Origin of the sequence: Mesorhizobium sp. M1078 (genome assembly GCF_040318615.1) — a bacterium.
Lineage (GTDB): Bacteria > Pseudomonadota > Alphaproteobacteria > Rhizobiales > Rhizobiaceae > Mesorhizobium.
The window spans coordinates 281,977-334,567 of record NZ_JAMYMP010000002.1; the positions used below are offsets into that span (position 1 = coordinate 281,977).

Annotated in this window: 64 protein-coding genes and 1 tRNA gene (2 of these 65 running past the window's edge); 35 read left to right on the top strand and 30 right to left on the bottom strand. The window is 62.2% G+C overall.

Annotated elements, in window-relative coordinates; translation table 11 throughout:
• The 3 genes in view from accB to aat are tightly spaced (at most 27 nt apart) and all read left to right on the top strand, a layout consistent with a single transcriptional unit that may run on beyond the window.
• Positions 1-184: the 3' end of an acetyl-CoA carboxylase biotin carboxyl carrier protein gene (gene accB / locus NKH38_RS05430; protein WP_023681496.1), read on the top strand. The gene continues 281 nt to the left of window position 1, outside the view; 184 of the gene's 465 nt are visible here — the last part of the coding sequence; its start codon lies off the left edge, out of view; its stop codon occupies positions 182-184.
• 10 nt (positions 185-194) lie between these two features.
• Positions 195-1,538 (top strand): acetyl-CoA carboxylase biotin carboxylase subunit, encoded by a 1,344-nt coding sequence (gene accC / locus NKH38_RS05435; RefSeq protein ID WP_023681497.1) that lies wholly within the window; start codon positions 195-197, stop codon positions 1,536-1,538.
• 27 nt (positions 1,539-1,565) lie between these two features.
• Entirely contained in the window at positions 1,566-2,183 is a 618-nt protein-coding gene (aat, locus tag NKH38_RS05440; RefSeq protein ID WP_023681498.1) for a leucyl/phenylalanyl-tRNA--protein transferase, read from the top strand.
• 42 nt (positions 2,184-2,225) lie between these two features.
• Here the strand turns inward: aat and NKH38_RS05445 are convergent, their stop codons facing one another.
• The 3 genes from NKH38_RS05445 to NKH38_RS05455 form a co-directional block, all read right to left on the bottom strand.
• On the bottom strand, positions 2,226-2,609 hold the full coding sequence (locus tag NKH38_RS05445; RefSeq protein ID WP_023667489.1) for a hypothetical protein: 384 nt from the start codon (positions 2,607-2,609) through the stop codon (positions 2,226-2,228).
• Between the two features lie 74 nt (positions 2,610-2,683).
• The gene (locus NKH38_RS05450; protein ID WP_352761448.1) at positions 2,684-3,235 is read right to left on the bottom strand and encodes a DUF2155 domain-containing protein; all 552 of its coding nucleotides are present in this window, start codon (positions 3,233-3,235) and stop codon (positions 2,684-2,686) included.
• 115 nt (positions 3,236-3,350) lie between these two features.
• Positions 3,351-3,749, bottom strand: coding sequence for an NADH:ubiquinone oxidoreductase subunit NDUFA12 (locus tag NKH38_RS05455; RefSeq protein WP_023667491.1), 399 nt, complete (start codon positions 3,747-3,749; stop codon positions 3,351-3,353).
• Between the two features lie 324 nt (positions 3,750-4,073).
• Between NKH38_RS05455 and panB the strand changes: the two genes are divergently transcribed.
• On the top strand, positions 4,074-4,904 hold the full coding sequence (panB, locus tag NKH38_RS05460; RefSeq protein WP_352761451.1) for a 3-methyl-2-oxobutanoate hydroxymethyltransferase: 831 nt from the start codon (positions 4,074-4,076) through the stop codon (positions 4,902-4,904).
• 11 nt (positions 4,905-4,915) lie between these two features.
• Positions 4,916-5,773 (top strand): pantoate--beta-alanine ligase, encoded by an 858-nt coding sequence (panC, locus tag NKH38_RS05465; RefSeq protein ID WP_023688379.1) that lies wholly within the window; start codon positions 4,916-4,918, stop codon positions 5,771-5,773.
• A gap of 326 nt (positions 5,774-6,099) precedes the next feature.
• On the opposite strand, the gene NKH38_RS05470 is transcribed toward panC, so the two are convergent.
• Positions 6,100-6,495 carry a hypothetical protein gene (locus NKH38_RS05470; protein ID WP_352761454.1) on the bottom strand — a complete coding sequence of 132 codons (396 nt, stop codon included), beginning with the start codon at positions 6,493-6,495 and terminating at the stop codon, positions 6,100-6,102.
• Between NKH38_RS05470 and NKH38_RS05475 the strand changes: the two genes are divergently transcribed.
• On the top strand, positions 6,488-7,159 hold the full coding sequence (locus NKH38_RS05475; RefSeq protein WP_352761457.1) for a helix-turn-helix transcriptional regulator: 672 nt from the start codon (positions 6,488-6,490) through the stop codon (positions 7,157-7,159). The two genes, NKH38_RS05470 and NKH38_RS05475, sit on opposite strands and share 8 nt — an antisense overlap.
• Positions 7,160-7,341: 182 nt before the next feature.
• The gene (locus tag NKH38_RS05480) at positions 7,342-8,742 is read left to right on the top strand and encodes an ArnT family glycosyltransferase (protein WP_352761460.1); all 1,401 of its coding nucleotides are present in this window, start codon (positions 7,342-7,344) and stop codon (positions 8,740-8,742) included.
• A gap of 16 nt (positions 8,743-8,758) precedes the next feature.
• On the opposite strand, the gene NKH38_RS05485 is transcribed toward NKH38_RS05480, so the two are convergent.
• The 4 genes from NKH38_RS05485 to NKH38_RS05500 all read right to left on the bottom strand — a co-directional run bounded on the left by NKH38_RS05485 (position 8,759) and on the right by NKH38_RS05500 (position 12,304).
• Positions 8,759-9,247 carry a GNAT family N-acetyltransferase gene (locus NKH38_RS05485; RefSeq protein ID WP_352628935.1) on the bottom strand — a complete coding sequence of 163 codons (489 nt, stop codon included), beginning with the start codon at positions 9,245-9,247 and terminating at the stop codon, positions 8,759-8,761.
• Positions 9,248-9,251: 4 nt separating this feature from the next.
• Entirely contained in the window at positions 9,252-10,751 is a 1,500-nt protein-coding gene (gatB, locus tag NKH38_RS05490; protein ID WP_023715796.1) for an Asp-tRNA(Asn)/Glu-tRNA(Gln) amidotransferase subunit GatB, read from the bottom strand.
• A 202-nt stretch (positions 10,752-10,953) separates the two neighbouring features.
• A complete protein-coding gene (locus NKH38_RS05495; RefSeq protein ID WP_023667498.1) occupies positions 10,954-11,385 on the bottom strand; it encodes a CBS domain-containing protein in 432 nt (143 codons plus the stop codon).
• 151 nt (positions 11,386-11,536) lie between these two features.
• The gene (locus NKH38_RS05500) at positions 11,537-12,304 is read right to left on the bottom strand and encodes a rhomboid family intramembrane serine protease (protein ID WP_023681507.1); all 768 of its coding nucleotides are present in this window, start codon (positions 12,302-12,304) and stop codon (positions 11,537-11,539) included.
• Between the two features lie 400 nt (positions 12,305-12,704).
• On the opposite strand from NKH38_RS05500, the gene NKH38_RS05505 reads away from it, so the two are divergent.
• The 3 genes from NKH38_RS05505 (at position 12,705) to NKH38_RS05515 (ending at position 14,978) form a co-directional block, all read left to right on the top strand.
• On the top strand, positions 12,705-13,340 hold the full coding sequence (locus tag NKH38_RS05505) for a PAS domain-containing protein (protein ID WP_023715798.1): 636 nt from the start codon (positions 12,705-12,707) through the stop codon (positions 13,338-13,340).
• A gap of 124 nt (positions 13,341-13,464) precedes the next feature.
• Positions 13,465-14,082 carry a PilZ domain-containing protein gene (locus NKH38_RS05510; RefSeq protein WP_023667501.1) on the top strand — a complete coding sequence of 206 codons (618 nt, stop codon included), beginning with the start codon at positions 13,465-13,467 and terminating at the stop codon, positions 14,080-14,082.
• Positions 14,083-14,369: 287 nt separating this feature from the next.
• Positions 14,370-14,978 (top strand): transglutaminase-like cysteine peptidase, encoded by a 609-nt coding sequence (locus NKH38_RS05515; RefSeq protein ID WP_023681509.1) that lies wholly within the window; start codon positions 14,370-14,372, stop codon positions 14,976-14,978.
• Between the two features lie 244 nt (positions 14,979-15,222).
• On the opposite strand, the gene NKH38_RS05520 is transcribed toward NKH38_RS05515, so the two are convergent.
• Together NKH38_RS05520 and NKH38_RS05525 are read right to left on the bottom strand one after the other, a co-directional pair.
• On the bottom strand, positions 15,223-15,750 hold the full coding sequence (locus tag NKH38_RS05520) for a gamma carbonic anhydrase family protein (RefSeq protein WP_023667503.1): 528 nt from the start codon (positions 15,748-15,750) through the stop codon (positions 15,223-15,225).
• Between the two features lie 85 nt (positions 15,751-15,835).
• Complete coding sequence (locus NKH38_RS05525) at positions 15,836-16,204, bottom strand: DUF6949 family protein (protein WP_352761467.1); 369 nt, start codon at positions 16,202-16,204, stop codon at positions 15,836-15,838.
• A 110-nt stretch (positions 16,205-16,314) separates the two neighbouring features.
• Between NKH38_RS05525 and NKH38_RS05530 the strand changes: the two genes are divergently transcribed.
• Complete coding sequence (locus NKH38_RS05530; RefSeq protein ID WP_352761469.1) at positions 16,315-17,040, top strand: hypothetical protein; 726 nt, start codon at positions 16,315-16,317, stop codon at positions 17,038-17,040.
• A gap of 255 nt (positions 17,041-17,295) precedes the next feature.
• Here NKH38_RS05530 and NKH38_RS05535 read toward each other — a convergent pair whose 3' ends face one another.
• Together NKH38_RS05535 and cysE are read right to left on the bottom strand one after the other, a co-directional pair.
• A complete protein-coding gene (locus NKH38_RS05535; protein WP_006200852.1) occupies positions 17,296-17,499 on the bottom strand; it encodes a DUF3126 family protein in 204 nt (67 codons plus the stop codon).
• Between the two features lie 255 nt (positions 17,500-17,754).
• Positions 17,755-18,603 carry a serine O-acetyltransferase gene (gene cysE, locus NKH38_RS05540; RefSeq protein WP_023667506.1) on the bottom strand — a complete coding sequence of 283 codons (849 nt, stop codon included), beginning with the start codon at positions 18,601-18,603 and terminating at the stop codon, positions 17,755-17,757.
• A gap of 133 nt (positions 18,604-18,736) precedes the next feature.
• Here cysE and NKH38_RS05545 point away from each other — a divergent pair, with 133 nt between their 5' ends.
• The gene (locus NKH38_RS05545) at positions 18,737-19,351 is read left to right on the top strand and encodes an HD domain-containing protein (RefSeq protein ID WP_023822941.1); all 615 of its coding nucleotides are present in this window, start codon (positions 18,737-18,739) and stop codon (positions 19,349-19,351) included.
• On the opposite strand, the gene NKH38_RS05550 is transcribed toward NKH38_RS05545, so the two are convergent.
• The 6 genes from NKH38_RS05550 to NKH38_RS05575 form a co-directional block, all read right to left on the bottom strand.
• Complete coding sequence (locus NKH38_RS05550; protein ID WP_023725758.1) at positions 19,348-19,848, bottom strand: GNAT family N-acetyltransferase; 501 nt, start codon at positions 19,846-19,848, stop codon at positions 19,348-19,350. The two genes, NKH38_RS05545 and NKH38_RS05550, sit on opposite strands and share 4 nt — an antisense overlap.
• Before the next feature lie 39 nt (positions 19,849-19,887).
• Entirely contained in the window at positions 19,888-20,202 is a 315-nt protein-coding gene (locus NKH38_RS05555; RefSeq protein WP_023822943.1) for a hypothetical protein, read from the bottom strand.
• 70 nt (positions 20,203-20,272) lie between these two features.
• Entirely contained in the window at positions 20,273-20,599 is a 327-nt protein-coding gene (locus NKH38_RS05560) for a hypothetical protein (protein ID WP_156933418.1), read from the bottom strand.
• Between the two features lie 101 nt (positions 20,600-20,700).
• The gene (locus NKH38_RS05565; RefSeq protein WP_023735354.1) at positions 20,701-21,468 is read right to left on the bottom strand and encodes an alpha/beta fold hydrolase; all 768 of its coding nucleotides are present in this window, start codon (positions 21,466-21,468) and stop codon (positions 20,701-20,703) included.
• A gap of 10 nt (positions 21,469-21,478) precedes the next feature.
• Positions 21,479-22,051, bottom strand: coding sequence for a DUF192 domain-containing protein (locus NKH38_RS05570; protein WP_023691205.1), 573 nt, complete (start codon positions 22,049-22,051; stop codon positions 21,479-21,481).
• A gap of 113 nt (positions 22,052-22,164) precedes the next feature.
• Positions 22,165-22,761 carry a cold-shock protein gene (locus NKH38_RS05575; RefSeq protein WP_031193130.1) on the bottom strand — a complete coding sequence of 199 codons (597 nt, stop codon included), beginning with the start codon at positions 22,759-22,761 and terminating at the stop codon, positions 22,165-22,167.
• A 359-nt stretch (positions 22,762-23,120) separates the two neighbouring features.
• On the opposite strand from NKH38_RS05575, the gene NKH38_RS05580 reads away from it, so the two are divergent.
• Complete coding sequence (locus NKH38_RS05580) at positions 23,121-23,561, top strand: VOC family protein (protein WP_023667513.1); 441 nt, start codon at positions 23,121-23,123, stop codon at positions 23,559-23,561.
• A 133-nt stretch (positions 23,562-23,694) separates the two neighbouring features.
• Positions 23,695-23,988: a DUF2218 domain-containing protein gene (locus NKH38_RS05585; protein WP_023702485.1), complete on the top strand. Its 294-nt coding sequence runs from the start codon at positions 23,695-23,697 to the stop codon at positions 23,986-23,988.
• A gap of 105 nt (positions 23,989-24,093) precedes the next feature.
• On the opposite strand, the gene NKH38_RS05590 is transcribed toward NKH38_RS05585, so the two are convergent.
• The 3 genes from NKH38_RS05590 to ilvA are packed head-to-tail and all read right to left on the bottom strand — an operon-like array spanning position 24,094 to position 26,257.
• The gene (locus NKH38_RS05590) at positions 24,094-24,429 is read right to left on the bottom strand and encodes an outer membrane protein (RefSeq protein ID WP_023695392.1); all 336 of its coding nucleotides are present in this window, start codon (positions 24,427-24,429) and stop codon (positions 24,094-24,096) included.
• Positions 24,426-25,004 (bottom strand): DUF1697 domain-containing protein, encoded by a 579-nt coding sequence (locus tag NKH38_RS05595; protein ID WP_352761479.1) that lies wholly within the window; start codon positions 25,002-25,004, stop codon positions 24,426-24,428. Before NKH38_RS05595 ends, NKH38_RS05590 begins: the two co-directional genes overlap by 4 nt.
• The gene (ilvA, locus tag NKH38_RS05600; protein ID WP_023710591.1) at positions 25,001-26,257 is read right to left on the bottom strand and encodes a threonine ammonia-lyase IlvA; all 1,257 of its coding nucleotides are present in this window, start codon (positions 26,255-26,257) and stop codon (positions 25,001-25,003) included. The genes NKH38_RS05595 and ilvA overlap by 4 nt, the downstream gene beginning before the upstream one ends.
• A gap of 124 nt (positions 26,258-26,381) precedes the next feature.
• On the opposite strand from ilvA, the gene NKH38_RS05605 reads away from it, so the two are divergent.
• The 3 genes from NKH38_RS05605 to NKH38_RS05615 all read left to right on the top strand — a co-directional run bounded on the left by NKH38_RS05605 (position 26,382) and on the right by NKH38_RS05615 (position 30,256).
• On the top strand, positions 26,382-27,785 hold the full coding sequence (locus NKH38_RS05605) for an aminopeptidase P family N-terminal domain-containing protein (protein ID WP_023710592.1): 1,404 nt from the start codon (positions 26,382-26,384) through the stop codon (positions 27,783-27,785).
• A gap of 100 nt (positions 27,786-27,885) precedes the next feature.
• Positions 27,886-28,959: an alpha/beta hydrolase gene (locus NKH38_RS05610; protein ID WP_023710593.1), complete on the top strand. Its 1,074-nt coding sequence runs from the start codon at positions 27,886-27,888 to the stop codon at positions 28,957-28,959.
• Positions 28,960-29,092: 133 nt separating this feature from the next.
• Positions 29,093-30,256, top strand: a complete 1,164-nt coding sequence (locus tag NKH38_RS05615; protein WP_023725749.1) for an alpha/beta hydrolase — start codon at positions 29,093-29,095, stop codon at positions 30,254-30,256.
• 22 nt (positions 30,257-30,278) lie between these two features.
• Here the strand turns inward: NKH38_RS05615 and ade are convergent, their stop codons facing one another.
• Positions 30,279-32,090 (bottom strand): adenine deaminase, encoded by a 1,812-nt coding sequence (ade, locus tag NKH38_RS05620; RefSeq protein ID WP_023695398.1) that lies wholly within the window; start codon positions 32,088-32,090, stop codon positions 30,279-30,281.
• A gap of 261 nt (positions 32,091-32,351) precedes the next feature.
• Between ade and NKH38_RS05625 the strand changes: the two genes are divergently transcribed.
• From NKH38_RS05625 to NKH38_RS05645, 5 genes are all read left to right on the top strand, one after another.
• Entirely contained in the window at positions 32,352-33,203 is an 852-nt protein-coding gene (locus NKH38_RS05625; RefSeq protein ID WP_352761486.1) for an alpha/beta fold hydrolase, read from the top strand.
• Between the two features lie 128 nt (positions 33,204-33,331).
• Positions 33,332-33,994 carry an outer membrane protein gene (locus NKH38_RS05630; RefSeq protein WP_023695400.1) on the top strand — a complete coding sequence of 221 codons (663 nt, stop codon included), beginning with the start codon at positions 33,332-33,334 and terminating at the stop codon, positions 33,992-33,994.
• A gap of 128 nt (positions 33,995-34,122) precedes the next feature.
• A tRNA-Leu gene (locus tag NKH38_RS05635) sits at positions 34,123-34,208 on the top strand.
• Between the two features lie 1,097 nt (positions 34,209-35,305).
• Positions 35,306-35,497, top strand: a complete 192-nt coding sequence (locus NKH38_RS05640; RefSeq protein ID WP_023667524.1) for a hypothetical protein — start codon at positions 35,306-35,308, stop codon at positions 35,495-35,497.
• Between the two features lie 899 nt (positions 35,498-36,396).
• Entirely contained in the window at positions 36,397-36,645 is a 249-nt protein-coding gene (locus NKH38_RS05645) for a hypothetical protein (protein ID WP_023691191.1), read from the top strand.
• Here NKH38_RS05645 and NKH38_RS05650 read toward each other — a convergent pair.
• Entirely contained in the window at positions 36,642-37,505 is an 864-nt protein-coding gene (locus NKH38_RS05650; protein ID WP_023667527.1) for an ATP-dependent DNA ligase, read from the bottom strand. The genes NKH38_RS05645 and NKH38_RS05650 overlap by 4 nt on opposite strands.
• 86 nt (positions 37,506-37,591) lie before the next feature.
• On the opposite strand from NKH38_RS05650, the gene NKH38_RS05655 reads away from it, so the two are divergent.
• Together NKH38_RS05655 and NKH38_RS05660 are read left to right on the top strand one after the other, a co-directional pair.
• Complete coding sequence (locus NKH38_RS05655) at positions 37,592-37,813, top strand: hypothetical protein (protein ID WP_023681532.1); 222 nt, start codon at positions 37,592-37,594, stop codon at positions 37,811-37,813.
• A gap of 724 nt (positions 37,814-38,537) precedes the next feature.
• Entirely contained in the window at positions 38,538-38,726 is a 189-nt protein-coding gene (locus NKH38_RS05660; RefSeq protein WP_023688348.1) for a hypothetical protein, read from the top strand.
• A 372-nt stretch (positions 38,727-39,098) separates the two neighbouring features.
• Here NKH38_RS05660 and NKH38_RS05665 read toward each other — a convergent pair whose 3' ends face one another.
• Both NKH38_RS05665 and NKH38_RS05670 read right to left on the bottom strand, forming a co-directional pair.
• Positions 39,099-40,070: an ATP-grasp fold amidoligase family protein gene (locus NKH38_RS05665; RefSeq protein WP_023729826.1), complete on the bottom strand. Its 972-nt coding sequence runs from the start codon at positions 40,068-40,070 to the stop codon at positions 39,099-39,101.
• Positions 40,071-40,159: 89 nt separating this feature from the next.
• A complete protein-coding gene (locus NKH38_RS05670; protein ID WP_023729827.1) occupies positions 40,160-40,738 on the bottom strand; it encodes an NUDIX domain-containing protein in 579 nt (192 codons plus the stop codon).
• Between the two features lie 143 nt (positions 40,739-40,881).
• Here NKH38_RS05670 and NKH38_RS05675 point away from each other — a divergent pair, with 143 nt between their 5' ends.
• The 4 genes from NKH38_RS05675 to NKH38_RS05690 all read left to right on the top strand — a co-directional run bounded on the left by NKH38_RS05675 (position 40,882) and on the right by NKH38_RS05690 (position 42,933).
• Entirely contained in the window at positions 40,882-41,979 is a 1,098-nt protein-coding gene (locus tag NKH38_RS05675; protein ID WP_352761493.1) for an NADH:flavin oxidoreductase/NADH oxidase, read from the top strand.
• A 16-nt stretch (positions 41,980-41,995) separates the two neighbouring features.
• A complete protein-coding gene (locus NKH38_RS05680) occupies positions 41,996-42,271 on the top strand; it encodes an SH3 domain-containing protein (RefSeq protein ID WP_023688344.1) in 276 nt (91 codons plus the stop codon).
• Between the two features lie 84 nt (positions 42,272-42,355).
• Positions 42,356-42,634, top strand: coding sequence for a DUF982 domain-containing protein (locus NKH38_RS05685; RefSeq protein ID WP_032891817.1), 279 nt, complete (start codon positions 42,356-42,358; stop codon positions 42,632-42,634).
• 59 nt (positions 42,635-42,693) lie between these two features.
• The gene (locus tag NKH38_RS05690) at positions 42,694-42,933 is read left to right on the top strand and encodes a DUF2188 domain-containing protein (RefSeq protein ID WP_023667535.1); all 240 of its coding nucleotides are present in this window, start codon (positions 42,694-42,696) and stop codon (positions 42,931-42,933) included.
• Between the two features lie 119 nt (positions 42,934-43,052).
• Here NKH38_RS05690 and NKH38_RS05695 read toward each other — a convergent pair whose 3' ends face one another.
• Positions 43,053-43,325 carry a hypothetical protein gene (locus NKH38_RS05695; protein WP_352761498.1) on the bottom strand — a complete coding sequence of 91 codons (273 nt, stop codon included), beginning with the start codon at positions 43,323-43,325 and terminating at the stop codon, positions 43,053-43,055.
• Positions 43,326-43,390: 65 nt separating this feature from the next.
• On the bottom strand, positions 43,391-44,392 hold the full coding sequence (locus NKH38_RS05700; RefSeq protein ID WP_352761501.1) for an alpha/beta fold hydrolase: 1,002 nt from the start codon (positions 44,390-44,392) through the stop codon (positions 43,391-43,393).
• A gap of 175 nt (positions 44,393-44,567) precedes the next feature.
• Here NKH38_RS05700 and NKH38_RS05705 point away from each other — a divergent pair, with 175 nt between their 5' ends.
• From NKH38_RS05705 to NKH38_RS05735, 7 genes are all read left to right on the top strand, one after another.
• Positions 44,568-45,308 carry a competence/damage-inducible protein A gene (locus NKH38_RS05705; RefSeq protein ID WP_023681539.1) on the top strand — a complete coding sequence of 247 codons (741 nt, stop codon included), beginning with the start codon at positions 44,568-44,570 and terminating at the stop codon, positions 45,306-45,308.
• A gap of 98 nt (positions 45,309-45,406) precedes the next feature.
• Entirely contained in the window at positions 45,407-46,240 is an 834-nt protein-coding gene (locus NKH38_RS05710) for a universal stress protein (protein WP_352761505.1), read from the top strand.
• Between the two features lie 87 nt (positions 46,241-46,327).
• The gene (gene gpt / locus NKH38_RS05715; RefSeq protein WP_023667540.1) at positions 46,328-46,828 is read left to right on the top strand and encodes a xanthine phosphoribosyltransferase; all 501 of its coding nucleotides are present in this window, start codon (positions 46,328-46,330) and stop codon (positions 46,826-46,828) included.
• A gap of 209 nt (positions 46,829-47,037) precedes the next feature.
• Positions 47,038-47,535, top strand: coding sequence for an NUDIX hydrolase (locus NKH38_RS05720; protein WP_023667541.1), 498 nt, complete (start codon positions 47,038-47,040; stop codon positions 47,533-47,535).
• Between the two features lie 185 nt (positions 47,536-47,720).
• Positions 47,721-48,041, top strand: a complete 321-nt coding sequence (locus NKH38_RS05725; RefSeq protein WP_023667542.1) for an ArsR/SmtB family transcription factor — start codon at positions 47,721-47,723, stop codon at positions 48,039-48,041.
• Positions 48,038-48,502 carry an SRPBCC family protein gene (locus NKH38_RS05730; protein ID WP_023667543.1) on the top strand — a complete coding sequence of 155 codons (465 nt, stop codon included), beginning with the start codon at positions 48,038-48,040 and terminating at the stop codon, positions 48,500-48,502. Before NKH38_RS05725 ends, NKH38_RS05730 begins: the two co-directional genes overlap by 4 nt.
• A 20-nt stretch (positions 48,503-48,522) precedes the next feature.
• The gene (locus tag NKH38_RS05735; RefSeq protein ID WP_023667544.1) at positions 48,523-48,936 is read left to right on the top strand and encodes a GFA family protein; all 414 of its coding nucleotides are present in this window, start codon (positions 48,523-48,525) and stop codon (positions 48,934-48,936) included.
• A 42-nt stretch (positions 48,937-48,978) separates the two neighbouring features.
• Here the strand turns inward: NKH38_RS05735 and NKH38_RS05740 are convergent, their stop codons facing one another.
• The 3 genes from NKH38_RS05740 to NKH38_RS05750 all read right to left on the bottom strand — a co-directional run.
• The gene (locus NKH38_RS05740; RefSeq protein WP_352761511.1) at positions 48,979-50,784 is read right to left on the bottom strand and encodes an ABC transporter ATP-binding protein; all 1,806 of its coding nucleotides are present in this window, start codon (positions 50,782-50,784) and stop codon (positions 48,979-48,981) included.
• A gap of 389 nt (positions 50,785-51,173) precedes the next feature.
• The gene (locus NKH38_RS05745; protein WP_023695412.1) at positions 51,174-51,584 is read right to left on the bottom strand and encodes a GNAT family N-acetyltransferase; all 411 of its coding nucleotides are present in this window, start codon (positions 51,582-51,584) and stop codon (positions 51,174-51,176) included.
• Between the two features lie 70 nt (positions 51,585-51,654).
• Positions 51,655-52,591, bottom strand: the 3' portion of a protein-coding gene (locus NKH38_RS05750; protein ID WP_352761519.1) for a diacylglycerol kinase catalytic domain-containing protein. It continues 14 nt past the right edge of the window; 937 of the gene's 951 nt are visible here — the last part of the coding sequence; its start codon lies beyond the right edge, outside the window — the gene reads right to left on this strand; its stop codon occupies positions 51,655-51,657.

A 52,591-nucleotide genomic window follows, 5' to 3' on the forward strand; every position in this document is an offset into this window, starting at 1 on the left:
GCCCGACGCCAAGGCCTTCATCGAAGTCGGCCAGAAGGTCAAGGAAGGCCAGACGCTGCTGATCATCGAAGCGATGAAGACGATGAACCAGATCCCTTCGCCGCGCGCCGGCACGGTGACGGCGATCCTGTTCGAGGACGGCCAGCCGGTCGAGTACGGCATGCCGCTCGTCGTGATCGAGTAGAGCGGGCCGGATGTTCCAGAAGATCCTCATCGCCAACCGCGGCGAAATCGCGCTTCGGGTGCTGCGCGCCTGCAAGGAACTCGGCATCCAGACCGTGGTCGTGCATTCGACCGCCGACGCTGACGCCATGCATGTCAGGCTCGCCGACGAAAGCGTGTGCATCGGTCCGCCGCCGTCGCGCGACAGCTATCTCAACATCCACCAGATCGTCGCAGCCTGCGAGATCACAGGCGCCGATGCCGTGCATCCGGGCTATGGCTTCCTGTCGGAGAACGCCAAGTTCGCCGATATCCTCGCCGCCCACAACATCACCTTCATCGGTCCGTCGGGCGACCATATCCGCATCATGGGCGACAAGATCGAGGCCAAGCGCACGGCAAAGCGGCTCGGCATTCCGGTTGTGCCGGGCTCCGACGGCGCAGTCACCGACCAGAAGGAAGCCAGGCGCATTGCCGCCGAGATCGGCTATCCCGTGATCATCAAGGCTTCGGCAGGCGGTGGCGGGCGCGGTATGAAGGTCGCCCTTACCGAAGCCGATCTCGAGATCGCCTTGCAGACAGCCAGCACGGAGGCCGGCGCGGCCTTCGGCGACGATGCCGTCTACATCGAGAAATACTTGGAAAAGCCGCGCCACATCGAGGTCCAGGTATTCGGCGACGGCGCCGGCCGCGGCGTGCATTTCGGCGAGCGCGACTGTTCGCTGCAACGCCGCCACCAGAAAGTCTGGGAAGAGGCGCCCTCGCCGGCCCTCAACGCCGAGGAGCGCGCCCGCATCGGCAATATCTGTGCCAAGGCCATCGCCGACCTCGGCTACTCCGGCGCAGGCACCATCGAATTCCTGTACGAGAATGGCGAGTTCTACTTCATCGAGATGAACACGCGGCTGCAGGTCGAGCATCCGGTGACGGAGGCGATCACCGGCATCGATCTGGTCCACGAACAGATCCGCGTTGCCTCCGGCGGCGGGCTTTCGGTGCGCCAGGAGGACATCAAGTTCAACGGCCACGCCATAGAATGCCGCATCAATGCCGAGGACCCGCGCACCTTCACGCCTTCGCCCGGCACGATTACGCATTTCCACACGCCTGGCGGTCTCGGCATCCGCGTCGATTCCGGTGTCTATTCCGGCTACAAGATCCCGCCCTATTATGACAGCCTGATCGGCAAGCTGATCGTGCACGGCCGCAACCGCGTCGAATGCATGATGCGGCTGCGCCGGGCGCTCGACGAGTTCGTCGTCGATGGCATCAAGACGACACTGCCGCTGTTTCGCGACCTGGTCGGCAATGCCGATATCGCCAATGGCGACTACGACATCCACTGGCTGGAAAAGTATCTGGCCAAAGAGGAATAGCGCCCGACTTGCCGCTATGATGCCGCGATGACCCGTCCTTACGCTCCCGGCTATCGCATTCCGACCGACCTGTTGCTCAAGGCCTATGCCTCGGGCGTCTTCCCGATGGCCGAGAGCGCTTCCGACCCGGAAGTGTTCTGGGTGCGGCCGGAGACGCGCGGCATCATACCGCTCGATGGCTTCCACACGCCGAAGAGCTTGCGGAAGACAATTCGCAAGCACCCGTTCGACATCCGCTTCGATTTCGATTTCGAGGCGACGATCGACGGCTGCGCCGAAAAGCGCGAGGAGCGCCGCTCGACCTGGATCAACGCGCCGATCCGCGAAGCCTATATCGAACTGCACCGTCTGGGGCACTGCCATTCGGTCGAGGCATGGCGCGAGGAACGGCTGGTCGGCGGCCTCTATGGCGTCTCGCTCGGTCGCGTGTTCTTCGGCGAAAGCATGTTCGCCCGGGAAACCGACGCGTCCAAGACCTGCCTGTATCATCTGGTCGAGCGGCTGAAGGCGCGCGGCTTTGCCCTGCTCGACACGCAATTCACCACTGAGCATCTCAAACGCTTCGGCGCGGTCGACGTGCCGCGCGTCAAATACGAGAAGATGTTGGCCGACGCGCTGAAGGGCGAAGCCGTTTTTTATCCCTGATCGGAGACCGAGCGGCCGAGCCGGCTCGACCGGTGAAAGGGGTCAGCCCTTCGCGGTTTCCATCGGCGTCTGCGAATGGAACATCATCTTCCAGCCGTTGACACGGTGGACATAGCCGGTGCTGACCAGCGCCGCGTAGGGCTCGCCGTTTTCCCGTGTCGCATGAGCCTCATAGGTCAGCATGATAATGTCGCTGCCGGGCTCGATGATACCCTTGAGGTCGATCTGAAGGTCGCGCCAGCGGTTGGGCTTGGTCGCGGTCTTGGCCAGATCGGCATTGTCCATTGCCTGTGCCATCTCAGGAAACGCCACCAGGCATTCTGTGTCGACATTGGCGGCGTAATAAGCTTCGTCGCCCGTCCAGAACCCCTTTTCGAGTTCGAGCAGGTCGTCTTTGCTGGCCGTGATCCGTTTGCTGTCCGACATCAGAATATCCTCCAAGCGCGCAAATGCGCGGTCGTCCATGGCCCAACGCATGGTGGCCATGACGGTTCCGGGGATCAGTTGGTGTTGGTCGCGTCAGGCTCCGTGGGGTCCGGCTGTTCGGCGGCCGGAGCAGCGGTAGGCTTTGGCTTGGACGTGTCGACCTTGGGCGTCTCGGCATTGGCCGCGTCGGGCGGCGGCACATCCGACTTCTGCTTGCAGCCCTTTAGCCAGACGTCATAGACGGCGTGCTCGACGGCGTTTAGGCCGGGGCTCTCGGCGAACATCCAGCCGGTGAAGATGCGGCGGATCTTGCGGTCGAGCGTGATTTCGTCGACTTCGACGAAGGAATCGGTCTTCGGCTCTTCATTCTCCGGCCGCGAATAGCAGATGCGCGGCGTCACCTGCAAAGCGCCGAACTGCACCGTTTCGTCGATGTAGACATCGAAGGTGATGATACGGCCGGTGATCTTGTCGATGCCGGCAAATTCGGCGACCGGATTGGTGATGCGATCGGAGATTGCGGGTGCTGCCGCAGGCGCCTGCGCCGCGGCAAACGCTGTCGGGAACATGGCGATAGCGCCAATTGCCGCCAGTCCGGCCATCGATGTCAGGCTGAAAATGTTCATGCGGAGATACCGGTGGTTTGGGCCCGGGTGATTCTGTCACGCCCAAGGCTATTCGCCGTTGTCATATCAGCAAGCAGCTAAACGCCAATTGTGGCGACAAAGGACCGGCCGGCGGTCAAGAACCAGGCGTCCACGCATCGTAGTCGCCCGTCACCTGCGGACGGTGCTGATTGGTGAGCACGGAACCCTTTGGGCGATAAGCCGCCGGTGTTCCCGTGAGGTTCGGCTCATGCGCCTTTTCCCATTCGCGCGGCCGATAGTCATCGCTTGGCGGCGCCACATCGACGCGGTGATGCATCCAGCCGTGCCAGCCCGGGGGGATCGCCGACGCCTCCGAATAATTGGCGTAGATGACCCAGCGGCGGGTGCGGCCTTCCGAATCGACGCCGCCTTCGTAGTAGACGTTGCCGGCCCCATCCTGGCCGACCTTGTTGCCGTGGCGCCAGGTGTGAAAACGGGTTCCCAGCGTCTGGCGGTTCCACCAGGTGAAAAACTGCAGAAGGAAAGTTTTCATTCAGATCCTCGCGGGCGCGCGGCGGTGGCTGTCCCTGCTTATGGCGTCAGGCCTTGGCGAAGGCAAGGGTTTTGCGGCGCCTGCGGCACTGACGGCATGCCGAAACGCTCGGTCATTGGCCGATCCATTTCGCACCTGCGAACCGACGCTTGCCAAGCCGGCTGCGTCTTCCTAAAGCTCTCATCGCTCGGCGCTGCCGCATGACCCCGAAAATCGAAATCGATTTTCGGAAAGGATCATGCGCAAACCCAAGTGCTACAGCGTCCTTTGCGCGTCCACGGGACGCGCGGCGCTGTAGTCAACGCCGGCTGCGGGAGGTGAGGAATGGCCTTAGCTGTCGCCAGGATCAGTGCGGAGACAATACGCGCCCGCAAGGGCGGCGTGCCGGTCGTATGCCTTACCGCTTACACCTATCCCGTCGCCCGCCTGCTCGACGATCATGTCGACCTTCTCCTGGTCGGCGACAGCGTTGCCATGGTGCTGCATGGCCACAAGACCACGCTCGGCGCCTCGCTGGAGATGATGATCGCCCATGGCCAGGCCGTGATGCGCGGTTCATCAAAGGCCTGCGTGGTGGTCGATATGCCGGCCGGCAGCTACGAGACTTCGGCCGCGCAAGCCCTTGCCTCGGCGCGCCGCATCTCTGAGGAAACCGGCTGCCAGGCGGTGAAGCTGGAAGGCGGCGTCGAAGTCGCCCTCCAGATCGCGGCAATCGTCGGGGCCGGCATTCCAGTGATGGGCCATATCGGCTTGCAGCCGCAATCGGTGGAAAAGGACGGTGGCTACAAGATCAAGGGCCGCACGCCGGAGAATGTTGCCGCGCTCATGCGCGACGCCGACGCGGTCGAGAAAGCCGGCGCGTTTTCGCTGGTCATCGAAGGCACGGTCGAGACCGTTGCCGCCGACCTCACCCGGCGCATTGCCATTCCAACCATCGGCATCGGCGCCAGCCGCGATTGCAACGGCCAGATCCTGGTCATCGACGACATGGTCGGCCTGACGGTCGACCGGGTGCCGAAATTCGTCAAGGAATACGCCGATTTGCGCAGCGCGGTCGCCGATGCCGCGGCGCGCTACGCAGCGGAGGTGCGCAGCCGCACCTTCCCCGGGCCGGGCCACGTCTTTTCAGCCGCGAGCGACAAGGACAAGGCATGAACCGGCCCCCCATCAGCCAGCCGCTCGTCGTCGACACCGTGCCCGGCCTTCGCGCGCAGATCCGCGAATGGCGGCGCGAAGGCCTGAGCGTCGCCATGGTGCCGACCATGGGCGCTTTGCATGACGGCCATATCTCGCTGGTCGGGGCCGCGCTCGCAACGGCCGATCGCTGCGTCGTCTCGATCTTCGTCAACCCGGCCCAGTTCGCCCCCACTGAAGATCTCGACAAGTATCCGCGTCAGCTGGCCCGCGATCTCGACCGGCTGACCGAGGCCGGCGCACAGCTTGCCTTCACGCCTACGGTTTCCGAGATGTATCCGGCAGGCTTTGCGACGAAGATTTCGGTCGGCGGCCCGTCTTCTGGCCTGGAATCGGATTTCAGGCCGACCTTCTTCGAGGGCGTCGCCACGGTCGTGGCCAAGCTCTTTCTGCAAGCCCTGCCCGACTACGCCATCTTCGGCGAAAAAGACTACCAGCAGCTTTGCGTCGTCCGAAAGCTCTGCCGCGATCTTGACCTTCCGGTGGAAATCGTCGGCGCGCCAACCGTGCGCGATGCGCATGGCCTGGCAATGTCGTCGCGCAACGCCTATCTCGACGCCGCCGAACTCGACGTCGCGCGACAGCTCAATGTCATCTTGCGCCAGACGGCGGCAGCGCTCGCGGCCGGCGCCGATGAAAACGGCGTGACCGGCAAAGCCACTGCCGCGCTTCTCGAGGCAGGCTTCGACAGCGTCGACTACGTCGCCGCGCGCAAGAGCCTGACGCTCACCTCGTGGCGGCGTGACGGCGATGGCCGCCTGCTTGCCGCGGCGTGGCTTGGCAGAACCAGGTTGATCGACAATGTGGAAGTTTCCTCATTTATTCCCTGAAAAATTGCAATTCCGTTCACTTTGATTTGTATCGCAGAGCGGCCCGAGTGCTCTTAGACAACGGCTCATCAGGCACGTTCTGGCCAGCCCGTAAGCGCTCACAATACACCGAACGCCGCTGTGAGACGTTTCACAGACGTAACCAAGCCGGCTATGTTGTGTGCGACCTCAGGCGGAGACAGTGTGTGACCTGCCACTACGCTGCAATCCTTACGAGGCTCTACGTGTCTGTCCAGGCCAACATATTCGGTCGCGCCCTGCCGCAGATCGTCGAAGCGATTTACGATTCGATTGCCGATGTCGGCCGTTGGCCATCGACGCTTGAATCAATCTGCAAATTGGCGCTCGGCCGGCTTGCCATGCTGGCGGTCGTCGATACGGCGAGAAACTCGGCCCGGTTTTCGACTTCCTGCGGCGATCCGGTCCTGCTTGAGCCGCTGCAGCGCGACTACGCCTGCGAGGTGCCCTTCTTCAAGGCGGTGCCGAAGATGGAAATCGACATGCCGTTCACCGTCGATAGCGTCTACGCCCTGCAAGGCCCTGACGCCCGCCAGAACTGGCTCGAAAGCCGCATCGTGCGCGAGTGGGTGGAACCCAACCGTCTCGACGATTTCTTCTGGGTGGCGCTGATGAAGCAGCCGGCGCGCGCCGGCACGCTGATGGTGGTTACCGACAAGGACAGGCCCCAGAATTTCAGCCAGGGATATCGACCTGATGTCCACGCTCGCCCCCCATGTCCGGCGTGCGGTGACCATCGGCGACCTGTTCGAGGCCGAGCGGCGCAAGGCCGACATCTTTCGCTCAATCCTCGAGAGCCTCGACCATCCGGTGCTGATCGTCGCCGACGATATGCAGATCATTTTCGCCAATCGGGCAGCCGAAGCCCTGCTCACCGAAACCGCCTCAGTGTCCTCGGTGCGCGGCCAGCTGTCCTTCGCTTATGCTAACGCCAACACCGCCATCGGCCGCGCCGTCCAGCTCGGCACGCGCGACGAATTCGCGCTCGGACCGTCCGGCATCAACATTCCGCTGGTGAAGGCCATGTCTCCGGCGGTGGCGCATGTCATGCCTCTGGCGCGACGCGACATTTCGGCCCGCATATCGCCGCGCGCCGCCGCGGCCATCTTCATTGCCGCCGCCGGCGCCACATCAGTGCCGGCGCTGGAAGCGATCGCTGCACTGTTCGGACTGATAGCAGCGGAAAAGCGTGTCGCCGGCCATGTCGCCGCCGGGCTGACACGGCGTGAAATCGCGGCTGCCAGCGGCGTCTCGGACGGCACCGTCAAATCACAGCTGGCGACGATCTTCGACAAGACCGCCACTGGCAACCAGCGAGAGCTGGAACTCCTGATGCGCGAATTGACGCCGCCGCTGCGCTCGGCCTGAAGCCATACTCGGAGCCAATCGTCAGATTTTTCAACTATTTGCCGGTACGCAGGCGTAATCCACAATACCAAGCCGGCATCGTTGCAATTCGGCCAAAATCATGGTGCGGTTCTGCTCCGGTCCGGAGACGGTGCATCGTGCACGACCGGACGTGGAAACCATTTCCTGGGCGGTCCCCGAACTTGATACCGACACGAATTGAACGGCTGCTGCCTTACCTCTTCCTGCTGGCCCTGCTTTGCATCGCGCTCGCTTTTCGTCCGCTATTGCCGGTCGATGAGACGCGTTATCTCAGCGTCGCCTGGGAGATGTATCTCGGTGGACATGTCTTCGTACCGACGATGAACTTTGCGCCCTATCTGCAGAAGCCGCCGCTGTTGTTCTGGCTCATCGATCTCGTCTGGAACATCTTCGGTGTGAGCCGCGCGGCGGCGATGCTCGTCATCTTCGCCGCCTCGTCGCTGGTCATCTGGCTGACGACACTTCTGGCCAAAACCCTGTTTCCCGAGCGCCCGGACATTGCCAGTCGCATCCCCTGGCTGGTGGCCGGCAGCACCGTCTTTGTCATCTATTCGACCCTGATCCTGTTCGACATGCTTTTGACGGCTTGTGTGGTCGCCGCACTGCTGTCGTTGCTGGCCTTCGCCAGGACCGGCAACCGGTGGCAGGCGGTGCTGGCGGGTCTCTTCATCGGGCTCGGCGTGCTGGCCAAAGGCCCGGTGGTGCTCATTCACATCGGCGCGCCCGTCCTGCTCTATCCCCTCTGGCGTGACCGGCGAGCCGGCCTTGCCCCTTTGCAGTTCTTTGCCGGAGCCGGCCTGGCAATTCTCGCCGCCCTTGTCCCGGTCGCCATATGGCTGGCGCCCGCGACCATCCTGACCAAGGGCAGTTTCGTCTACGATCTCGTGTGGAACCAGTCGGCAGGTCGGGTTACCGGAAGCCTGCACAATTCGCATGGCCGGCCGTTTTACTTTTACCTGATGCTGTTGCCGCTCATGTTCGTGCCCTGGGCCTTTATCCCCCCGGTGTGGCGGCTGAGGCCGGTTGCCCGGATACGCAGCCTGATCGACACCAAATCCCCGGATCTGCGTGCCCTGCGCCTGCTGTCGTTCTCGTTCATTGCGGTGCTGCTGGTCTTCAGCGCCATATCCGGCAAGCAGCCGCACTATGTCGTGCCGGCACTACCGTTCGCGACCATTCTGCTGGGCTACTTCATGGCCGAGATTTCAGTCGCCAGGCTGAGGGCGACGGCCTTTGTCATGCTTGCCCTTTTCGCCATCGGCCACGCCGCCGCCTCGGCGACCGTGTTCAAACGCTACGATCTCACGCCGCTGGCGAGCTTCATCGACGAACGAAAGGACGCGGACTGGGCCGTCGCTTACGACTATCAGGGCGAGGTCGGTTTCCTTGGGCGAATAGAGAAGCCATTCGAGAACGCCGACAAGCCTGAGGAATGGCTCAAGTCTCATCCCGGCGGCTACGTCATCGAAAAGCAATCGAAAGATCCGGGCACATCCGAACAGATCGCCTTCCGGCAGCCGGTGGAACGCGGCTATCTGGTCGTCCTGAAGGGACAGCACTGAACGTTTCGTCGGACGCCTATCCCAGCGGCTTCTCGAAGATCAGCGCCGGCAACCCCGAACCGCCGCCGCAATCGGCGGTGCTGCCGGCCGGCAAAAATCCCTTCGAACGGTAGAAGGCGATGGCCGGCACGTTGGCCTCTTCCACCTCGACGCGCAACCTGTTCGCCTCGGGAAAGCTGGCTTCGACCTCGTCCAGCAAGGCCTGGCCGATGCCTTGCCGCTGGCAGGCCGGCAGTACATAGAGCTGGTTCAGCAGCACGATCTTCGTATCCGTCGTTGCGGCGGCAAAAGCCATGCCGCCGATACGCTTGCCGTCATCGGCGACCAGGAATTCCGAGTTCGGCCTTGTCAGCCGCGCCTTGAGCGAGGCGATCGAATGCCAGTCGTCGGTAATTTCGGTCACCCGCTCGGCGCCATAGATCGTGTCGTACGTTGCGTGCCAGGTTTCGACCAGCAGCGCGCGGACAGCGGCAAGGTCACGTTCGCTGGCGGTGCGGACGAACATTGTTCTATTCGATACCGAGCTTGGCCTTGACCAGATCGTTAACCGCTTGCGGGTTGGCCTTGCCGCCGGTGGCCTTCATCACCTGGCCGACGAACCAGCCGGCCATGGTCGGCTTGGCGCGAGCCTGCTCGACCTTGTCGGGGTTGGCGGCGATGACTTCGTCGACCGCCTTCTCGATGGCGCCGGTGTCGGTGACCTGCTTCATGCCGCGGCTTTCCACCAGCTGGCGCGGATCGCCGCCCTCGTTCCAAACGATCTCGAACAGATCCTTGGCGATCTTGCCGGAGATGGTGCCTTCCTTGATCAGGTCGATCACGGCACCGAGCTGCTCCGGTGTTACAGGAGCATTTTCAATGTCCTTGCCGGCCTTGTTAAGCTGGCCGAGCAGGTCATTGATGACCCAGTTGGCGGCAAGCTTGCCGTCGCGGCCCGAGGCCACCTGCTCGAAATAGTCGGCGATCGGCTTTTCCGACACCAGGATCGAGGCGTCGTAGGTAGACAGGCCAAGTGAGGAGATCAGGCGCGCCTTCTTGTCGTCGGGCAGTTCCGGCAACTCCTTGGCCAGCGCGTCGACATAGGCCTGGTCGAATTCCAGCGGCAAAAGGTCGGGATCGGGGAAGTAGCGGTAGTCATGCGCCTCTTCCTTGCTGCGCATCGAGCGCGTCTCGCCTTTGACGGCGTCGAACAGCCTGGTTTCCTGATCGATCTTGCCGCCATCCTCGAGGATGGCGATCTGGCGGCGCGCCTCGAACTCGATGGCCTGGCCGATGAAGCGGATCGAATTGACGTTCTTGATCTCACAGCGCGTACCGAATTCGCCGCCGGGCTTGCGAACGGAGACGTTGACGTCGGCGCGCATCGAGCCTTCGTCCATGTTGCCGTCGCAAGTGCCGAGATAGCGCACGATGGTGCGCAGCTTGGTGACATACGCCTTGGCCTCGTCGGCGGAGCGCATGTCCGGCTTGGAGACAATCTCCATCAGCGCCACGCCGGAGCGGTTGAGATCGACATAGGACATGGTCGGATGCTGGTCGTGCATCGACTTGCCGGCGTCCTGCTCCAGGTGCAGGCGCTCGATGCCGATCTCGATGTCCTCGAACTCGCCCTGCCGGTCGGGACCGACCGAAATGACGATCGTGCCTTCGCCAACGATCGGCTGCTTGAACTGCGATATCTGGTAGCCCTGCGGCAGGTCGGGATAGAAATAGTTTTTCCGGTCGAACACCGACTTGTGGTTGATCTGCGCCTTCAATCCGAGGCCGGTGCGGATCGCCTGCTTGACGCATTCCTCATTGATGACCGGCAGCATGCCGGGCATGGCCGCGTCGACCAGGCTGACATTGGCGTTGGGCGCCGCGCCGAAAGTCGTCGACGCCCCGGAAAACAGCTTTGCTTCCGAGGTCACCTGCGCGTGAACCTCGAGGCCGATGATGATCTCCCAATCGCCAGTGGCGCCGGGGATAAAACGTTTGGCGTCGGGCGTGCGGGTATCGATAAGGGTCATGGTGGCCTGCGCTTTTGGCTCGCGAAAACTTCGATTTTCGTGATTTGGGTAATCGGTCTTCGCTAGTGCAAACCGCTTCGCGAGACAAGCGCCCAAAGCAGCGCAGAGCAGCGGGCTGGCCTTTTCAGCCGCTTTCGGCCGCTCGGCACCGATAGAATGAACGCCGCCGGCCGGTATTCCGGTCGGCGGTCTTTTCGTCAGGTCAGGCCGTTGCGATATAGGCCCTGATTTCGTCGGCCTCGCGCTCGACATCCTCGATGCGGCGCTTGACCACGTCGCCGATCGACACGATGCCGTCGAGCAGCCCATCCTTTTCCACCGGCAGATGGCGGAAACGGCCTTTGGTCATGATCTCCATCACCTCGTTGACCGTGTGGTTCTCGTTGCAGATCTTCACTTTCGGCGTCATCGCCGAGCGTACCGTTATATCAAGTGCGGCAGCGCCTTCCCTGGCAACGACCCGCACGATGTCACGCTCGGAAAGGATGCCGACGATCTTGCGATCGCCATTGGTGATGACCAGTGCACCGATCTTGTGGTCGGCCAGGATTCGAATGGCTTCGCTGAGCTTTACATTCGGCCCGAGCGTGAACACGTCATGGCCTTTTCTCTCGAGAATTGCCTTAACCGTCATGGCGTCCTCCTCCTCCTGCTTGGCTAGCCAGCTCCCGCCCTGACCGGCTTCACATAAGAGTGAACATCGTGCGCCGTGATCGGTTGCTTTTCAAGTGTGCCAGTGGGGTGTGCCAGTGGGGTGTGCCAGTGGGGTGCGCCAATAGAGTGCGCTAGTCGGGGGTGCGCTGGTCGTCGGGGATCTCCCATTCAGGCGCCCGCCAACGCCGGTCGAACCAGCGCAACCCGAAGAAGCCTGCGACGAGGCCGCCAATGTGCGCTTCCCAGGCGATCTGGCCGGGTTCTCCGAGCCCGAGACCGTAAAGGCCGGTGGCGAGATTGATGACCATCCAGGCGCCGAGAAAATTGACGACGCCGCGCATGCGCAAAACGATTGCGATCGGCAGCACGGGGCCGGCAAAGGCCGCCCTGCCGGAGGAGCGGTCGGTACGGAACCCGAAACGCGCCGCAGCACCCATCATGCCCGATATCGCTCCGGAAGCGCCGACCAGCGGCGCTTCGCCGTATGGATGGACCGCCCAGAACAGCACCACCGCGGCCAGCCCGGTGGCGGCGAAAAACAAGGCGAACCAGAACCAGCCGAGACGGTTGGCCAGCGGCGACCCGAAGGCGGCCAGCGCAACCATGTTGATGGCAATGTGGGCAACGCCGCCATGCATGAAGGCATAGGTGAAAGGACGGGTGAAGAGGAACCAGTCGAAACCGTATTGGCCGGTGTAGAGGACCGGAATGAAGGCGCCATCGGTGAGCAATGTTATCTGCTGCTCTTCGGTCAGCACATATTGCTGCAGCAGGAAGACGGCGACGCAGATGCCGATCACCGCCAGCACCACCGGTGGCAGGTTGAACACCGGCTCGCGGCGCGGCGGCGGCGCCTCCGCGGTCTGTTCGGTCTCCAGGGGGCCGGCCGGTTCGCTCATATGCACTGATCCAGGGATTTGCGTGTCGCGAGCATCTAGGCCATGCCCGGACAAATCACAAACTACGAATCACAAAGCGCGAATCACAAACCGCGAATCAAAAAGAAGCCGTCCAAGGTTTCCCTTGAACGGCTGGTCGAGCCCCCTGCTCCCCTAAAACTATTGACCGAAGTGCTGTTGGTCGTCGCGAAACGACCGCTTCTGGAGTGGTTTTGGTGTGCCATGGCGAGCCTGTGCGCGCAACGTAAACCACTTGTTAACCTTAACGTCCCCGACCCGTGAACAAGTCTTAACGACGCTGGCACGCATCCTGCTCCGGAACGCATGTAGGTCATCGGAGGGCGCCCTTTCTGTTCACCGATGGGACCATCAGACGGCAGAATGCGCGGAGTTTCATAGCATGAACCAGAACGGATCAATCGCGCTGTTCCATTATTGGAATCGCCTGCGTCATGGACGTCCTGCCCCAAAGCGTTCGGAAGTCGAACCGGCCGACATCAAGGCGCTTTTGGCCGACACCTTCATCCTGGAAAGGGATACGCGCGGCGAAGCGGTGTTCCGGCTCGCCGGCACCAGGCTTTGCGCCGGCTACGGCCGCGAGCTCAAGGGATTTTCGTTCCCCTCGCTTTGGCGTGACAAGGACCAGCGGCTGGTGTCGCGCCTCATTCATGGCGTTTTCGAGCAGAAATCCGTTGTGCTGATCACTTACGAGGGGTTCAGCCGCAGCGGCCGGTCCAACCACTTCGAACTGCTTGCGCTGCCGCTCGATGGCGGCGTCGAGAACCCGCGCTGCCTCGGCGTCATCAGCGCCGTGGAAAAGCCGTTCTGGCTGGGCGCCGACCCGATCACCGATGCGCTGATCGATGCCATCCGCGTCATCGATCCCGACAAGGACCCGATGTTCCTGAAAAACCGGCCGGAAATATCCGTTCCGTCGTTGGCTCCCGAACTCGAAGCGCCGGAGACCATCTCGGCGCTCGGTCGGTCGCGCCGTATCCGCCACCTCGTCGTGTTCGACGGCGGGCGCGAGCAATAGTCTCCAAGCCGGCGCTAATCTTAACTATCGGGGGCCCACTTTTCCCCTTTGTTAACCTGCTTGGCTGTAGTTTTTGCCGAGATTCCACGCACGACGCGGGAATGCCAACGGGGTGTAGGCAGTCATGAGGTCAGCGGCGGTCGAATACGCACCGTCCCGCGCCGAAAGGCGTAATTTTCAGCGCGTCCGGGTCAAGATCTACGGGCGCTTCATGCTGGAGGACCGCACCGAGCACCCCTGCCAGGTCGTCGATATGTCGCCGGGCAATGTCGCGTTGCGCACCGAGCGCGTCGGCATGCCGGGCGAAAAAATCATTGCCTATATCGATCATATCGGCCGCATCGAGGGCGTGGTGACGCGCACCTCGCAGGACGGCTTCGCCATGACCGTCATTGCTTCGGATCGCAAGAAGGACAAGCTTGCCGCGCAGTTGACCTGGCTCGCCAACAAGCATGAACTCGACCTGCCGGAAGACCGCCGCCACGAACGCGTGGCGCCGCGCAATCCGACAAGCGTGCTGCAGCTCACCGACGGGCGCCAGTATCAGTGCCGCATCATCGACCTGTCGCTGTCGGGCGCGGCGGTCGAGATCGACGTCAAGCCGGCGCTCGGCATCCAGGTGATGCTGGGCACCATGCGTGGCCAGGTGGTGCGTCATTTCGAGGATGGCGTCGCCATCGAATTCGCCGTCATCCAGCGCCCGGAAACGCTCGATTCCGAGTTCAACGCCCCGCGCGCCTGAACGATCGGCAACAGGCAGCAAAAACGAACCGGCCCTGCGCGGCCGGTTTTTGTTGCCGGCGTTCCGCCTGCCTCTCCAGCTTGTAGCGGCACGCAGCAAATCCACGGCTCCACCCGGAAATCCGCGCCCCGACACCGCGGTTTTACGCCGAGACCTGAACGATTTTATTTTAAAATAGGTCAAATTTTACGCGTATTCTATTGAGCTTTTACTCAATGTCTACTTCGGGTTTTTGCGTCAAATAAATCCAGCGCTGTCATTGTCTCCTCAAACGGGGAGACTGACCAATGGCGAAGATTTGGGGCAAGCTGTTGCTCTTGGCAATGGCGATGCAGCTTTCCGCTTGGGGAACGGCGCAAGCAGCAGGACCGGCCTACATGCACACTGGCGGCCGCACGACACAGCCGGTCGGTCACTACGAATTCTGCCAGAAGCTGCCGCAGGAGTGCGCTCAGCGCACGCCGAAGCAGGCACCGGTCGAACTGACCCGCAAGCTGTGGGCGGCGATCGTCGACGTCAACAATTCGGTCAACACCCGGATCGTGCCGCGCACCGATATGGAAATGTGGGGTAAGGAAGAGGTCTGGTCCTATCCCGACAGTGGCTTCGGCGACTGCGAGGACTATGCGCTGGAGAAGCGCCGCGAATTGATGGCGCTCGGCGTTCCCGCCGGCAATCTCTTGATGACCGTGGCGCGCCAACAAAATGGCGACGGCCATGCGGTGCTGACCGTGCGCACCAGCCTCGGCGAGTTCATCCTCGATAATCTGGAGTCCAAGGTGCTGTCCTGGACCGACACAGACTACACCTACCTGAAGCGCCAGTCCGACCAGAATTCCGGCGTGTGGGTGACGATCAACGACGGCCGCGCCGACGCGGTTGCCAGCGTCCGCTAGGACGCCATCACAGAGGTCAAGCACATCGAATAATGCGACGTGCCTAACGAGAAAGCCCGGTCGAGTCCCCACCCTCCCCGTCCCCAACGACCGGGTTTTAAGGAGCCGGCCCCGTCCCCGGGCCGGCTCCACCATTTCAGACCATGATCCCGAACCGAAGGACCGCGGCAGCGAAAAGTGAGAACCGGTTTTTGCTGCGCTGACCCGCCGTTCGGAAAAGATCATCGCCAAACAGGAATAGAGTTCAGGCCTTCTTCAGCCCGGCCTTGAAGCGCTTGCCGTTGGCGACGTAGTGCGCGGCCGAGGCGCGCAGCCTGGCGACAGCGGCGTCGTCCAGCGTCCTGATCACCCGCGCGGGCGAGCCGACGATCAGGCAATTGTCGGGGAACTCCTTGCCTTCGGTGACCAGCGCGCCGGCGCCGACCAGACAATTCTTGCCGATCCTGGCGCCGTTGAGGACTATGACGCCCATGCCGATCAGGCTGTTGTCGCCGATCGTGCAGCCATGCAGCAAGGCGCGGTGGCCGATCGTGCAGCCCTGCCCGATCGTCAGGGAAAAACCGGGATCGGTGTGCATCACCGTGTGTTCCTGGACATTGCTGTCGGCGCCGATGACGATCGCCTCGTTGTCGCCGCGGATGACCACGCCAAACCAGAAGCCGGCATTGCGGCCGACGCTGATGTCGCCGATCAACGTAGCGTCCGGCGCGATCCAGTTGCTGTCGGCATCCTCGAAACGGGGCGCTTTTCCGTCGATTGCGTAGGTCGGCATTTGCAGTCTCCGATTCGTCGCAGGCCGGGACAAACCCTAGAACAATCTGAGGAAAACCGCGTGCCGGTTTTCTCCCGCATTTGCCTCAAGGCAAATACCGCGCCAGCGATTCCACCAAAAGCAGAAGCGCACCAGGAGAGCTGATGCCCCAGGAGGCAATGGCGATCAGCACGATGCCCAGCACCAGCGCCCAGGCGATCACCGTGCAGCCGCAGGACATCAGCATGAGCGTGGAAATGCGGCCTTCGCGCCGCGCATCGAGCGCATCGTTGGCGAGCATGAACGGCCCGGCGCAAGCGGTCGTGGCCAGCGAGCGCAGGATGTACGCCGGCGACACATAAGGCTCGGCAAAGGCAAGCCGGCGGCCCGCCGCCAGTTCCATCACGGACCCAGCGAGCCCGCAGGCGGTGAGCCCGACGGCAAAAGCGAAGAGAACGGGTAGCAGCAGGCTCATCTTTACCTTCCGTTTACCATGAAATCGCACAGTCGCGTCCAGCGCAGCAAGAGCCATGCCGCGGCATGTGTGCCGCCTAGGGACAGAGGGCGGCGACTATGGGGATTGCGATGAAGCAGGCAGCGACCGCAGAAGAGTTCAACGTCGTCGATTCCGTGCTGATGAAGCGGGTGTTCTATGCTTTTGCCGCACTGGCGCTGCTGTCGCTGGCGATCAGCCTTGGCGGAAAATGGTTCGGCCGCTCGATCGCCATGGCCGGCTACACCGACGACCTCACGGTCCACAGGGTAGTGATCGGCAACAATGTCATTGCCGTACCGGCCAACGCCATCCGCTTCCTGCAGGCGCGCCGCGACGGCATCGCTTCGCGGCTCGACCTCTATCTGCGCTATCCCGAAATGGACGGCTACAGCGAAGCCGCCCGCGACGATTTCAACCACACGGGGGCCGCCAAAAACATCATCTTCCTGTCGTTCGAGCCGCAGATGATGTCGCGCGACATGAGCGGCCGTTTCGCACCGATCTACAGCGCGCTCATCAGCCAGCCCGGCGTGCCCGGCCCCGGCGGCACGACGATTTACGGTTTTACGGAAAAATCAGGCTATCTCAACGAGGTGCTTGCGGTCGCCGGCCGGCCCGGCAAGGACCCGTTCGTCGCCCGCTGCCTGAGCGGACCGAGCGCTGAGGAATCGCTGGCGCCCTGCGAGCGCGACATCCAGGTCGGCGACAGCCTCAGCCTGACCTACCGCTTTCCCCGGGAGTTGCTGGGCAACTGGCCGGCGCTTGACGCCGCTATCGTCGCCGAGGCCACGCGCGTCTTAAAGACCGCACGGTAGCGGCCCTCTGCTTTTGTCATACACGGGCGCGAAGCCGCGCGGACCCGAGGATCCGTTCCATGCCCTTGAGGCAGCGAAGCGGTGCAGAATTACTGTTGGGAAGCAGCAGAGGCAGTTCTGGACCGCCACATTCCTGAGCCGAGGGCCGGAATGTATCCCAGCGTCTCAGCGACGCCGCTGTGCGGCTGCTTCTCCCCGGGATGACGATGGCGCAGCTGGCTGCCGCCAATCGCCGAAGTCCGTAGCCGTCTGGGCTCAGGCCAGATCGATGTCGAGGATCGCCATCGAGAAATTATAGTCGCCGTCGTCCTCGTCCTTGAAGACGATGCCGAGGAACTCGTCGCCGACATAGACCTCGGCCGAATCTTCCTTGCGCGGCCGCGCCTTCACCTCGAGTTTGGGATTCTGGAAGACGCGCTTGAAATAGGCGTCCAGCTTTCTGATTTCGTCCGGCTTCAAAAGTCTTCTCCGATCGTCGGGCTTGCTCGTTGGAACGCGCTTCTGGCACGTCGACAATGGCGATGTAAAGGCAAGCCGGTTGGATAGAACGCGAACCCTGGAGCCGGATGATTTCAGGTCCAATCCAAATCCGCCTCTAAATCAAGGAGGTAGAGCATGATGTCGTCCGAAAACCGCTTCACACTTTTCGGCATCATGCTCCAGAGGCAACGGCGCCGGCAACCGGACTCAGTCCGGCACGCCGGGTGTTGCAAATCAGATGTCGAAGCTGACGACCTGGTCCATCGACTGCGACGGCAAAAGCTGGTCCATCTGCCGCGAAGGCTGGTCGCAGCCGGTCTCGCCGACGACGCGGGCCGGTACGCCGGCAACCGTCTTGTTGTGCGGCACCGGCGACAGCACGACCGAGCCTGCCGCGATCTTCGAGCAATGGCCGATCTCGATATTGCCGAGAATCTTGGCGCCGGCGCCGATCAGTACGCCGTAACGGATCTTGGGGTGGCGGTCGCCGCCGGCCTTGCCCGTGCCGCCCAGCGTCACGCCGTGCAGGATCGACACATCGTCCTCGATCACCGCCGTCTCGCCCACGACGAGGCCGGTGGCGTGGTCGATGAAGATGCCCTTGCCGATGCGGGCGGCCGGGTTGATGTCGGTCTGGAACACCGAGGACGAGCGGCTCTGCAGATAGAGCGCGAAATCCTTGCGGCCCTGATTCCACAGCCAATGTGCCAGCCTGTGCGTCTGGATCGCATGGAAACCCTTGAAATAGAGCACCGGCATGATGAAGCGGTCGCAGGCCGGATCGCGGTCGTAATAGGCCTGGATGTCGACACGCACGATCGACGACCATTCCTTGTCGTCGGCCAGCATCGACTTGAACGTCTGGCGGATGAGGTCGGAGCCGATGTCCTGATGCGCGAGCCGCTCGGCGAGCCGATGGATGACAGCTTCCTCCAGGCTCTCCTGGTTGAGGATGGTCGAATAGAGGAACGCCGCCAGAAGCGGGTCGCGGTTGACCGCTTCCATCGCCTCGTCGCGGACCGAACGCCAGATCGGATCGACCGGCTGGACCATTGTGGGGCGGGAAATGCTGATGCTGTTCATCGACGTCTTGTCCTGCGTCCTGGCCGCTTGCCTATTCTCCGGCGGCACATATAAGCCAGATCATAGCACGATTGAACTCAATTTTCCTTAGTGCTCGGTGAAATGGATTTGGTTCACGGAAATTCAAGCCGCCATGGAAAACGAACCCTTGATCGACGCTCCGCTGAAACGCGCGCTCTCCGCGCTCTATCAAGCTCCGGATCGCCACTATCACAACCTCGCCCATATCGAGGCGTTGCTGGCGCTGGCGGACGAATATCGAGCATCGCTGCATGATTCCGGCGCCGTCGAAGCCGCAATCTGGTTCCATGACGCCATATATGACAGCCGCGCCAAGGACAACGAGGCCAGGAGTGCAGCACTTGCGCAGGACAAACTTGCCGCCCGCACCGATCCGGAGCGCCTCGGCCGCATCGCGGCGATGATCGTCGCCACTGCCACGCATGAACTGCCCAGCCTTCAACCACGGGGCCTTGCCGATGAGAACGCCCTCCGCGACGCAGCGCTTTTCCTCGACATGGACCTGGCGATACTGGGTGCGTCAGCCGACGCTTTCGACGCCTATGAACAAGCGGTCCGACGCGAATATGGCTGGGTCGAGGAGCCTATGTGGCGCGCCGGCCGCGGCGCGATTCTCAAGACTTTCCTCGCGCGCCAGCATATTTTTCACACGCAGGAATTCCGCCACAGGTTCGAGCCCCAGGCCAGGCAAAACCTGGCGCGGTCTCTAGAAACGCTCAAATCCTAATCCGGAAATGTCCCCATGCGCTGCGCATAGGCTTTGAAACCGGCGCGCCTGTAGACCGATTGCGCGGCCGGATGGTCGTATGTGTCGGTATGAAGCCAGACCCTTTGCGGCGCCCGCGACCAGATGGCGCGAAGCGCCTGGTCGAGCAGGAACGGGCCGAGCCTGCGACCCTGGAAGGCGGGAACCAGCCCGAAATGAACCAGCTCGACCTCAGGCTGGCCGACGCCGTTGAATTCGCACAGGCCAGCGGCCTCGCCCTCGACGCGCAGCACATGGATATGTGTCGAGGGCAGCGCCAGCAGGCGCTCGAGGTCTTCCGCCGGCATGCGCAGCCGCTGGTCCCACTGCACCGGCTCGCCGACAGCGCGGTAGAGGTCGATGTAAGCGGCGCTGTCCAGCCTTTCCAGCGCCACCGTGGTCGCTGCTGCAGGGCTGACGCGTGCAGGCGCCAAATCGCGCGGGCGCATGTCCATATAGGTGACGAGAAGGTCAACCAAAGCGGCACCGCCTCCGGCTGCAAGCCAGACGAAGATCGATCACCTGAAGGCGCCAACGGACTTGGTCGCCGCCCAAACAAAGAACAGGCCGATCACCAACGACAGCCCGTTGAGGAGGATACCGACGATGCCGAGGACATGATTGTCGTTTGAACGTCCCAGTGCCATCAAGCCAAAAACCACGCCGGTGATGTGCGCCAGCGGCGCCGCAACGAGAAACACCACCAGAAAAACCCCGCCGAGGACGTTTTGAGCGGCCAGCGACGCCTCGCCTGGCATCAACGCCAGCGTGACCACCGCCGCAAAATCCATTGCGAACGCCAGCAGGGCCAGGATCACCGAGCGTTTGCCCAAGCTGCTCCGCCCCACCACGCCGGGCATTGCTATCGTGCTTCTTCCCCATCCGGCCATTACTCGTCCCCGATCAGGTGAAAGCGCCTATCGTCGATGCCATTGCCACAAGCAGCAGGAAGCCAACCGCCAGGGAGCCGCCGTTGAGCAGGATGCCGACGACCCCAAGCACGCGGCTATCGTTCGAACGCACCAGCGCCATCAGCCCGAAAATCAATCCGGCAATATGCGCCAACGGCCCTGCCAGCAGGAAAACCGCCATGAAGAAACCCGTGGCGATGTTCTGGGCACGCTCGGATGCGTGGGTCGGCAGCGCCACCATTGTGGTCAGCGCTATCACACCGGCACCGAAGGCGAGCAGCGCCAGGATGACGGAACGCTTGCCGAACTTGCTTGTCACGACGGGGCCCGGCAGAGCGTCGGCGCTTCTTCCCCATTGTGCCATTGTTTGCCACCCCTCGCCGGCCGCCCAATCCATATCGCCCGAAAACCGCTTACCGGTTAAAGCGGATTCTCGGCATAAAACTCCAAAACCCGCTGCTTGAAGGTCTTGTCGCCCACCGCCAGCATATGGTCACGGCCGTCGATGTGAAATGACTTGGCATTCGGCATCAGCGCGGCGAGCTCGTCGGGCGAGCCGCCGATATCGTCTGTCGTCCCGACCGCAATCAGCGTCGGTTGGGCGATGCGCGTCATGTCGTGTTCGCTGAGCAGTTCGCGCGACGTGGCGATGCAGGCAGCCAATGCCCGGCGGTCGCTGCGCGTCTGATCGGCAAAGGCGCGAAAGGAGCGACCGCGCGGATGGCTGGTGGCGGCCGGATCGTCGGCCAGCAGCGCCTCGGCGATCGGATCCCAGTCGCCGACGCCGTCGACCATGCCGATGCCGAGGCCGCCGAAGACCAGCGTCGCCACCTTGTCGGGATCGGACAGCGCCAGGAACGCCGCGATGCGCGCGCCCATCGAATAGCCCATGACATGCGCGCGGCCGATGCCGAGATGGTCGAGCAGGGCCGCCGCGTCCGAAGCCATTTTGGCCGGGGTGTAGTCGGCCTCGTCATAGCTTTTCGACGACGAGCCGTGGCCGCGATTGTCGAAGGCGATGGCGCGATAGCCGGCATCGTTCAGCGTCTTGAACCAGCCGGGCGATACCCAGTTGACATAGTGGCTGGAGGCAAAGCCGTGGATCATCAGCACCGGATCGCCCGCCCCCGACGCCGGCCGGCGGTCGAGGAAGGCGAAGTCGAACCCGTCATGGGAGAAGAATTGCATCGGGAGCGGCTCAGCCGGCGCCGGGCGTGGGCGCGTTGCCCTTGTCCGATGGCGGCATGCCGGGGCCGGACACCGTGCCGACGGCCGGATGGCGCAGCAGATCGCCATGGTCGATGCCGTTTTTGGCGGCGGTGCCGGCCTTGAGCTCCAGCACGAAGCGCACTGGCACACCCGGCGAGATGACTGCATCGGACAATGGAGTGCCGTGCTTGACGGCCCGGACCTTGCCGTCCTGTCCAACAAAGATCAGGTCGAGCGGCATCGGCGTGTTGTGCATCCAGAAGCCGACCTGCTTCTGCATCTCGAAGACGAACAGCATGCCATGATTGTCGGCCATATCCTGGCGATACATCAGGCCGGCCTCGCGTTCCGAGTCGGTGTCGGCGACTTCGATCGAAAAGGATTTATCGCCCCCTTTCGTCGCCACGACCAAGGGTGTCGGATCGACGGGAAGGATCATCGCCTGACCGCCGGCGATCGTCTGCTGGGATGCGGTCGGCTGCCCGGAATAGAAGTAAGCGCCTGCGGCTACCGCAACGATGACGCAGAGCGCGCCCGCTGTCAGCCAGTTCCTGTACGCCATTGGAAATCCTCGACCAAAGACCATGATCCCTAAAAGTGGTCTCAGGTATTCGGATAAGATCGTGGTGAAACCAAGAAAAACGCCGTCCTGACTTCCTCAGGAAGGCTCGCGTCCTAATGCGCGACCGGCAAGGTGCCCATATCGGGGTGAATCTCGGCAGCCATGAGGCCCTTGTCACCGCGTCCGAATCGCACCAGCACGACCTGTCCGGGCCTGAGCTCGGTGATGCCATAGCGGCGCAGCGTCTCCATATGGACGAAGATATCCTCGGTGCCCTCGCCGCGCGTCAGAAAGCCGAAGCCCTTGGTGCGGTTGAACCACTTGACCAGCGCCCGCTCGAGCCCGCTTTCCGGCGTCACCGCCACATGGGTGCGCTGTTCCTGCATCTCGGCCGGATGGACCGCCGTAGTGGTGTCCATGGACAGCACCCGGAACGCCTGCAAACCACGGTCACCGTGCTTGACAAGGCACACGACACGCGCGCCCTCCAATGCAGTCTGAAAACCGTCCTTTCGAAGGCAGGTGACATGGAGGAGGATGTCGCCCGAAGAACCGTCATCGGGAAGTATGAAACCGTAGCCCTTGGCCACGTCGAACCATTTGATGGCGCCGGCGATTTCGACAAGGTCGGCGCTATCGCCGCCACTGTCACTCTTCAGGGCGTCGTCAAGGTTCTCATCCCGCCTCGTGAAAGAGGCCTTATCCCCCATAAGAACGCCCCCTTTTTTTCAAGAAAACCGCAAGTGATTCTTGACATTAGATTAACACCGCCGCTTCCGGGGTGTGCAAGACCTGCCGTGCCTTTTTTCACGGTTGAATACAGGAATAGCTGACTTGTTGTTTGCCGGCGTCGCTGCCGACAGCAATGACGATCCATCAAGGCGGTCAACCGGTCGGCAATTTGCAAGGGATTTCGCCGAAATCGGCAACCACTTGTGTCCGACGCTTTTGTCAGAGCAATCTGATTTTTTCCAAAACCGGTGACCACTTTTCCAGTCCGATGCTCGTTGCCCTTCGGCGGGGTGGACCTTATGTTGCCTCGCAACCCAAACATCCCCGAGGAAATCCCATGCGCTACCTCCACACAATGGTCCGTGTCGCCGACGTCGATGTCTCGCTTGATTTCTACTGCAACAAGCTCGGCCTTAAGGAAGTGCGCCGCTACGAAAACGAGCAGGGCCGCTTCACGCTGATCTTCCTCGCCGCCTCCGAGGATGTAGAAAGCGGCATCACTGAGAAGGCGCCGCTGATCGAACTGACCTACAATTGGGATCCGGAGGAGTACAAGGGCGGCCGCAATTTCGGCCATCTCGCCTATGAGGTCGACGACATCTACGCCACCTGCCAGCATCTGATGGACAATGGCGTCATCATCAACCGGCCGCCGCGCGACGGCAACATGGCCTTCGTCAAGTCGCCGGACGGCATCTCCTTCGAACTGCTGCAGAAGGGCCCGGCCAAGCCCAAGGCTGAGCCGTGGGCATCGATGCCGAACACCGGCACCTGGTAGCGATCACGCCATCTTGAGCAAGGTGGCCGCGCCGACAAGCCGGCCGCCTTTGCCATTTCGAGCAACGGCACCTATTTACCTGCCTGTCGCGCCAGCCAAGCAAAGCCAGTGCCTCACCCAGGAGAATTCATTTATGCCGACCAGCCGTGCCGATGTCTCCACCGCGTATGCCAGCCGCTATTTGCAGCAGTTGTGCAAGCACTGGGCGCACAAATTTCCCGTCGAGTTCGATCCGAACCACGGCACCATCGATCTGTCACTCGGCCGCACGGTTCTCGATGCCGATGCGGCAGCGCTGCATATCACGGTGTCGACGGATGAAAGCGGATCGCTGGAGCGCATGGAGAGCGTCGTTGCCGATCACATCAAGCGCTTCGCCTTCCGCGAGGAGCTGACTTTCGAGTGGAAGCAGGCTCCGGCGACCTGATCTGCGGTCAGCCGCAACGCCGAACGCCGGAAGCTGCCAGCCCCGGACAACGTTATGGCGTCACTTGGTTGCGACGCCATCTGAATTGTCGGAACGACGGATCGATCAGAACTTGTAGTTCAGGCCGATCTTGATCGTATGGGCGTCGATCTTCACCCTTGCGTCGTTGCCCTCGATATCTGTCAAACGGACCTTGCCGAAGTCGAAGTACTGGTATTCCAGCTTCGTGGTCCATTTGTCGGCGAAGGCCCATTCGACACCGCCACCGATCGTATAGCCGAAGCGGCCTCCGCTCCTCGATGCGCTGCTGTCCGGGTCGGGCACCCCGTCAAAATCGAAAGTATCGCCATAACTCAATTTGTAGTGAGTCGCCGCCGCGCCGCCCTTGTTGTTTAGCCGAGGCTTAATTAGCATCGCGACCGCAACGCAGAAGCGGTTCAAAGCGAACGCGCTATCTGCAGCAGCGCCAGCACCGACCGCCAGTTGCGCGCGGTGCCCGGCACTTTCAGCATGCGCGGGATCAGCCCGGCGAACACCGATTTGCCGAGCCCGTCCGGCGCCTTGAGGTAAAGCACGTCGCCCTTGACCTCAAAGCTTTCCGGGCCGGTGCATTTTTCGGCAAGCCTGGCGATCTCGTCCGCCGTCGGCTGGCGCTGCAGCGTGTAGGCGTGAAGCTTGGTCGGATCGCCGGCGACTTCCGGATACGGATTCTCCTTCACCAACCGTTCGAACCAGGAGAGATCGCGCACCATGATGCGCGAATGAAAGCCCCATTTCTTCTCGAAAGCGGCTTCGATCTGTTTCGTCAGCGTGGCGGCGTCGCCCTTCCTGGCCCGGAACACGACATTGCCGCTCTGTACATAGCTGGCGACGTCCGAGAAACCGAACTCTTCGAAAAACGCTCGCAACTCCGCCATCTTGACGATGCGGTTGCCGCCGACGTTGATGCCGGAAAACAGCGCGACGAAGACCACCCTTCGCTCTTCGAGCTTCGGGTGGCAGGCTGTACCGCTCATATGATCAACCCGGCCAGGGTCTCGTTGTCGGTGATGTCCTGATAGTGCACGCCCTCGGCCTCGAAATTTGCCCTCAGCAGATCGAAGTTACGCCGGTCTTTGGTTTCGATGCCGATAAGCACAGAGCCGAAATTGCGTGCCGATTTCTTCAGATATTCGAAGCGAGCGATATCATCGTCGGGACCGAGCAGTTCGAGGAAGTCGCGCAGCGCGCCCGGCCGCTGCGGAAAGCGGATGATGAAGTATTTCTTCAGCCCCTCGAAGCGCAGCGCCCGCTCCTTCACGTCGGGCAGCCGCTCGAAATCGAAATTGCCGCCCGACACCACCGCGACGATGGTCTTGCCGCGGATTTCCTTGCGCGAAAAATCCTTCAACGCGTCGATCGCCAAGGCACCGGCCGGCTCCAGCACCACACCTTCGATGTTGAGCATCTCGATCATGGTGGCGCAGAGCCGGTTCTCAGGGATCAGCCGCACCGCCTGAGCGGCGAACTCCTTGAGGTGGCGCAACGGCTCGCGGCCGATCTCGGCCACCGCCGCGCCGTCGACGAAATTGTCGACATTGGCGAGCCGGACGCGCTTGCCGCTGGCGAGGCTCTGATGCAGGCTCGGCGCACCGGCCGGTTCGCAAAAGACGTAGCGCGCGTCACGTTGCTGATCGGCGAAATAGTGCGTCACCCCCGCGGCCAGGCCACCGCCGCCGACCGGCAGCATGATGATGTCGGGCATGCGCGCGCCTGGCATCTGGTCGGCGATCTCATAGGCGACCGTCGCCTGCCCCTCGATAATATCCTTGTGGTCGAAGGGCGGCACCATATGCGCGCCGGAACTTTCGGTGAATTCGAAGGCGGCGCGGTAGCAGTCGTCGAAGAAGTCGCCGACCAGCCTGATCTCGACGAAATCGCCGCCGAACAGCCGCGTCTTGTCGATCTTTTGCTGCGGCGTCGTCACCGGCATGAAGACCACGCCCTTCTTGCCGAAATGGCGGCAGACGAAGGCAAAGCCCTGCGCATGGTTGCCGGCCGAGGCGCAGACGAACAGCTCGGCCTCGTTGCCGGCGGCAAGCGCCTTGCGGAAAAAGTTGAAGGCGCCGCGGATCTTGTAGGAGCGCACCGGCGAAAGATCCTCGCGCTTCAACAGCACCCGAGCCCCCGTCTTCTTCGACAGATAGTCGTTTTCCTGCAGCGGCGTTTCGGGAAAGATCTCGCGGATCGCGGCTGCGGCGGTGGCGACACGGGAGGAGAAACTGTTCATGGCGCCGTCACCTCTGGATCGAATGGTTCGAAGGCGAAGCCTATTGCACAATTCGCCGTTTGCAGCCACCGATGCGGCGCGGCCGCTTTGACGCGCCAGCAGGAAATCCATTGGAGCCATCTTCATGCCTGTTTCGGCTGTCGCCCTGAAGACCGTAGACCTTCCTGAATTCGGCGAGCCAACAGTGATGCCGCTAGTTCAGCGGCGGACCTACGAAGCACGCATCGAGGCTCTGCTGGCGCGCGGCGCCAAGGCCGGGCTCGACGCCTTTGCCGTCTATGGCGACCGCGAGCACGCGGCCAATGTCGCCTATCTCAGTGGTTACGATCCGCGTTTCGAGGAGACGTTGCTGGTCATCGTCCCCGGCAGCCAGTCAAAGCTTCTCGTCGGCAATGAGGGCTGGGGCTATGCCGAAATCTGCGACGGGCCTTACGAGCGCGTCCTCTACCAGACCTTCTCGCTGCCGGCGCAGCCACGCGACCGCTCGGCCTCTCTATCCGACACGCTTGCCGCCTGCGGCCTGAAGGCCGGCCAGAAGATCGGCGCCATCGGCTGGAAGCCGTTCGGCCCCGGCGATGGCGGCTTTGGCGAGACGACGCTCGACCTGCCTTCCTTCATCGCCGATACGCTGCGCACACTGGCCGGCGACAGAGGCGCGGTGGTCAACGCCGCCAACCTGTTGATGAATCCATCCGACGGTCTACGCGCCATCAACGAGGCAGACCAATTGGCGTCCTTCGAATTCGCCGCGACCTTTTCCTCGCAGGGCCTGCGCAACGTGCTTGGGAATATTGAGCCCGGCATGAGCGAATTGCAGGCCGCGCGGCTGATGGGGATCAACGGCCTGCCCCTTTGCTGCCACCCGATGCTGTCCGCCGGCAGGCGTGCGCCCTACGGCTTGCCTAGCCCGCACCTCGACATCATCAAGCGCGGCGATCCCGTCACCATGGCGTACGGCATCCAGGGCTCGCTCAACGCCCGCGCCGGCTTCCTGGTCGAGAGCGCGGCCGAACTGCCGCGCGAGATAAGCGACTATGTCGAACAGCTGGTAGCGCCCTATTTCGCCGCCGTCGTCGACTGGTACGAGACCATCGGCATAGGCGTTGCCGGCGGAGCGCTTTGGAAAGTCGTGCATGACCGCATAGGCGACCCGTTCTTCGGCGTCTCGCTCAATCCCGGCCATCTCGTCCACATCGACGAATGGATGCATTCGCCGGTGTTTTCCGGCTCGGACATCAAGCTGCAATCGGGCATGGCGCTGCAGGTCGACATCATTCCGGCGACCGGAACCAGCTATTTCACCACCAACATCGAAGACGGTATCGCGCTTGCCGATGAGGCGTTGCGCGAGGAGATCGCGGCCCGTTATCCCGAGGCATGGCGCCGCATCGAGGCGCGCCGCGCCTTCATGGGCGATGTGCTCGGCATCAGGCTCAAGCCCGAGGTATTGCCCTTCTCCAACATCCCTGCGTTCCTGCCGCCATTCTGGCTTTCGCGCAACAGTGCGATGACCGTGGCTCGACGCTGACCACATTTCGGCTGGACACGACTTACTTCTGCCGCACTCTCACTGTCCGGGAGGTGCCGCGGGGGTATATGGGCCTTTTGGCCGGAGTGGAATTTTTGACGTGCGTTTGAAGACGATTTGCATTCTTGCACTTGCCCTGTTGATCGCCGGCTGCGGCGGCCGCAAAACCGAGGAACTGCTCGGCAGCGCCGTCATGTCCACGCCGGTGACCGAAATCTCGGGCAATCACTCGATCTTCATTGCCACCACACGCAAGAAATCCGACGATCCCAACAAAGTTTTCGACGGCGAACGCTCGGCGACGCTGAACTACGCCCGCGTCACCGTCACCGTTCCCGGCACCCACCAGACCGGCCAGATCGAGCGCCGCTCGCGCGGCAAGTCGAACGACCCGGCGAAATACTTCATGGCTTCCGAGGTCGTCGGCTACGATGCGCAGCCTCAATTCTCAAGCGCGCTCAATGCCGACATTGCCGCGCGCGGCGGCCGCGTCATGGTCTTCGTGCATGGCTACAACACCGGCTTCGACGACGCGGTCTACCGCCTGACCCAGATCGTCCACGATTCCGGCTATCCCGGCACGCCGGTGCTGTTTTCCTGGGCATCCGGCGCCAGAACCACCGACTATGTCTATGACAAGGAAAGCGCCAGCGCCGCCCGCGATCAGCTGGAGGTGACATTGCGCATGCTGCAGCAGTCCGGCGCGCGGCGCATCGACATCGTCGCCCACTCGCTCGGAACCTGGGTGACCATGGAAACGCTGCGCCAGATGGCCATCACCGGCGACCGCGATCTCGGCGGCAAGCTCGGCGATGTCGTGCTGGCTTCTCCCGACATCGACGTCGACGTCTTCAAGAGCCAGATGCGCCGCTACGGCAAGCCGGACAAGCCGTTCATCCTGCTGCTCTCCAACGACGACCGGGCGCTGCGGCTCTCAGGCCTGATCGCAGGCTCGCGGCCACGCGTCGGCGACTACAAGGATGCCGCCGACCTCGCCGCTTATGGCGTCACCGTGGTCGACCTCTCCAAGGTCAAGGGAGGCGACAGCTTCAACCACACCAAGTTCGCCGACAATCCCGAACTGGTGAAGATGATCGGCCAGCGGCTGCGCGAGGATGACGGCTTTGCCAGCGACCAGACGGTGACCGACCGCATCAGCGCGCTCGGACAATAAGGCTGTTGCCTTGCGGCGACCGTCGCCGCGTGAGGTCGCGAATGCCGCTCGGCCCGATCACTTTCAACTGGACCGGGCCGGTCTCTGCCTCTACGACATTGAAATCGGCGCCAATGCGCCAGCGGGAGCCCGCTTGAACGAGCGATGGAAGACTGTCCTGGTCCTTGCGTTCGCGCTAGCTGCCGCCGGCTGCGCCGGCCCCAACACCCATGACCTGTTGAACGAGACGACGGTTTCGGTGCCTGCCTCCGACATCGCGGCCACCCACGAAATCTTCGTCGCCACCACCCGCAAGCAGGCGACCAAGGACCCACGCCAGGTGTTCGATGGCGATCGCTCGCTGACCACCAGCTACGCCCGCGTCGACGTCACCGTGCCGAAGGTCCACCAGGTCGGCGCCATCGAGCGCGCCAAGGGCTCGGCCAATTCGAACCCGGCCAAGCAATTCACCGCCACCGACGTCGTGCGCTATGGCGACGCCTCGCAATTCGCCAAGGCCGTCGGTGCCAACATCACCATGAATGGCGACCGCGCGCTGGTCTTCGTCCACGGCTTCAACAACGGCTTCGACGATGGGGTCTACCGGCTGACGCAGATCGCCCACGACACCGAATATCCGGGTACGCCGATCCTGTTTTCGTGGGCTTCGAGCGGCAAGACCACGGGCTATATCTACGACAAGGACAGCGCCAACGCCGCGCGCGACGACCTCGAAGCGACGCTCAGGATGCTCGCCAAGACAAAGGTCAAGAGCATCGACATCATCGCGCATTCGATGGGAACCTGGGTGACGATGGAAGCGCTGCGCCAGCTCGCCATCACCGGCGACCGCGATCTCGACGGCAAGCTCGGCCGTGTCGTCCTGGCATCGCCCGATATCGATGTCGACGTCTTCAAGAAGCAGATGATCCGCTACGGCAAGCCCGACAGGCCGTTCGTCATCCTGCTTTCCGCCGACGACCGTGCTCTGAGACTGTCCAGCCTGCTATCCGGCGACAAGCCGCGCGTCGGCGACTACGGCAACGCCGCCGACATTGCCAGTTACGGCGTCGTTGTGGCCGACCTCAGCCAGATCAAGGGCGGCGACCGCCTGAACCACGCCAAATTCGCCGACAACCCGTTCCTGGTGCAATTGCTCGGCGACCGTCTGCGCGCTCCAGCCGGCCTGGCATCGGACGAACCCACGCAGGGCCAGATCGACAATCTCGGCCGAGGCCTCGGAAAGGCAGTCGGATCCGTCGCCGAGATCATCATCACCACGCCATTCAAGGTGCTGACCATCGCCACCGGCGGATGAGAGCCAAGCACCGGGGCTGATCTCAGATAAACAAACCTACCTTCTGGAACGTCGTCACGTCGATCAGGCCGACATCGGAAATCCTGAGTTCCGGGATGACGACCAGCGCCAGCAGCGAGTGCTGCATGTAGGCGTTGTTGAGCGAGCAGCCCATCTTGCGCATTGCTTCGGTGAGTTTCTCGGCCTTGGCCGCCACGATTTCGGCGCGCTCGTCCGACATCAGCCCGGCGATCGGCATTTCGACAAGCGCCAGTTCCTTGCCCTTCGAAAACAGCACCACGCCCCCGCCGACCTCGCCCAGCCGGTTGACGGCCAGCGCCATGTCTTCCTTGTTGGTGCCGACGCAGATGATGTGGTGGGCATCATGCGCGACGCTCGACGCCATGGCGCAGTCGCCCATATAGCCGAAGCCGGAGACGAAGGCATTGGTGACGCCTCCGGTGCCGCGGTGGCGCTCGACCAGCGCGATCTGGCAGATGTCGTTGCGGCGGTCCATGGCGACCAGCCCGTCCTCGACCGGCAGGTCGGCCTCCAGCGCCCGCGTCGGCGCCTGGTTTTCGATCACGCCGATGACCCGCACCCGCACCTCGTTGGCGCCCTTGGGCGCCGCAATGTCGAAGTCGCCTGGCTTCAGCTTCTTGCCGAGCTTGACGGTGTTCTTCGCCGATTTGGGGTAATCATAGGCCGGAATGTCGATCTCGAGCTTGCCGCCCTTGGCCAGCCTGATACCGCGGCCATAGACCTCGTCGATGGTCATGGCGGCAAGATCGGAGACGATCAGCAGATCGGCCAGCCGTCCCGGCGCGATCGAGCCCAGTTCGCGCTCCAGCTTGAAATGCTGGGCGGTATTCAGCGTCGCCATCTGGATCGCCGTCACCGGCTTCAATCCCTGTTGGATGGCGTGGCGCACCACCCGGTCCATATGGCCTTCATGCACCAGCGTGCCGGAATGGCTGTCGTCGGTGCACAGGATGAAGTTGCGCGGGTCGAGACCGCTCTCGGTCACCGCCTTGATCTGCGAGGCAACATCGTACCAGGCCGAGCCCAGCCGCAGCATTGCCTTCATACCCTGGCGCACACGGGCGATTGCGTCCTCGGCGCGTGTGCCTTCATGGTCGTCCTCCGGCCCGCCGGCGACATAGCCATGGAACGGCAGGCCGAGATCGCGCGACGCATAGTGGCCGCCGACCGTCTTGCCCGCTCGCACCGTGGCGGCGATCTCGCCCGACATCACCGGATCGTTGGCCACGACACCGGGAAAATTCATCACTTCGCCGAGCCCGATGATGTTTTCCCAGGTCATCGCCTCGGTGACATCGGCGACCGTCAGTTCGGCCCCGGCATGCTCCAGACCCGGCGCCGACGGCACGCAGGACGGCATCTGGACGTGCACGTTGATCGGCATGGCGACGGCCTCGTCATGCATCAGCCGCACGCCGGGCAGGCCCAGCACGTTGGCGATCTCATGCGGATCGATGAACATCGAGGTGGTGCCGTGCGGGATCACGGCGCGGCAGAACTCGGTGACGGTCACCATGCCGCTCTCGACATGCATGTGCGCGTCGCACAGGCCGGGCACGAGATAGCGGCCGCCGGCGTCGACCACCTTGGTGCCCTGGCCGATGGCATGGCTGGCATTCGGCCCGCAATAGGCGAAGCGGCCGCCGGCAACGGCGATGTCGGTGCCGGCTATGATTTCGCCGGAGTGCACGTTCACCCAGCGGCCGTTGCGAATGACGAGATCGGCAGGCTTGCGCCCCGTCGCGACGTCGACCAGATGCGTCGCCATCTCGGTCCAGGGCTTGGGTTTCGTCGCCGACGGCTGCTTGGCCATGAAAGACTCCTGTTTGCCCGACTGTGCCAAGCCGGCAACGTTTTGACCAGCGATTGCGGACGAAATCCGGTCAATGAGAACTCGCCCGGGCGGATGCGCTGCACCTGTTCACCCCGACGACAGCATCAACGGTGCAGTCATTCAGTTTGGCTTGTGCCGGCACTTATGCTACTATTCTGGCGATGGTGCTGATTTGCGCCGACGACCCGCCGCGAGGCGGGTTTTTGTTGTGATGAGCCCGAAACCTCCTGAGGTGAAGTCATGATCCGGTTCCTGAAAGCATTCGCCTTCGTCACCCTGTTCCTGATCTCGTCCGGCTTTGCATCCGCCGAGGAGCGTTGGCAGACCTTGCCGGAGCCGGCGGCGATGCCCAAACCGGATCAGAGCGGATATGCGCCGGTCAACGGCATTCAGATGTACTATGCCGTTTTCGGCGCCGGTGATCCGATTCTCCTGATTCATGGCGGCCTTGGCCATGGCGACATCTGGGCAAGCCAGGTGGCGACCATGTCCAAGACGCACAAGGTTATCATCGCCGACAGCCGCGGCCATGGCCGCTCTGCCCGCACCGAGCAGCCTTACGGCTATGACCTCATGGCGTCGGACTATCTTGCGCTGCTCGACTATCTCAAGATCGACAAGACCGCTCTTGTCGGCTGGAGCGACGGCGGCATTATCGGCATCGACATCGCGCTGCATCATCCGGAGCGGCTGACACGGCTCTTTGCGCAGGCCGCCAACGTCACCACCGATGGCGTCGATCCGGGTGTGCTGACCAACAAGACCTTTGCCGCCTATATCGACCGCTCGGGCCGCGACTACAAGAAACTGTCGAAGACTCCCGACCAGTACGATGACTTCGTGGCGCAGATCAGCCACATGTGGGAGTCGGAGCCGGCCTGGACCAAGGAACAGCTCGGCAAGATAACCACGCCGACCGCGATCGTTGCCGGCGACCATGACGAGGCGATCAAGCGCGAACACACCGAATACATGGCCTCCGTCATTCCGGGCGCCAAGCTCATCATCCTGCCCAACGCCAGTCATTTCGCCATGCTGCAGGCGCCGGACGAATATAGTCAGGCGGCGCTGGACTTCATTGACGCCAAATAGCGCCCCCAGCTAGAGCACCCAGCGCAGCAACGGGTGCATTCCGATTGTTGAACAATGGGTTCCGTTTTGCGGCGAATAGGATTACCTTCCGACAAGGCGCCTTCTGAACCGCCTTTTCGGAGAACTCGATGCGCTGTCTGACGATTGCCAGTGCCGGATTTCTGATTGCTCTGGCCGCGCCGGCATTCGCCGCCGACCCGATGGCGGTGCCGATGACCGAACCAGGCTTCGACTGGACCGGCTACTATGCCGGCCTGCAGGCCGGCTACGGCTGGGGCCAGTCCGACATATCAGTGACGGAAGGCGCGCCGTTTTCCATCTCGCCCGACATTGACGGCGGTTTCGTCGGGGCCCATGTCGCCGGCCTGTGGCAGTTCGACCAGGCAGTGCTCGGCGCCGAGGCGGAGCTCAATTATTCCGCCGTCGACGGTACGGCCGTATCAGGCCTTGGAAGCACATTCCGCACGGACATCAAGTGGTTCGGATCTGTCGATGCCAAAGCGGGCTTCGCCATGGACCGCGTGCTGGTCTACGGCGTCGGCGGCGTCGCCTTTGCCGGCATCGAAACTTCGCAAGTCGCGGGCGCGTCGTTCGCCGGCACACGCACCAATGTCGGCTGGACCTTGGGTGCCGGCGTCGACTACGCGCTGACCGACAAATTCATCGTCGGCGCGCAATATCGCTATTACGATTTCGGCTCCGAGCACTATGACGTGGCGGAACCCTTCAACGATCGCGATCAGGATGTGAAGCTGAACGCGGTCGGTATCAATCTCAGCTACAAATTCTGAGCGTTCTCGGCGACTGAGATTTTCGCCACAACCAATTGTTTTGAAATCACGAACCACCTTTCATGAGTTCGACACTCGGCAAAAGATGGCTTGACGGGTTTTCGCTGGCGTCTGAAAAGGGCTGGCCTGCGGACGTGGCGGAATTGGTAGACGCAAGGGACTTAAAATCCCTCGATCTCTGATCGTACGGGTTCGATTCCCGTCGTCCGCACCAAATTGAAATGCTTAGGATTGGTTCTGTAAGAACTCACTGGCTACCATAGAAAAGGCTGACGCGGGTAGCCGTAGAGCCGGGATACAAAGCCGGGAACTGCCATGCTGGAGTTTTGGTGTTCGGTATTGGCTGCCGTAAGAACAGTGACGGGGCTGACGGCGCAACTGCGCTTGAGCCAAATCCCGAACCTGTAGCCCCTTCGGTCGTAAGCTCGGCAGTTGGGGATCTACTGCATCCGAAAAACGACGGTATCCGTGTCGCTGGATTTGCATCGAATGCCGACCAAAACGCCGAGTTCATAGTCATCGACGTGCCACGGTCGGAACGTCGACCACATCGAAGCGATCAAAAGCAATATTACAAGCGTGCTGGTAGCTCTTCATACCTATGGAGCATGTCGACATCGAGGATGCCTTCCGAAGTACCGGAACTTACAATGAAGGCCGACATGAGAAATACCCGTCGTCCGGCCTTGACGGTCATTATGAGATCAGGATGTGGCCGCAGAACGGGAGCCGGCTGGGGCCGCAGCGGCCTCAACCCGGTGGGCATGCCCCGTCGCGATTTTAAGAAGAGTTGCAGCCGTTTCCTGTGGCGTCCAACCTTGCGCTTCTGACGCAGTCACCAAGGCCGCAAACGCGGCTTCTAATGCGACTTCACAGTTCACCTCACGGTCTGGGCTATCCTCTGGCAATATCGGGGGTTCGACGGATTGGGACATCGTGACTTCTTTCAAAGGGGAAAAACCCGCCGCCCCAGCCTTTTGCCACTCAAACATTTCAGCAAAGGATCATTCCAGCTATCAGCAGCGTGATTAGAACTGACAACGGCACGGCCAGAAGACCGACCAACTCAACATTTCTTGTGTTTTGTCGCTTGTCCATCTTCGTCGCCCGCATGTCGTTGGCTTTGGCATCTTGCCGTCAACGTGCAGCTGTTGGAACCAACCACAAGTGCCGCTGATCGGAGATTCAGTCGGTGCTGCATATTAGCAACACATTGTGGAACGATCGGGCGGCATCAGCCAATTGCTTTTGAATGCCCTTGCACTTGCTTCGTACGATTCCGTACAGTTTCCCCCATTGGGAGAGCTGCCGATGGACCATGACGAGGAAGGCTACAGCATTGACGCCTTCGATTTCGATGTGGTGTGCGAGACCTTCAGGAGATCCGTTCGGGAGCTGAACCTGGCTGAAGAGCATTGGGTAGACCACGCGAAGGCGCTCCTACGGGAATTCACCGACAGCGCACCTGACGACGACATGATTAGCCGGATCGTCGGGCGCTAGTGGCCTATACAGCCCTAGTTGGTTAGAATCGTACCCCGGTCCTGCCACGGAAACCTTTTCCAAGGTTTGCCGCGTCATAGAGGCATCACAGAAGCTCTCGGAACAGATTGCCCAGCGCGGAGGCCTATTAACGAAAAAGCTCGCCACCTTGAGGCAACGGGCATCGCCAATGCCCTCAGAGAGCCCTGCCTGGACGTGTGGCGTCCTGTCCGGCCCTCGCCATTGATTTCGTCGGCAAGCTTGTCTTTGGCCTCGTGATAGGTCTTGAAGTTGGCATCGGGATCGCAATCGCCGGCTGCCAAGGATGCCGGGCCGCTGGCCGACCTATCAGTCAGGCGTCCGAAGCCAGAGCGTTATAAAGCAGCAAACACGCCAGGATAGAAACGGCGCTGCCTAGCAGCTGGTCTGCCGTCAGGCCGGAAAAATAGACAAGATGAAACGTCACCATCGCTCTACCAATCACGGTTCGGAACACTGCCGAATTAACCGTTAGCCGACGCTAATGTTCCGCTCTGGACTCACTACCGCTTTGGAAGAATCCTGCCGCAGCGATCAGCGCCCCGCCCGACCTTGATCTCAACGTCGGTGCCACAAGGCTTTCCTTCGTTCGCATGGTTCGCAGAGATTAGCACGATCGCATACTCTCATCTCATCCGGCGTCGTCTCCCTCGCAAAGCAGCGCCGGTAAGGCTCGGCGACCTTCTTGTTTGTCCCGTGTGCCAAAGGAGGTCGCCGGGCCTGCCGTTGCTCATCTTTGCTGGTGGTTGCTCCTGATGGCTGCGCTTGACGCCGTCGCCCTACTGCTACCTGCGGGGTAAGGCCGGCGAGCCCTCTTGTCAGGCAGTCCGGCATGTAGGATTATAGTCCTCGTTGCGGCGACCCCTCAATGGAGAGCGCCAATGGCCAGAACCAAACCTTCGGAACAACTTTCCCGGGCTGAAATCGAGCGCTTCCTGGCGGCAGCCGAAGCGCTGCACAAGAGCATCGTCGGGCCGCTCCTGGCGTACCACGGCGAGCACTACCAAGCTCTACGTAAGGTCCATGGACCCCTGTTGAAGTCGATCGAGACCATCACCGGCCAGAAGGCGAAGTTCATCCAGTGGAACGGGACAGGACCGGCACAGCCCCGGGACAAGCCTCCGGGCTAAGTCTCCTCCCGGAAATCCAGCAGCTTGGCATGGCGAAGCTTCTCCTCGCCCTTTAGGAACCGCACGCGGCCGACCAGGCCCGGCTTTAGCCATTCGGCCTTGTCACTCTTGAGCCCTTTCGGCGCCGGCCCGCCAATCTTGCCTTGCACGCGGTCCCATAGGCGCTGGCGCTTGTCCGCCTTGAAGGTGACGAAGGCGCCGCCGGCATAGTGGCCTTTGTCGGCCATCAGCACCATGGCAGGCTTGCCGGCCTCGCGCTGCACGCCGATGATGTCCATCTCCTTTTCGGCATAGCACTTGATCTTGCGCCAGTTCGTCGTCGGACCCGACCGATACTTGCTGCCCTTCCGCTTTGAAACGATACCTTCAAGCCCAGCCTGGTCGACCAGATGAAAGACGGCGTCGCCAGTGCCCGGCATCGCTTCGCTGAACTGGATTCGGCCGCCGTCCGGGATCAACGCCCGGAGGATCTCGCGACGGTCTTCCACCGGCGTGTTCCGCAAGTCATGCCCGTTCAGATGCAAGAGGTCGAATGCTAGCAGATACAGATCGCGCGACGGCTTGCGGCTGGTCGCGGCTGATTGATGCGCATGGAAGTCGGATAGGCCAGCCTCATTGATCGTAATGGTCTCGCCGTCGATGATGAAGTCTTTCGCCTCGATCGCTTCCGCCTCACCGGCAAGTTGGATGTAGCGGCCCGTCCAATCATAACCGTTCTTGGTGATCAGCCGAATCCCGTCATCATCCTTGATGACCTGGGTGCGGTAGCCATCGAATTTGATCTCATGAATCCAATCATCGCCCATCGGCGGCGTGTCGACCAGTTCGGGTTCCATAGGCTTGATGAATTTCAGACGCATGCACTGACTCGCAGAACCACGACTTCAATTAGCTATCGCTAAATTAGTTCCGGAACATTTTAGACGAATTGGATGTTTGAAGGGCTATGAAGATCGAAGCCGACCAATGCCGGGCAGCGCTGACGCTCATCCGGCGCACAATGGAAGAGCACTGTCCTCCTGGCGTGCTGCCGAGCGAAGAGATGGTCAATGGGCTCTATGGTCCGGAACTGATCCATGAGGCGGAAGCCATTGCCGCCGGCATCGTCGCAACCATTGACCAGCTGCAATTGCCCGTGATGAAACCGCCGTCCCCTAGTATCAAATAGAGACCGACACAGGGAAGGTCGCTTGGCCGCGCGATCGTGGGCTCGCAACGACCGGCGAGGCGATGCCGGCCTCACCAAGGGTTACAGCCCCTCGACCAGCAGCGAAGGCGGCTCGCGGCAGTGCAACGCCCGAAGTGTTTCGAGACGACGATGTCCACCGAGCGTAGCCAGCGCGCGTCGTGCTGCACAAGGACCGAGGCAGCGGCACGGCCGCCCGGGTTACTCCAAAGGCGGCTCTTCGCTCTGTGGAGCCAAAACGGTGATATCCATCCTGGCGATTGTCGATGCGGCGCGCCCCTGGGCGCCAGAATCCGTGTCGCCACTTTCTGCCGCCATTGCCTTGGCGCGATGTCCTACGCTGTCTGCGCTTTTGCCTGGCGCAAATCCTTCGCCCGGTTCTGTCTTTGCGGGTTTCGGTCGAGTTTCAGCTGCCTGCCGATGTTGGTTTCCAATCGCCGAGACCATTGATACCTCCCCTTGATGAGGCCGCGACTGTACCTGTCAAGGCTGTAGCGAGGCTGATCACTTAAGTGGTCGGGTTGCGCCCGCTCGTAGTGGCCCTCCGATTACTGGGCTCTCGATGCCTTGGCGCTCGCGGACGTCTGGTCGGGTGGGAAGTTCAAACTCAGCCGCCCTTTGCGGCACCGGCTTCGCCCGACAACTAGGAACGATTTCGGCCGCCATGTGTTACGCAATCATGAATCTCGCGGATCCCGGATCAACAATGGCAACCGATCTTTTCACGATGCAACTCGCTGATGCTCAGCAGCGCATCAAACAGACCGAGTTCGCGCTGGTACTCAGCGAGAAAATGGTGGCTGAGAACCTCGCTTTATCCAGCAGGATACGATCGGCGAGGCGGCGTGTCCTGAAGGCCGGAAGGCCTCTGGCGACAGTCGACTCAACAAGCTGAAAGAGTTCTTCAAATGATCTCGACCCAGTCCGGACGTGGGAGAGCTTGCCGGTAACCTTAGCGGTAATCGGCCGAGTCGCAGCAGGAAGCGCGCTGAAAACTTGCTCGATGAAGACTGCGGCGTCGCTATGAATCTCGCCTTGTGTTGCCGAATCCGATCTGCGCAAAGGCGCGTGGTCGAGACCAGGCAGCGGCTCACGAAGATTGATCCCAGCAGGGCAAATTGACCGCTACGGCTCAGTTGAGGCAGCACTTCGAAATCACGGCTATTGACCTGCTGAGCTATCAGTTTCCCTCGATCTCTAATCGTATGGGTTCTCCGCACCACCCTTCGCTCTTCGAGCTTCGGGGTGGCAGGCCACCGAGTAGCCGTCAAACGTCGAGATAGCCGGCGGCGACCAGCGTTGCCTTATATCGCCGGGCAAATCGGCTGGGCAAACGACTGAGGTAAGCTGACGCGCCAATATCCCAATGCGCGCCCAGTTCGCGGTCGAAGGCAGCCGGGTCGAATTGCAGCAAGCCGCTGCGTGGGTAGACCGTGAATTCTCCGAAGATCGGCTCCCCCTCCTCCTCGTAGAAATCGACACGCACCATGTCGAACTCGCTGCCAAGCGCCTCGGCTGCCTCGATCATCCGCGCCAGGCTCTTGGGACGGGGAATTTCCAGGCTCGAGTCGATCGCGCCCTGGACGATGTTCAGCGGGCGCCAATCGCGATCCAGGTGGGCGGTATTCTTGACCGTGGAACGGAAGGCGACGACGACAATGTAGGTGACGCGGCCAGCCAGCACACAGAATTTGTAGTCGACCGGGTCATAATCCTGGTCCTTGCCCACAAGTGCTTCGACGAAAACCCGCCGCTCTATGTGCGCATAGCTGCGCTCCAGCTTGCGGGCGCCATAGGTTTGGCCAAGGTATTCCGTCATCTCGGCAATGATCGCCTCCCGGTCGGCGTTGGCCGGATCGCGAACGATGACATTCATGGCGCAACCGTGGTTGCATTTGACGGCGTAGGGGATTTTCAGGTCATCGAAGGGGATCTGGCGCGGATCGTCGCCCTGCCACAGTACCTCAGGGATGGCGAGCCCGGGAAGCCGCTCCCTGACGATTTCCTTGGACTTGAGCTTGTCGAGAAGACCGGTAAAGCGAGGATCGTCATCGAAAATCTTGCGCCAGTGGATCTTTTCCGTGAACGTCACCGGGGCTGCAAAATTCGGCAGATGCCGCATCCGCTCAAGGAAACGCTGGGTCAACCGGCGGTAGCGGACAAGCAGCGCGGCGTTCAGCAACAGGAGAGATGCCCGCGCGCTGTTTCGCTTCAGCCATGCCTTTGCGCCACGCGCCATTCCGGTGTCCTTGCAACCTGCGCAACTTCATCCGCGAAGTGGACGTGCCACCCTGCCCGCAGCAGTGAGGCACGTCGAGCTTCGCCGAGCTAGCCCTTCATCGGGTACAGTTTCAAATGCTGGATCAGGATGATCGTCTTGGCGTCGATGATGCGGCCGTCTGAAATGCCGGCCAGCGCTTCATCAAGAGGCATTTCCAGAACATCGATGTCCTCGCCCTCGTCGGCCGCACCGCCGCCGGCCGAGATGCGGTCGGCGGGTGAATAGCGCGCCACGAAGAACCACAGCCGTTCGGTGACGCTGCCTGGGCTCATATAGGGGGAAAACAGCCGCTCGATGTTCTGTAAGCGATAGCCGAGCTCTTCCTCGGCCTCCTTGAGGATGGCGGTTTCGGGATCGTTTTTGTCGAGCAGGCCGGCGCAGGCCTCGATCAGCGGTTCGCGGTGGCCGGTGACGTAGGCGGGGTAGCGGAACTGCCGCACCAGAAGCACCGTCTGACGCTCGGGATCGAAAGGCAGGATCACCGCGCCGTCGCCACGATCGTAGGTCTGGCGAATCTGCGTCTCCCACTGCCCGTCGCGCCGACGGTAATCGAGAACGGTCTTCTTCAGGACCGCCCAGTCGTCGGACAGGACTTCCTCCGAGCGGATGCGGATACGATCTTCCATGATGAGCTCCAAGTGTCGGCGCCATGGCGTAACCGCGAACGGTTTTGCGCGCAACCGAAACGGCGAAGCTTTCACCGCCTCGTGTCTGGTGCCGGCAACTGCCATCGCCTAAATAGCTGCAGTCCCTCTCCGGAGTTTTTTTGATGACCGCAGCGCTTTTCCAGCCGATCGCCCTCGATGGCCTGACCTTTCCGAATCGTATCGCGGTGGCGCCGATGTGCCAGTATTCCGCCGAAGACGGCTCGGCCAGCGACTGGCATCTCTATCACTGGATGAACCTGGCGATGTCGGGCGCCGGCATGGTCACCGTCGAGATGACCGACGTCGAACGGCGCGGCCGCATCACCCATGGCTGCCTCGGCCTCTATTCCGACGACAACGAGGCGGCCGCCCGGCGCACGCTGGATGCAGCGAGGCGCGTCGCCGCGCCGGAAACGAAATTCGGCATTCAGCTTGCTCATGCGGGCCGCAAGGCCTCCAACCGAAAGCCCTGGGAAGGTGGCGGCCCATTGCAGCCGGGCGAGGATCCCTGGCAGACCGTCTCGGCCTCGGCCATCGCCTATGACACCGGCTGGAATGTGCCGCATGCGCTGGAGGAGGATGAAATCCTGCAGCTCATCGAGCGCTTCACTCAAGCCGCAAGGCGGGCCGAGCGCGCCGGCTTCGACTTCCTCGAACTGCACGCCGCGCACGGCTATCTGATCTTCCAGTTCCTGTCGCCGCTTTCCAACCAGCGCACCGACAGCTGGGGCGGCTCGCTGGAAAACCGCATGCGTTTCCTCATCGAGATCGCCAAATCGGTGAGGAAGGCAGTTCCAAACCTGATGCTTGGCGCCCGCCTGTCGGTGAAGGACTGGGTCGATGGCGGCTTCGAGGTCGACGAGGCGATCGAGGTGGCCAAAGCCTTGAAGGCGCTTAATGTTGCCTATATCTGCTGTTCGAGCGGCGGCAATTCGCCGTTGCAGAAGCTGCCGACCGGCGCCGGCTATCAGGTGCATCTGGCCGAAGCGGTGCGCAAGGGCGCCGGCATCCCGACACGGGCTGTCGGCCTGATCGACGATCCCTCGCAGGCAGAGGCGATCGTCGCCGACGGCCGCGCCGACATGGTCGCGCTGGCCCGCGCCTTCCTCGCCGATCCGCGCTGGGGCTGGCGCGCCGCCGCCACCTTCAGCGAGAAAATCCATCCCGCGCCACAGCTCTCCCGCTCGGTGACCACGATGCAGCACTGGATGAGGGGCTGAACAGGCTGCGCCGACGGTGGTTGCGCTGTCGTTCGCCGCGTCGTCTCCGGTCGGCGCGCAATATTGCGAAGGCACGGTGCACGGCCTGTCCAGGCACTACGATCTCGATACCGGCAGCGGGTTTCTCGCCGTGCGGGCGCGGCCGAACTCGTCGTCGCGCATGATCGGGCAATTGTTCAATGGCGACCACACCGAGATTTTCGACCGCCGGGGCAACTGGTACCAGGTCGAAATCGGCGGACGGACCGGCTGGGCCAACGCCCACTGGCTGCGCAACGACTGCGGTTACTGAGACCAACGATTGCGGTTGGTGAGACGTTTGGGCGCAGGCTGACGGCCATTTTTGCAACCATATTGGCTGCTTTGCGTTGCGGCCATCATGGATAACAAACCTTTTGAAACCCCGGTCGTGGTCGAACTCGGCCATGTCGGCAAATATCGCCAGATCCGCAGCACCCAGGAAGCGGCAGAGTGCCTGATGACGGTGTGGCCGCTCAATCGCGGCCCGCGCCATCGTGATGCTCTCGACACTTGCCTCAAAGTGCTGGAAGGTTATCGTTCGACGGCCGATGCACGCAGGGCTTTGATCGAAGCGGCCAAGGAATCGGAAGTGCTGGTTCCCGAAGACCGGTTGCCAGACGCCAAATTGCATTGAAGCGCAGATGGCATTGAAAAACGGGCCGCATTGAGCGGACGGACGAACCGGAGGATTTCATGGCGAAGCTGACTTACAAGATCGTCGAGCACGACGGGGGCTGGGCCTACAAGGTCGGTTCGACATTCTCGGAGACATTCCCGACCCACCAGGATGCGCTGCGCGCCGCCGAGATCGCCTCGGCCGAACAGCAGATCGCCGGCGCCACGGACGGCATCCAGTATGAGGATGCCGAAGGCAAGTGGCACGACGAACTGGCCGACGGCCGCGACCGTCCGCAGACCGAAGTTTCCGACTGATCCTTGCCCCTCAGCTTTCGCTGCCGGCCATGGATGCTCGCCTAAGCAATTCCCTTGGGAATTGCGTGTCAAAACAAACAGGCGGGACATCCTGCCGGTCAGTCGAAGCCGCGGCTTGATCACTTGCCGCAATATTGATCGTTCACGTTGGGCCTCACATTTCCGTAGGGTCCTGACGGGTCGGAGGCGCACGGCCCCGTAGCGCCGCCATAGCCTTGGCTGCCGCCGGCATTGATGCTGCCGGTGGTGCTCTGGTCGACGGTCGATGACTGCTCGTTCCCGAACGGCCACCAGCTGTGATCGTTGGAATACGTGCCGTCCGATGACTGCGCCATCGCCGATGTGGCAAGACCGATCGTCAGCACGGATGCTGCAAAAACTTTCCTGTACATTGAATTACTCCGTATCTGCCGCCTTGGGTGCGACACGGGGTAAAACCGGATATCAGCCGAATGGTTCAGTGAAATTGTTGTGAGGCTGTGGTGAGGTCTTGGCCGGCGAATGTCCGCTCGGCAATGCGCTTGATGAAGGTGATGACGCGGTCCGGCTCGTCGAATTGCGGCATGTGGCCGAGGCCTTCGACCGTCTCGAAATCGAGCCCTTCGATCCTGTCCTTCATCGGCTCCCCATGTATGCGCATGGCGATGACGCGATCGGCTGTCCCGAAGAAAATCCCGGCCGGCATGGCGATCTCTCCATAGCGCTCTTCGATGCGGCCAAGATCCTCTTCGACCGCCACGAAATCGGTGGAGGTCGCATGGAAATGGACAGGCCTCAGCCCGAGCCATCCGCCGCCATCGATCATGTAGTCGGCGGGAACGGCCTGCGGCGCGAAGATGAACTCCAGTGTCTGCCGCGCATATCTGAGGCTTGTCGGTATCGCGACGGTGTAGGCCATGATCCAGCGCCAAAGCCGCGAACGGATATAGAGCAGGCCCGCTTTCTCGCGGGCGCCGGCTTCCAGATGCGTCAGCGGCGCCAGCAAAGCGATGCCGGAAATCGCGCCGGGATGCTCCAAGGCCAGGGTCAGCGCGACGGCGCCCCCCAGCGAGTGCCCGACCACGAGCGGCCTTTCCAGCCCGAGTGTTTCGATGAAGCGCCTGATGGTCTCGACCTGTTCAGGCAGACGGCCGGTGGCTCCTCGCGCGCGAACAGAATAGCCCGATCCCGGCCGGTCGAGTGCAATGAGGCGGTAGCCAGGGCCAAAGCGCTCAAACAGCGTGTGGCGAAACTGGTGGAGCTGCGCGCCAAGTCCGTGCACGAACAGGATCGGCCGTCCCTCGCCCGTTTCGACATAATGGATGCGGCTGCCGTCGATCTCGACGAAGTTTCCGCTGGCCGGCACCAGCCTTTCGGCCTTGGCGGCAATCCAGAGCGTAGCGGCCACCAGACAGGCCACGATGACGAGAGCCAGCACGGACAGGCCGGCGACAAGCCAAAGCAGAATCGATACCAGCATGTTTTCACCCGGGAAGCGGACCGGCGCGCACCATCACCCACTGACGAACGCTCGGCAAGGCAGATGGCGGCTTGTGTCGGCATTGCCGCCAGTTCGATGGCGCGCTATCTCAGGCGACCTTCTTTCTGCCTCAGGCGACCTTGTCTGCCAACGGGCCTGTTTGCCGGAGCCTTCCATGCCTGAAATCGTCACTGCCGCCATGCTTGTCATCGGCGACGAGATTCTGTCCGGCCGCACCAAGGATAAAAATATCGGCCACCTCGCCGACATCATGACGGCCATCGGCATCGACCTGAAGGAAGTGCGCATCGTTCCCGACGAGGAGGACGAGATTGTCGCTGCGGTGAATGCCGTACGCGCCCGCTACACCTATGTCTTTACCACCGGTGGCATCGGCCCGACGCATGACGACATCACCGCCGATTCCGTTTCCAAGGCTTTTGGGGTGCCGTGCGAATACGACGCCAAGGCCTATGCCATGCTGGGCGAGAGCTATGCCGCGCGCGGCATCGAATACACCGAGGCCCGCAAGCGCATGGCGCGCATGCCGCGCGGCGCCGACCATATCGACAATCCGGTCTCCGTCGCGCCCGGCTTTCGCATCGGCAACGTCCATGTCATGGCCGGCGTGCCGGCGATTTTCCAGGCCATGCTCGACAATGTCGTGCCGACGCTGAAGGCCGGCACCAAGATGCTGTCGGCCACCGTCCATTGCCCGTTCGGCGAAGGCCTGATCGGCGGTCCCCTGGGCGACATCCAGAAGGCGCATCCCGACACCATCATCGGCTCCTATCCGAAATATGGCGACGGCAAATTCTGGACGGAGCTGGTGGTCCGCGCCCGCAGCCAGGAGGCGCTGGATTCGGCACGCAAGGACGTCGAAGCGATGGTGGCCGGCTTCACCGCCGCCAATTGACCCTGGGTTCGCGGACCATCGCCGGGCCGGAACCAAGCACCGCACTCCCACGTTTTCCCTCGGGCGCAGCACGCGCCGGCAGATTTGAGGGATTTCGCATGCGCTTCAAGACCATCGTCGCCATATTGCAGAACGAACAGGACGCCGAACGCGTGCTCGACTGCGCCATCCCGCTTGCCGACCGGTTCGAGAGCCATCTCATCGGCATCCATGCCGAAGCGCTGCCCGTTCCCTACACCTCGGGAACCGGCTTCCCCGACACCGAGTTCCTGCAGGTCTCCGCCGACATGAACCGCGAGCGCGCCGAGAAACTGCAGGCGCTTTTCGTTGGGCAGATCGAGAATTCCGGCCTTTCCTTCGAATGGCGCAGCCTCGAGAGCTTTTCCGGCGACAGCGCGCTGACGGGTATTTCCAGCGTGCGCGCCGCCGACCTGATCATCGCCGCGCAGCGCGAGACCGGCGGCGACCAGAGCGCCGATGTCGACGCGCTGGTTTACGATGCCGGCCGGCCGGTGCTGGTGGTGCCGCATGAGGGGCCGTTGGTCACCACATTCAAACATGTGCTGCTGGCCTGGAACGGCAGCAAGGAGGCGGCGCGTGCCGCCTTCGACGCGCTGCCCTTCATCATCGAGGCCGAGAAAACCGACATTCTGGTCATCGATCCGCCGGATACGCTGGATGACAACCCGGAAGCCGCCGGCGCCGAGATCGCCGCAGCACTCTCCAGGCATGGCGCAACGGTCAGCGTGTCGGTGCAGAAATCGGGCAACGCCTCCGTCGATGACGTCATCCAGACCCGGATCGCCGAGACCGGAGCCGACCTTCTGGTGCTCGGCGCCTACAGCCATTCCTGGCTGCGTCAGCTTTTGTTCGGCGGCGTCACGCGCACCGTGTTGCGCAGCGTGCCGGTGGCGGCCTTTTTGTCGCGTTAACTCCACAGACTGGCCCCGCCCTTGCCAATGCCCTGACTTTCCAGTTAATTCCGCGCGCATTCCACAATGTTGCGCGCGGAGTGCAGAATGTCCCTTCCCGAAAAAGCCTTTCCGGTCTCCTGGGACCAGTTCCACCGCGATGCCCGGGCGCTCGCCTGGCGGCTTGCCGGCGCCAACAAGGGTCAGTGGAAGGCCATCGTCTGCATCACCCGTGGGGGCCTGGTTCCCGCTGCCATCATCTCGCGCGAACTCGGAATACGCGTCATCGAGACGGTCTGCGTCGCCTCTTATCACGACTACACCAGCCAAGGGCAGTTGCAGGTGCTGAAGGAGATCACCCCGGCGCTGCTCGCCGATGATGGGGCGGGCGTGCTGATCATCGACGACCTCACCGACACCGGCAAGACGGCAGGCATCGTGCGCGCCATGATGCCCAAGGCGCATTTCGCCACCGTCTACGCCAAGCCGAAAGGCAGGCCGCTGGTCGACACCTTTATCACCGAAGTCAGTCAGGACACCTGGATCTACTTTCCCTGGGACATGGGTTTTACCTACCAGAAGCCGATCGCCGACGATCACGCAGGCTGATTCGCGCCAGCCCCCATTTCTGCCCAGACGGCCAAACCCGCCCCGTTTGCTATGAAAACAGGCACTGGAAGGGACAATATTCTGTCGAATGGACAGCTGTTGGCGGAGTTTGACGGGTCGGTGTGAGGTTTTTTACTTTTAAGACTTACACTTGTCGGTAAGATTCATACGGCGGCTAACGATTCTGAGGGCTGGGGTAGCTTTCACTGATGCTGACGACACCGGCGACACACGACCATCTGGCTGAAAGGGTCCGCAAGCTCTTCGGCACTTCGCCTTGTCGCCTGCAGGTTGCCGCTTTGCCATGGCGCAATAACGAAGACGGCGTCGAGATCATGCTGATCACCAGCCGAGACACCGGGCGTTGGGTGCTGCCGAAGGGCTGGCCCGAGGCCAGGGAGCCGCTCTGCGAGGCAGCGGCGCGCGAGGCGGGCGAGGAAGCCGGATTGCGTGGCAAGATTTCGCTTTTCGAGGCCGGTCGTTACTTCTACGCCAAGGCCCTCGCGTCCGGCGAGGAAGTCCCTTGCGAAGTGCTGGTGTTTCCGCTGCAGGTCGAGCACGTTGCCGACCGCTGGAAGGAAAAGCGCGCGCGCACCCGCAAATGGGTCAATGGGGCCGAGGCCGTACGCATGGTCAACGAGCCGGACCTCTGCCAGATCATCGCCCATTTCTGCGCCGATCCCGACAAGTTCGTCGTTAGAGCCTAGCTCACAGCCACCGCTGCATAGTCCTGCGCGCCCGCACCGGTTCTTGCCCCGATTCCGGGCTCGGTGCTTCGCTCCGCGCGCCAGCAATCCGACACTATAAATCCCTCCCCTTCAGGCCAAGCTTAGCCACAGCTTGACATGCAGGCATTTACCTGCATATTGTGTCTTCAAGATGAGTGAGACCGATGGACGCCGACAAGGTTTTCAAAGCGCTGGGCGACCCGACGCGCAGAATGCTGCTCGATCTTCTGTGTGAGAAGAACGGACAGACGCTCGGCCAGCTTTGCCAAACCCTCGACATGGCGAGGCAATCCGCCACGCAGCACATCGATCTGCTGGAGGCGGCCAATCTGATCAGCACGGTCAAGCGTGGCCGAGAGAAGCTGCATTTCATCAACCCCGTGCCGCTGCACGAAGTCTACGAGCGGTGGGTGCGAAAATTCGAACGGCAGCGGCTGAGCCTGCTGCACGACCTGAAACAAGAACTCGAAGGAGACGACCAATGAGCCGGGAAACCACCAGTTTTGTCTACGTGACCTACATCAGATCGACGCCACAAAAGGTGTTCGAAGCCATCACCAGGCCCGATATCGCCAAGCGCTACTGGGGCCACGAGAACGTCTCCGACTGGAAGCCCGGCTCGAAATGGGAACACATCCGCGCCAATGACGAACGGACCGTCGAACTCGTTGGCAAGGTCGTCGAAATCTCGCCGCCAACCCGGCTGGTCATGAGCTGGGCCAACGCCTCGCAGGCCGACGATCCGACCAAGCACAGCCGGGTGACGTTCGCCATCGAGGAATACGACACCATGGTCAAGCTGACCGTCAGCCATGACGAGCTCGAAGCCGGCAGCGGCATGGCCAAGGGCATCAGCCAGGGCTGGCCGGCCGTGCTGTCCAGCATGAAATCCTTCCTCGAAACCGGCACAGGCATCGACCTGTTCGCCAAGCCGAAATCGGCCTGAAGCAACCGCGGAGAACGACGATGACCAGGCACTTTACCGGCGGCTGCGCCTGCGGCGCGATCCGCTATGAGGCCACCGGCGAGCCGATCTTTCAGAACCACTGCCAATGCCTCGATTGCCAGAAGCGCAGCGGTACTGGCCATTGTTCCTATGTGACCTTCGGCCGGCGCGCTGACGTAAAGATCACCGGCGAGCCGAGCACATGGCGGATGATCGCCGACAGCGGCAATGAAAAAGCCCAGGCCTTTTGCCCGACCTGCGGCACGCCGGTCTACGTAACGTTCGTCGCCATGCCGGAGGTGACGGCGATCCAGGCCACGAGCCTCGACGATCCCGGCCAGTTCGACCCGCAGGCGGTCACCTACACCGTGCGCGGCCACGCCTGGGACACGATCGACCCAGCGCTTCAGCCATTCGAGCGAATGCCTGGATGAACCAGGCAGAGCCCTATCCCTCGGATAGGGCTCGCGTTCAGCTCAGATCACCAGGCCCTTGGTCAGTTCCAGCGCCTGCCGCTCGAACAGGCGGCGGTAGATGCCGCCCTTCAGCCGGATCAGCTCGTCATGCGAGCCTTCCTCGACGATCTTGCCACGGTCGAACACGAGCAGCCTGTCCAGCGCCCGCACCGTCGACAGACGGTGTGCGATGACCAGCGTCGTGCGGCCGACCATCAGCCGCTCCATCGCCTGCTGGATCAGCACTTCCGATTCCGAATCGAGGCTCGATGTCGCCTCGTCCAGGATCAGGATGCGCGCATCCGCCAGGAAGGCGCGTGCGATCGCCACCCGCTGGCGCTCGCCGCCCGACAGCTTCACGCCGCGTTCACCGACCAGCGTGCCGTAGCCCTTCGGCAGGCTGGTGATGAAGTCGTGCGCGCTGGCGAGCTTGGCGGCATGCTCGATCTCGGCCTGCGTGGCGTCCGGACGGGCGTAGGCGATGTTTTCCGCCAGCGAGCGGTGGAACAGGATGGGCTCCTGCTGGACGATGGCAATCTGCGCGCGCAGCGACGCCTGTGCAACCTGGGAGATGTCTTGGCCATCGATCAGTATCCTGCCGCCGCTGACATCATAGAGACGCTGGATCAGCTTCACGAAGGTCGTCTTGCCCGAGCCGGAATGGCCGACCAGTCCGACCCGCTCGCCCGCCGCTATCTCCACCGAAAAGTCGCGGTAGAGCGGCAAGCGATGGCTACCATAGTGGAAGGTGACGTTATCGAAGGCGATGTGGCCATGCGTGATCCGGATCGGCTTGGCGCCGGGCCGGTCCTCGATGCCGAGCGGTTGCGACTGGAAATCGACCAGTTCCTCCATGTCGTTGACCGAACGCTGCAAATTGCGGATATGCGTGCCGATGTCCCTGAGGTAGCCCTGCAGCACGAAGAACGAGGTCAGCACGAAGGCGACATCGCCCGCACTTGCCTGGCCCCAGGCCCACAGCATCAGCGACAGGCCGATTACTGCCGTCCGCAGCACCAGCAGCATGGCGCCTTGCGTCGTGCCGTTGATGGTGCCGCGCACCCAGGTGCGGCTGGTCCGCGCGCGCCATTTGGCGACGACCTTGGCAAGACGCGTTTCCTCGCGCGTCTCGGCGCCGAAACCCTTGACCACGGCATTGCAGCTCACCGCATCGGCAAGCGAGCCGCCAAGCCGCGTATCCCAGCTGTTGGCGAGCCGTGCCGCGGGCGCGACATAGCCGAGCGACAGCAGCGCCGTCACCGTGATGAACAGCACCGAGCCGACTGCCACGACCAGCCCCATCAGCGGCCAGAACCAGCCGAGCAGCAACGTCGAGCCGACCAGCATGGCGGCCGACGGCAGCAACGCAATCAGGATGGTGTCATTGAGCAGGTCGAGAGCCCACATGCCGCGCGTGACCTTGCGCACCGTCGATCCGGCAAAGCTGTTGGCGTGCCAGTCGGTTGAGAAGCGCTGCACGCGATGGAACGCGTCGGCGGCGATGTCGGCCATCATCTTCAGCGTCAGCTCGACAATGCCCATGAAAGCCAGGTTGCGCAGCACCACGCCGGTCAGCGCCAAAGCGATGAGCGCGAAGAACGCCGCCATTGCCGCATTCCACGCGACATCGTCAGCCAACGCACTGCTGGCGACGGCGTCGACCAGCCGGCTGGAAAAGAGCGGCGTCAAGACGTCGGCCAGGGTCGACAGCAGGAAGCTGCCCATGATCAGCGAAAGCCGCCACGGCTGGCGCCGCCAGTGGCTGAGCGTGAAGCCAAGAACGCTGCGAAAGGCGCTTGCACGCAGATCGATTCGAAAACGAGTCATGATGTCATCCGGGCGCAAATCTGCCCGGTCCCGGTAAGGTCTGAAAATTGAAAACCGCGCTGGGCAATTCGCCCGGCTGCGGAGGTTCGGCATAGGTGGCGGCGCGCCCCGGGTTGTCGGGTGGCGACCGGCATCGGCAGAAGCCTGTACTCGACCCGGCATCGGTGCGAAGGGCAAACCTTCGCCGGACGCCAGGTGAGACCTAGGCTTCGCGGCCTCGCATTACCATGTGAAATACTGCCATTCAGACCTCCCGCAAGACACTTGCGGAGAGGTCCTTATAGAGACGCCATGAAGGATCGCCAAGGCCGGGCACGTGGCAAAGCGTAACTGGTCCAACCAGTGAGGTTATTTTGCAACAACAGCCGGTCAACCCCCCTCGCTATGCCTCATTCCGGGTTGCGATCGAGGCGCATGTAGCGGCCGTCGGTTGATGCCTTGAAGCCCAGCTTCTCATAAAGGCCATGCGCGTCACTGGTCGACAGGCTCCAGTGCGAGACCGTGCTGAGTTCAGGGTGGTCGATGAGCGCCTGCACCAGTTGCAAGCCAATGCCTTGGCCGCGATGCTGCGGCCAGATGATGATGTCGGCGAGATAGGCAAACACCGTACGGTCGGTGATGGCCCGGCCAAAACCGACTTGGTTCCCGTCGATATAGGCCGCGGTGCAGAACGAGTTGGCAAAGGCGCGGCGATGAAACTCATCGCTGCGGCCGGCGCCCCAATAACTTGCCATCAACAGGTCGGAGGTCGCCCGGAAATCGATCCGTGACATGTCGAAGCTGATCTCACAGTCGGGCATGGTGCCTCGCAAAGAATGGAGGGCGGCCGAATTCAGTCCGGCCGGTGGTTTGGCTGCCCACGTGGCGCGCTTATGGCACCACGAGATAGGCCTTCTGGTCGGCGATCGCGATGGTCACGTCGGTGCCGGAATTGAACTCGACGAAATCGAGCTCCATCCCGTCGCTGAAGATGACGCCGCCCCTGCTCTGCCGCGAAGAAACCACCAGCGGCCGGTCGCGGGTGATGACGCCATGCACAAGCGACACGCCGGTCGTGTTGCTCGGAAACGGTTCGCGCACCGAAAAGAACAGCTGTTCGCCTTCGCGGTCATAGCCTTGCGGCGGCACGGTCGGCACGGAGTTGTCACCATAGGCCGCGGCCAGTCCCGCGGCGCCCGCCATCACGGAGCGCAGCCAGCCGGTGGAGCCGGCGCCCGTGGAGATGATAATGCCGCTCGACGACTGGCGCTCGGTCCTGCCGCCATAGGTCAATTCGTAGCGCGCCGAGACATGCGTCGAGGCGCCGACGAACAGATCGTTGAAGGCGATCAGCCGGCGTCCGTCATTGGAGCGCGCTTCGGCCATCACCACCGCCTGGCGCTTCGCCTTGCCGGCTATCGTCAGGCGGAGGACCTTTTCGGTATCGTCGGCATTCCACGGCAGCAGCACGCCGTCGAAAAGCGCCGGGTTCGGGTTGATGCCGATCAGCGGCTGGTACGGGAGGTACTTCGCGGTGTTGGACACCAGCCCGTCCTGACCGAGCGCGATCACCGCGTCGGAGCCGAATTCGAACTGCGGGACCAGTTCGCGGTCGAGCCGCAACTGTTTGAGGCCTTGGGGAAGCGAACCCATCACCCGGTCGAGCGCCTGGTGATAGACGTCATGCGCCGCCTTGACCGGGTCGAAATTCATGCCGGCCTGCCGGAGATAAAAGCGCGCCTGTCCCTGCGTGTTGAAGCGCGTCGTCAGTTCCTCCAGCTCGGTCTTGCGGGTGACGACGATCACCCGGTCGATCGGCCTGCCGCTC

What these genes read in the sequence shown, in the direction of transcription:
- accC (WP_023681497.1), top strand. Translation starts at nt 195, where the DNA reads ATGTTCCAGAAGATCCTCATCGCCAACCGCGGCGAAATCGCGCTTCGG.
- aat (WP_023681498.1), top strand. Translation starts at nt 1,566, where the DNA reads ATGACCCGTCCTTACGCTCCCGGCTATCGCATTCCGACCGACCTGTTG.
- NKH38_RS05445 (WP_023667489.1), bottom strand. Translation starts at nt 2,609, where the DNA reads ATGTCGGACAGCAAACGGATCACGGCCAGCAAAGACGACCTGCTCGAA.
- NKH38_RS05450 (WP_352761448.1), bottom strand. Translation starts at nt 3,235, where the DNA reads ATGAACATTTTCAGCCTGACATCGATGGCCGGACTGGCGGCAATTGGC.
- NKH38_RS05455 (WP_023667491.1), bottom strand. Translation starts at nt 3,749, where the DNA reads ATGAAAACTTTCCTTCTGCAGTTTTTCACCTGGTGGAACCGCCAGACG.
- panB (WP_352761451.1), top strand. Translation starts at nt 4,074, where the DNA reads ATGGCCTTAGCTGTCGCCAGGATCAGTGCGGAGACAATACGCGCCCGC.
- NKH38_RS05475 (WP_352761457.1), top strand. Translation starts at nt 6,488, where the DNA reads ATGTCCACGCTCGCCCCCCATGTCCGGCGTGCGGTGACCATCGGCGAC.
- NKH38_RS05485 (WP_352628935.1), bottom strand. Translation starts at nt 9,247, where the DNA reads ATGTTCGTCCGCACCGCCAGCGAACGTGACCTTGCCGCTGTCCGCGCG.
- gatB (WP_023715796.1), bottom strand. Translation starts at nt 10,751, where the DNA reads ATGACCCTTATCGATACCCGCACGCCCGACGCCAAACGTTTTATCCCC.
- NKH38_RS05495 (WP_023667498.1), bottom strand. Translation starts at nt 11,385, where the DNA reads ATGACGGTTAAGGCAATTCTCGAGAGAAAAGGCCATGACGTGTTCACG.
- NKH38_RS05500 (WP_023681507.1), bottom strand. Translation starts at nt 12,304, where the DNA reads ATGAGCGAACCGGCCGGCCCCCTGGAGACCGAACAGACCGCGGAGGCG.
- NKH38_RS05505 (WP_023715798.1), top strand. Translation starts at nt 12,705, where the DNA reads ATGAACCAGAACGGATCAATCGCGCTGTTCCATTATTGGAATCGCCTG.
- NKH38_RS05510 (WP_023667501.1), top strand. Translation starts at nt 13,465, where the DNA reads ATGAGGTCAGCGGCGGTCGAATACGCACCGTCCCGCGCCGAAAGGCGT.
- NKH38_RS05515 (WP_023681509.1), top strand. Translation starts at nt 14,370, where the DNA reads ATGGCGAAGATTTGGGGCAAGCTGTTGCTCTTGGCAATGGCGATGCAG.
- NKH38_RS05520 (WP_023667503.1), bottom strand. Translation starts at nt 15,750, where the DNA reads ATGCCGACCTACGCAATCGACGGAAAAGCGCCCCGTTTCGAGGATGCC.
- NKH38_RS05525 (WP_352761467.1), bottom strand. Translation starts at nt 16,204, where the DNA reads ATGAGCCTGCTGCTACCCGTTCTCTTCGCTTTTGCCGTCGGGCTCACC.
- NKH38_RS05530 (WP_352761469.1), top strand. Translation starts at nt 16,315, where the DNA reads ATGAAGCAGGCAGCGACCGCAGAAGAGTTCAACGTCGTCGATTCCGTG.
- cysE (WP_023667506.1), bottom strand. Translation starts at nt 18,603, where the DNA reads ATGAACAGCATCAGCATTTCCCGCCCCACAATGGTCCAGCCGGTCGAT.
- NKH38_RS05545 (WP_023822941.1), top strand. Translation starts at nt 18,737, where the DNA reads ATGGAAAACGAACCCTTGATCGACGCTCCGCTGAAACGCGCGCTCTCC.
- NKH38_RS05565 (WP_023735354.1), bottom strand. Translation starts at nt 21,468, where the DNA reads ATGCAATTCTTCTCCCATGACGGGTTCGACTTCGCCTTCCTCGACCGC.
- NKH38_RS05570 (WP_023691205.1), bottom strand. Translation starts at nt 22,051, where the DNA reads ATGGCGTACAGGAACTGGCTGACAGCGGGCGCGCTCTGCGTCATCGTT.
- NKH38_RS05575 (WP_031193130.1), bottom strand. Translation starts at nt 22,761, where the DNA reads ATGGGGGATAAGGCCTCTTTCACGAGGCGGGATGAGAACCTTGACGAC.
- NKH38_RS05580 (WP_023667513.1), top strand. Translation starts at nt 23,121, where the DNA reads ATGCGCTACCTCCACACAATGGTCCGTGTCGCCGACGTCGATGTCTCG.
- NKH38_RS05585 (WP_023702485.1), top strand. Translation starts at nt 23,695, where the DNA reads ATGCCGACCAGCCGTGCCGATGTCTCCACCGCGTATGCCAGCCGCTAT.
- NKH38_RS05595 (WP_352761479.1), bottom strand. Translation starts at nt 25,004, where the DNA reads ATGAGCGGTACAGCCTGCCACCCGAAGCTCGAAGAGCGAAGGGTGGTC.
- ilvA (WP_023710591.1), bottom strand. Translation starts at nt 26,257, where the DNA reads ATGAACAGTTTCTCCTCCCGTGTCGCCACCGCCGCAGCCGCGATCCGC.
- NKH38_RS05605 (WP_023710592.1), top strand. Translation starts at nt 26,382, where the DNA reads ATGCCTGTTTCGGCTGTCGCCCTGAAGACCGTAGACCTTCCTGAATTC.
- ade (WP_023695398.1), bottom strand. Translation starts at nt 32,090, where the DNA reads ATGGCCAAGCAGCCGTCGGCGACGAAACCCAAGCCCTGGACCGAGATG.
- NKH38_RS05625 (WP_352761486.1), top strand. Translation starts at nt 32,352, where the DNA reads ATGATCCGGTTCCTGAAAGCATTCGCCTTCGTCACCCTGTTCCTGATC.
- NKH38_RS05630 (WP_023695400.1), top strand. Translation starts at nt 33,332, where the DNA reads ATGCGCTGTCTGACGATTGCCAGTGCCGGATTTCTGATTGCTCTGGCC.
- NKH38_RS05640 (WP_023667524.1), top strand. Translation starts at nt 35,306, where the DNA reads ATGGACCATGACGAGGAAGGCTACAGCATTGACGCCTTCGATTTCGAT.
- NKH38_RS05645 (WP_023691191.1), top strand. Translation starts at nt 36,397, where the DNA reads ATGGCCAGAACCAAACCTTCGGAACAACTTTCCCGGGCTGAAATCGAG.
- NKH38_RS05650 (WP_023667527.1), bottom strand. Translation starts at nt 37,505, where the DNA reads ATGCGTCTGAAATTCATCAAGCCTATGGAACCCGAACTGGTCGACACG.
- NKH38_RS05655 (WP_023681532.1), top strand. Translation starts at nt 37,592, where the DNA reads ATGAAGATCGAAGCCGACCAATGCCGGGCAGCGCTGACGCTCATCCGG.
- NKH38_RS05660 (WP_023688348.1), top strand. Translation starts at nt 38,538, where the DNA reads ATGGCAACCGATCTTTTCACGATGCAACTCGCTGATGCTCAGCAGCGC.
- NKH38_RS05665 (WP_023729826.1), bottom strand. Translation starts at nt 40,070, where the DNA reads ATGGCGCGTGGCGCAAAGGCATGGCTGAAGCGAAACAGCGCGCGGGCA.
- NKH38_RS05670 (WP_023729827.1), bottom strand. Translation starts at nt 40,738, where the DNA reads ATGGAAGATCGTATCCGCATCCGCTCGGAGGAAGTCCTGTCCGACGAC.
- NKH38_RS05675 (WP_352761493.1), top strand. Translation starts at nt 40,882, where the DNA reads ATGACCGCAGCGCTTTTCCAGCCGATCGCCCTCGATGGCCTGACCTTT.
- NKH38_RS05690 (WP_023667535.1), top strand. Translation starts at nt 42,694, where the DNA reads ATGGCGAAGCTGACTTACAAGATCGTCGAGCACGACGGGGGCTGGGCC.
- NKH38_RS05695 (WP_352761498.1), bottom strand. Translation starts at nt 43,325, where the DNA reads ATGTACAGGAAAGTTTTTGCAGCATCCGTGCTGACGATCGGTCTTGCC.
- NKH38_RS05700 (WP_352761501.1), bottom strand. Translation starts at nt 44,392, where the DNA reads ATGCTGGTATCGATTCTGCTTTGGCTTGTCGCCGGCCTGTCCGTGCTG.
- NKH38_RS05705 (WP_023681539.1), top strand. Translation starts at nt 44,568, where the DNA reads ATGCCTGAAATCGTCACTGCCGCCATGCTTGTCATCGGCGACGAGATT.
- NKH38_RS05710 (WP_352761505.1), top strand. Translation starts at nt 45,407, where the DNA reads ATGCGCTTCAAGACCATCGTCGCCATATTGCAGAACGAACAGGACGCC.
- gpt (WP_023667540.1), top strand. Translation starts at nt 46,328, where the DNA reads ATGTCCCTTCCCGAAAAAGCCTTTCCGGTCTCCTGGGACCAGTTCCAC.
- NKH38_RS05720 (WP_023667541.1), top strand. Translation starts at nt 47,038, where the DNA reads ATGCTGACGACACCGGCGACACACGACCATCTGGCTGAAAGGGTCCGC.
- NKH38_RS05725 (WP_023667542.1), top strand. Translation starts at nt 47,721, where the DNA reads ATGGACGCCGACAAGGTTTTCAAAGCGCTGGGCGACCCGACGCGCAGA.
- NKH38_RS05730 (WP_023667543.1), top strand. Translation starts at nt 48,038, where the DNA reads ATGAGCCGGGAAACCACCAGTTTTGTCTACGTGACCTACATCAGATCG.
- NKH38_RS05735 (WP_023667544.1), top strand. Translation starts at nt 48,523, where the DNA reads ATGACCAGGCACTTTACCGGCGGCTGCGCCTGCGGCGCGATCCGCTAT.
- NKH38_RS05740 (WP_352761511.1), bottom strand. Translation starts at nt 50,784, where the DNA reads ATGACTCGTTTTCGAATCGATCTGCGTGCAAGCGCCTTTCGCAGCGTT.
- NKH38_RS05745 (WP_023695412.1), bottom strand. Translation starts at nt 51,584, where the DNA reads ATGCCCGACTGTGAGATCAGCTTCGACATGTCACGGATCGATTTCCGG.